This window comes from Ectothiorhodospira lacustris (assembly GCF_022227785.1).
GTDB lineage: Bacteria > Pseudomonadota > Gammaproteobacteria > Ectothiorhodospirales > Ectothiorhodospiraceae > Ectothiorhodospira > Ectothiorhodospira lacustris.
Window position 1 is genome coordinate 1 of sequence record NZ_JAJNQM010000016.1, and the last position, 51,354, is coordinate 51,354.

45 protein-coding genes, 1 tRNA gene and 1 pseudogene are annotated in these 51,354 nt (G+C 63.7%); 8 read left to right on the plus strand and 39 right to left on the minus strand.

Going from position 1 to position 51,354, the window contains the following annotated elements:
* The 11 genes from LQ952_RS04900 to rnr all read right to left on the minus strand — a co-directional run.
* Positions 1-194 (minus strand): DUF4147 domain-containing protein (locus LQ952_RS04900; protein WP_238621545.1); only part of this gene is annotated, 194 nt, incomplete at its 3' end.
* 18 nt (positions 195-212) lie between these two features.
* Entirely contained in the window at positions 213-1,418 is a 1,206-nt protein-coding gene (locus LQ952_RS04905; RefSeq protein WP_238621546.1) for an O-succinylhomoserine sulfhydrylase, read from the minus strand.
* Between the two features lie 193 nt (positions 1,419-1,611).
* Positions 1,612-2,850: an EAL and HDOD domain-containing protein gene (locus tag LQ952_RS04910; protein WP_238621547.1), complete on the minus strand. Its 1,239-nt coding sequence runs from the start codon at positions 2,848-2,850 to the stop codon at positions 1,612-1,614.
* A 55-nt stretch (positions 2,851-2,905) separates the two neighbouring features.
* Positions 2,906-3,985, minus strand: a complete 1,080-nt coding sequence (alr, locus tag LQ952_RS04915) for an alanine racemase (RefSeq protein ID WP_347402049.1) — start codon at positions 3,983-3,985, stop codon at positions 2,906-2,908.
* The gene (gene dnaB / locus LQ952_RS04920) at positions 3,985-6,882 is read right to left on the minus strand and encodes a replicative DNA helicase (protein WP_238621548.1); all 2,898 of its coding nucleotides are present in this window, start codon (positions 6,880-6,882) and stop codon (positions 3,985-3,987) included. The genes alr and dnaB overlap by 1 nt, the downstream gene beginning before the upstream one ends.
* A gap of 116 nt (positions 6,883-6,998) precedes the next feature.
* Positions 6,999-7,451 carry a 50S ribosomal protein L9 gene (gene rplI, locus LQ952_RS04925; RefSeq protein ID WP_238621549.1) on the minus strand — a complete coding sequence of 151 codons (453 nt, stop codon included), beginning with the start codon at positions 7,449-7,451 and terminating at the stop codon, positions 6,999-7,001.
* A 63-nt stretch (positions 7,452-7,514) separates the two neighbouring features.
* Complete coding sequence (locus LQ952_RS04930) at positions 7,515-8,423, minus strand: DUF2232 domain-containing protein (RefSeq protein WP_238621550.1); 909 nt, start codon at positions 8,421-8,423, stop codon at positions 7,515-7,517.
* 43 nt (positions 8,424-8,466) lie between these two features.
* Positions 8,467-8,691 carry a 30S ribosomal protein S18 gene (gene rpsR, locus LQ952_RS04935; protein ID WP_090208543.1) on the minus strand — a complete coding sequence of 75 codons (225 nt, stop codon included), beginning with the start codon at positions 8,689-8,691 and terminating at the stop codon, positions 8,467-8,469.
* A gap of 35 nt (positions 8,692-8,726) precedes the next feature.
* A complete protein-coding gene (rpsF, locus tag LQ952_RS04940) occupies positions 8,727-9,137 on the minus strand; it encodes a 30S ribosomal protein S6 (protein WP_238621551.1) in 411 nt (136 codons plus the stop codon).
* 85 nt (positions 9,138-9,222) lie between these two features.
* Entirely contained in the window at positions 9,223-9,999 is a 777-nt protein-coding gene (rlmB, locus tag LQ952_RS04945) for a 23S rRNA (guanosine(2251)-2'-O)-methyltransferase RlmB (protein WP_238621552.1), read from the minus strand.
* Between the two features lie 3 nt (positions 10,000-10,002).
* Complete coding sequence (gene rnr / locus LQ952_RS04950; RefSeq protein WP_238621553.1) at positions 10,003-12,591, minus strand: ribonuclease R; 2,589 nt, start codon at positions 12,589-12,591, stop codon at positions 10,003-10,005.
* 107 nt (positions 12,592-12,698) lie between these two features.
* On the opposite strand from rnr, the gene LQ952_RS04955 reads away from it, so the two are divergent.
* Positions 12,699-12,785: transfer RNA gene (locus LQ952_RS04955), tRNA-Leu, on the plus strand.
* Between the two features lie 428 nt (positions 12,786-13,213).
* Here the strand turns inward: LQ952_RS04955 and fabG are convergent.
* The 13 genes from fabG to LQ952_RS05020 all read right to left on the minus strand — a co-directional run bounded on the left by fabG (position 13,214) and on the right by LQ952_RS05020 (position 27,121).
* Positions 13,214-13,987: a 3-oxoacyl-ACP reductase FabG gene (fabG, locus tag LQ952_RS04960; RefSeq protein ID WP_238621554.1), complete on the minus strand. Its 774-nt coding sequence runs from the start codon at positions 13,985-13,987 to the stop codon at positions 13,214-13,216.
* Between the two features lie 113 nt (positions 13,988-14,100).
* Entirely contained in the window at positions 14,101-15,393 is a 1,293-nt protein-coding gene (locus tag LQ952_RS04965; protein ID WP_238621555.1) for an adenylosuccinate synthase, read from the minus strand.
* Between the two features lie 2 nt (positions 15,394-15,395).
* Positions 15,396-16,580 (minus strand): ATP phosphoribosyltransferase regulatory subunit, encoded by a 1,185-nt coding sequence (locus LQ952_RS04970; RefSeq protein ID WP_238621556.1) that lies wholly within the window; start codon positions 16,578-16,580, stop codon positions 15,396-15,398.
* Between the two features lie 100 nt (positions 16,581-16,680).
* Positions 16,681-16,869 (minus strand): DUF2065 domain-containing protein, encoded by a 189-nt coding sequence (locus LQ952_RS04975; RefSeq protein WP_238621557.1) that lies wholly within the window; start codon positions 16,867-16,869, stop codon positions 16,681-16,683.
* Positions 16,870-16,993: 124 nt separating this feature from the next.
* Positions 16,994-17,872: a protease modulator HflC gene (hflC, locus tag LQ952_RS04980; RefSeq protein ID WP_238621558.1), complete on the minus strand. Its 879-nt coding sequence runs from the start codon at positions 17,870-17,872 to the stop codon at positions 16,994-16,996.
* On the minus strand, positions 17,872-19,050 hold the full coding sequence (hflK, locus tag LQ952_RS04985; RefSeq protein WP_238621559.1) for an FtsH protease activity modulator HflK: 1,179 nt from the start codon (positions 19,048-19,050) through the stop codon (positions 17,872-17,874). The genes hflC and hflK overlap by 1 nt, the downstream gene beginning before the upstream one ends.
* Positions 19,051-19,133: 83 nt before the next feature.
* The gene (gene hflX, locus LQ952_RS04990; RefSeq protein ID WP_238621560.1) at positions 19,134-20,417 is read right to left on the minus strand and encodes a ribosome rescue GTPase HflX; all 1,284 of its coding nucleotides are present in this window, start codon (positions 20,415-20,417) and stop codon (positions 19,134-19,136) included.
* Between the two features lie 74 nt (positions 20,418-20,491).
* Positions 20,492-20,740, minus strand: a complete 249-nt coding sequence (gene hfq / locus LQ952_RS04995; RefSeq protein WP_238621561.1) for an RNA chaperone Hfq — start codon at positions 20,738-20,740, stop codon at positions 20,492-20,494.
* Positions 20,741-20,900: 160 nt separating this feature from the next.
* Complete coding sequence (miaA, locus tag LQ952_RS05000) at positions 20,901-21,845, minus strand: tRNA (adenosine(37)-N6)-dimethylallyltransferase MiaA (protein WP_238621562.1); 945 nt, start codon at positions 21,843-21,845, stop codon at positions 20,901-20,903.
* A 1-nt stretch (position 21,846) separates the two neighbouring features.
* Positions 21,847-23,706, minus strand: a complete 1,860-nt coding sequence (gene mutL, locus LQ952_RS05005; RefSeq protein WP_238621563.1) for a DNA mismatch repair endonuclease MutL — start codon at positions 23,704-23,706, stop codon at positions 21,847-21,849.
* Between the two features lie 5 nt (positions 23,707-23,711).
* Positions 23,712-25,070 carry an N-acetylmuramoyl-L-alanine amidase gene (locus LQ952_RS05010; RefSeq protein ID WP_238621564.1) on the minus strand — a complete coding sequence of 453 codons (1,359 nt, stop codon included), beginning with the start codon at positions 25,068-25,070 and terminating at the stop codon, positions 23,712-23,714.
* Positions 25,071-25,178: 108 nt separating this feature from the next.
* Complete coding sequence (gene tsaE, locus LQ952_RS05015) at positions 25,179-25,640, minus strand: tRNA (adenosine(37)-N6)-threonylcarbamoyltransferase complex ATPase subunit type 1 TsaE (RefSeq protein ID WP_238621565.1); 462 nt, start codon at positions 25,638-25,640, stop codon at positions 25,179-25,181.
* On the minus strand, positions 25,637-27,121 hold the full coding sequence (locus tag LQ952_RS05020; protein ID WP_238621566.1) for an NAD(P)H-hydrate dehydratase: 1,485 nt from the start codon (positions 27,119-27,121) through the stop codon (positions 25,637-25,639). Before LQ952_RS05020 ends, tsaE begins: the two co-directional genes overlap by 4 nt.
* A gap of 52 nt (positions 27,122-27,173) precedes the next feature.
* Here LQ952_RS05020 and queG point away from each other — a divergent pair, with 52 nt between their 5' ends.
* Positions 27,174-28,238 (plus strand): tRNA epoxyqueuosine(34) reductase QueG, encoded by a 1,065-nt coding sequence (gene queG / locus LQ952_RS05025; protein ID WP_238621567.1) that lies wholly within the window; start codon positions 27,174-27,176, stop codon positions 28,236-28,238.
* 93 nt (positions 28,239-28,331) lie between these two features.
* Here the strand turns inward: queG and fbp are convergent, their stop codons facing one another.
* Complete coding sequence (gene fbp, locus LQ952_RS05030; RefSeq protein WP_238621568.1) at positions 28,332-29,357, minus strand: class 1 fructose-bisphosphatase; 1,026 nt, start codon at positions 29,355-29,357, stop codon at positions 28,332-28,334.
* A gap of 208 nt (positions 29,358-29,565) precedes the next feature.
* Between fbp and LQ952_RS05035 the strand changes: the two genes are divergently transcribed.
* Positions 29,566-31,062, plus strand: a complete 1,497-nt coding sequence (locus LQ952_RS05035) for an SLC13 family permease (RefSeq protein ID WP_238621569.1) — start codon at positions 29,566-29,568, stop codon at positions 31,060-31,062.
* Positions 31,063-31,069: 7 nt separating this feature from the next.
* On the opposite strand, the gene pgi is transcribed toward LQ952_RS05035, so the two are convergent.
* Entirely contained in the window at positions 31,070-32,719 is a 1,650-nt protein-coding gene (pgi, locus tag LQ952_RS05040; RefSeq protein WP_238621570.1) for a glucose-6-phosphate isomerase, read from the minus strand.
* 191 nt (positions 32,720-32,910) lie between these two features.
* On the opposite strand from pgi, the gene glgA reads away from it, so the two are divergent.
* From glgA to LQ952_RS05055, 3 genes are all read left to right on the plus strand, one after another.
* The gene (gene glgA, locus LQ952_RS05045; RefSeq protein ID WP_238621571.1) at positions 32,911-34,362 is read left to right on the plus strand and encodes a glycogen synthase GlgA; all 1,452 of its coding nucleotides are present in this window, start codon (positions 32,911-32,913) and stop codon (positions 34,360-34,362) included.
* Entirely contained in the window at positions 34,362-37,202 is a 2,841-nt protein-coding gene (gene ppc, locus LQ952_RS05050) for a phosphoenolpyruvate carboxylase (protein ID WP_238621587.1), read from the plus strand. Before glgA ends, ppc begins: the two co-directional genes overlap by 1 nt.
* 207 nt (positions 37,203-37,409) lie before the next feature.
* Positions 37,410-37,613, plus strand: coding sequence for an SAP domain-containing protein (locus tag LQ952_RS05055; protein WP_238621572.1), 204 nt, complete (start codon positions 37,410-37,412; stop codon positions 37,611-37,613).
* Positions 37,614-37,657: 44 nt separating this feature from the next.
* Here the strand turns inward: LQ952_RS05055 and panD are convergent, their stop codons facing one another.
* The 11 genes and pseudogenes from panD to LQ952_RS05110 all read right to left on the minus strand — a co-directional run bounded on the left by panD (position 37,658) and on the right by LQ952_RS05110 (position 47,614).
* Entirely contained in the window at positions 37,658-38,038 is a 381-nt protein-coding gene (panD, locus tag LQ952_RS05060; RefSeq protein WP_008930669.1) for an aspartate 1-decarboxylase, read from the minus strand.
* A gap of 117 nt (positions 38,039-38,155) precedes the next feature.
* Entirely contained in the window at positions 38,156-39,019 is an 864-nt protein-coding gene (gene panC, locus LQ952_RS05065) for a pantoate--beta-alanine ligase (protein ID WP_238621573.1), read from the minus strand.
* A gap of 2 nt (positions 39,020-39,021) precedes the next feature.
* On the minus strand, positions 39,022-39,837 hold the full coding sequence (gene panB / locus LQ952_RS05070; protein WP_238621574.1) for a 3-methyl-2-oxobutanoate hydroxymethyltransferase: 816 nt from the start codon (positions 39,835-39,837) through the stop codon (positions 39,022-39,024).
* Positions 39,838-39,894: 57 nt separating this feature from the next.
* Positions 39,895-40,548, minus strand: coding sequence for a deoxynucleoside kinase (locus LQ952_RS05075; RefSeq protein WP_238621575.1), 654 nt, complete (start codon positions 40,546-40,548; stop codon positions 39,895-39,897).
* The gene (gene folK / locus LQ952_RS05080) at positions 40,545-41,045 is read right to left on the minus strand and encodes a 2-amino-4-hydroxy-6-hydroxymethyldihydropteridine diphosphokinase (RefSeq protein ID WP_238621576.1); all 501 of its coding nucleotides are present in this window, start codon (positions 41,043-41,045) and stop codon (positions 40,545-40,547) included. Before folK ends, LQ952_RS05075 begins: the two co-directional genes overlap by 4 nt.
* Positions 41,046-41,049: 4 nt before the next feature.
* Positions 41,050-42,396 (minus strand): polynucleotide adenylyltransferase PcnB, encoded by a 1,347-nt coding sequence (gene pcnB, locus LQ952_RS05085; RefSeq protein WP_238621577.1) that lies wholly within the window; start codon positions 42,394-42,396, stop codon positions 41,050-41,052.
* 123 nt (positions 42,397-42,519) lie between these two features.
* Entirely contained in the window at positions 42,520-43,986 is a 1,467-nt protein-coding gene (locus LQ952_RS05090) for a peptidoglycan DD-metalloendopeptidase family protein (RefSeq protein ID WP_238621578.1), read from the minus strand.
* Positions 43,987-44,439: 453 nt separating this feature from the next.
* Complete coding sequence (phbB, locus tag LQ952_RS05095; protein WP_238621579.1) at positions 44,440-45,186, minus strand: acetoacetyl-CoA reductase; 747 nt, start codon at positions 45,184-45,186, stop codon at positions 44,440-44,442.
* A 51-nt stretch (positions 45,187-45,237) separates the two neighbouring features.
* Positions 45,238-45,609, minus strand: a complete 372-nt coding sequence (locus LQ952_RS05100) for a phasin family protein (RefSeq protein WP_238621580.1) — start codon at positions 45,607-45,609, stop codon at positions 45,238-45,240.
* A gap of 411 nt (positions 45,610-46,020) precedes the next feature.
* Positions 46,021-46,338, minus strand: a pseudogene (gene phaR, locus LQ952_RS16030) (polyhydroxyalkanoate synthesis repressor PhaR); the annotation flags it as partial.
* 91 nt (positions 46,339-46,429) lie between these two features.
* Positions 46,430-47,614 (minus strand): acetyl-CoA C-acetyltransferase, encoded by a 1,185-nt coding sequence (locus LQ952_RS05110; RefSeq protein ID WP_238621582.1) that lies wholly within the window; start codon positions 47,612-47,614, stop codon positions 46,430-46,432.
* Between the two features lie 418 nt (positions 47,615-48,032).
* Here LQ952_RS05110 and phaE point away from each other — a divergent pair, with 418 nt between their 5' ends.
* Positions 48,033-49,142 (plus strand): class III poly(R)-hydroxyalkanoic acid synthase subunit PhaE, encoded by a 1,110-nt coding sequence (gene phaE, locus LQ952_RS05115; RefSeq protein ID WP_238621583.1) that lies wholly within the window; start codon positions 48,033-48,035, stop codon positions 49,140-49,142.
* A 15-nt stretch (positions 49,143-49,157) separates the two neighbouring features.
* Positions 49,158-50,225 (plus strand): class III poly(R)-hydroxyalkanoic acid synthase subunit PhaC, encoded by a 1,068-nt coding sequence (locus LQ952_RS05120; RefSeq protein ID WP_238621584.1) that lies wholly within the window; start codon positions 49,158-49,160, stop codon positions 50,223-50,225.
* Between the two features lie 259 nt (positions 50,226-50,484).
* Here the strand turns inward: LQ952_RS05120 and LQ952_RS05125 are convergent, their stop codons facing one another.
* Together LQ952_RS05125 and LQ952_RS05130 are read right to left on the minus strand one after the other, a co-directional pair.
* On the minus strand, positions 50,485-50,922 hold the full coding sequence (locus tag LQ952_RS05125) for an NUDIX domain-containing protein (RefSeq protein ID WP_238621585.1): 438 nt from the start codon (positions 50,920-50,922) through the stop codon (positions 50,485-50,487).
* A 4-nt stretch (positions 50,923-50,926) separates the two neighbouring features.
* Complete coding sequence (locus tag LQ952_RS05130) at positions 50,927-51,319, minus strand: RNA-binding S4 domain-containing protein (RefSeq protein WP_238621588.1); 393 nt, start codon at positions 51,317-51,319, stop codon at positions 50,927-50,929.
* Positions 51,320-51,354: the final 35 nt, after the last annotated feature.

Sequence of the window (51,354 nt, forward strand, 5' to 3'; positions counted from 1 at the left end):
AGTGCGCGCACCAGACGGGTGCCCAGGGTCAGGCGCGCCCCTTCCGCCATGGCCGCCGCAGCCTTGCCGATGGCCACCAGATGGATCGGGTCCCGCCCCTTGAGCCGCCCCAGGGCACGACGAACCACCGTGCCGCCATGGACTGCTTCCAATGCGGCATGGAAACAGTGCTGCAAGCAGTCTCGATCACGCATCGGCGGACAATGGCAGCCTCAGCACAGGCTATCCAGTCCGCGGGCCAGATCCGCCTGGATATCCGTCGGGTCTTCCAGCCCCACGGCCACCCGTACCAGCCCTTCAACAATCCCCTGCTCCACCCGCTGCTCGGGCGTGATGCGTCCGTGAGTGGTGGTGGCAGGATGGGTGATGGTGGTCTTGGCATCTCCCAGGTTGGCGGTGATGGAGAGCATTTGCGTGCTGTCGATCACCCGCCAGGCCGCCTCCCGGCCCCCCTTCACCTCGAAGGCGACAATGCCGCCGAAGGCGGCCTGCTGACGGGCAGCCAGGGCATGCTGGGGATGGGAGGCCAGACCGGGATAATGCACCCTCTCCACCGCCGGATGCTTCTCCAGCCAGTGGGCCAGGGTCAGGGCGGATGCGCTATGGGCACGCATGCGCAGGGGCAGGGTTTCCAGCCCCTTGTGAAAGACCCAGGCATTGAAGGGGCTCATGGTGGGACCGGCAGTACGCAAGAAACCGAAAACCTCTTTGCCCACCCGTTCCGCATCTCCGACCACGGCGCCACCCACGCAACGGCCCTGGCCATCCAGATACTTGGTGGCAGAATGGATCACCAGATCCGCCCCCAGGCTCAGGGGACGCTGCAGGACCGGGGTACAAAAACAGTTATCCACCGCCAGCAGGCAGTCGTGGGTATGGGCCAATTCCGCCAGGGCACGGATGTCCACCAGTTCGGTGAGCGGATTGGAGGGAGTCTCGGCGAACAGCATCCGGGTATTGGGGCGCAGGACCCGCGCCCAGGCCTCCAGATCCGACAGGGGCACATAACTGACCTCGATACCGAAGCGGGTGAGGTAATTGCTGAACAGGTTGGTGGTGGAACCGAACACGGACCGGGACGAGATGATGTGGTCCCCCGCCCTGAGCAGGGACAGACAGGTGGACAGGATCGCCGACATGCCGGACGCCGTGGCCACGCAGGCCTCCCCCCCTTCCAGGGCAGCCAGGCGGTCCTGAAAGGCACGTACCGTGGGATTGGTGAAGCGGGCGTAGATATTACCCGGCGTCTCGCCGGCAAACCGGGCCGCCGCCTCCGCGGCACTGGCGAAGACGAAGCTGGAGGTGGCGAAGATGGGATCGGAATGTTCCTGTTCAGCCGTGCGGGTCTGACCGGCGCGAACGGCCAGGGTATCGAAACCGGGACGACGGGAACCGGAAGTATCCAGAGGATGGGACATGGGCACTCCTGTAACACCCGCCCCGTCGGGCAAAGAAAAAGACCCGCCAAAGCAGGTCGTCACCCGCTTTAGCCGTATTTCTTGAGCGCCCGCAAGCTGGAATCAAATCGGCGCTGTCCACCTGCCTGAATGCATCGGGAACCGGCTACAGGGCAAGGGATTCCCTTGATTCTGGAAAAACGATTGCGAAGTGTCAATGCCTGGGCTTGCCCGTCAGCGACATGGACAGGACTTCATCAGCCCAATGGCCCGCTTCCAGCATGGCCTCGCTGATGTCGGTGGTGGACAGTCCGGCACAGCCTGCCGCCTCGATATCGCCCTGCTCGCAGGCCCGGGCACAAGCCAGTGCCTCGGCCATTTCCCCCGTCCCCCGGAGCAAGGCTGCCTTGACCGCATCCCCCAGGGGCAACGGCTGAATGATCTGCTCCAGGGGGCGCTCCATGATCAGATCCAGGGCGGAGAACAGGCCACAGGTGAAGTAGTTTTCCACCGGACCCAGGCCGGCGCGGCGGGCCAGGCCCTCGCACAGGGCAGCCCGCTCCAAGGCCAGCTGCACCAATCCCGCCGGACGATCCGCCAATCCTCGTATCACCAGCATGCAGGCCCAGGTAGCCAGCTTGCGGCGTCCCAGGATCAGGATGGCCCGGGCCAGGGAATCCACCTCCCGGCTCAGACCGAAGAACGGCGAGTTGATCAGCCGCAGCAGTTTGACCGCCAGACCGGCATCCTGAGCGATGAGATGCTGCAACTGGTGGACATCCAGGGCCGGGTCCTGCAGACCGGCCAGCAAGCGCACTACGGTGAGCTTTCCGGCCTCCAGGCCGATCGCCTTGAAGAGCCGTGGACGGCTGAGAAAATAGCCCTGAAAATAGTGGAAACCCAGATCACGAAGAAACTCATAATCCTCCAGGGATTCCACCTTTTCAGCCACGATGCTCACATCATGGCGGGAAAGCAATCGGTGGACAGACCGCAGCTCGTCCGGCCTGGCCCGGGCCGTATCCACCTTCACCTGGTGCACCGCGGGCAGGAGACGGTCCCCGGCACCGCCGGGGACATAATCGTCCAGGGCCAGGATATAGCCCCTGCCGGCCAGTCGCTTGAGGGTCTCCAGGGTGGCTTCATCCCCCGGCAGGTCGGGCGGCAGGTCCACGATCAGCCGCCCGGCGGGCACGTTCAGGGATTCCAACTCCCTGAGCAGGCGCGGGGTCATATTGATGGCCGCCAGACGGGAGCCGACGAGGGTATCAAGACCGATTTCGCCGAAGACGCTCAAAATGACATGGGAGGTCGCCGCATCGCTGCCGGTGGCCGACCGGAGGCTGGATGCGGAACGGAACAGCAGCTCATAGGCATAGACACCCAGTTGCCGGTTGTAGATGGGTTGCCGGGCGATATAGGTGCTGTCGCTGTTTGAAGCCGCCTTTTCCATTGATTCGTAGACTTCCGCTGCTGATCCTCGCCAAAGGGGGACGGTGTCTCTCTCCCTACACGGCCACCACCTGCACCCGATCATGCACGCGGCAGAGCAGATCATAACCGATGGTCTGCGCCGCCGCCGCCACTTCATCCACCGGCAACCCTTCGCCCCAGAGCGTGACCACGTCCCCCACCTGGACCGTCTCCAAATCGGTCAGATCCACGGTGATCATGTCCATGGAGACGCGGCCGATCAGCGGCACCCGCTGCCCGCGCACCAGCACCGGAGTACCGGTGGGGGCATGGCGAGGGTAGCCGTCGGCGTAGCCGATGGCCGCCACCCCCACCCGGGTAGGCCGCTCGCAGCGCCAGGTGGCGCCGTAACCCACGGTTTCTCCCGGCGTCAGGGTGTGAATAGCAATCAGCCGGGTACTCAAGGTCATCACCGGGCGCAACCCCAGGCCGGCAGCCCGGGCATCTGCCAGCGGTGAGCTCCCATAGAGCATGATGCCGGGACGAACCCAGTCGGCGTGGGCCTCGGGAAGGGCCAGGATGGCAGCGGAGTTGGCCAGACTGCGCTCACCGGGCAGATGGCGGGTGGCCGCCTCGAACCGGGCCAGCTGGGCGGCATTTTCCGGCCGCCCGGGTTCGTCGGCGCAGGCCAGGTGGGTCATCAGACCGGGCACCGCCGTCACGTTCGGATCAGAGATCAGGGCCGCCACCAGATCGGAGGCGCGCAGCGGGGAAAAGCCCAGGCGTCCCATGCCGGTATCCAGTTTCAGCCAGACCCGTACCGGGCGATGCAGACGGGTGCCTGACAACAGGTGCAACTGGCTGTCCTCATGCACGCTCACGGCCACGTCCAGCTGGGAGGCGGCGCGCAGATCCCGCTCGTCCTTGAAGCCCTGCAAGGCGAGGATGGGCTGATGATACCCGGCCTCTCGCAGGGCTGCGGCCTCATCCAGACAGGAGACCGCCAGGGCATCCACCCAAGGTGCCAGGCATTCAGCCACCCGGAGCATGCCGTGGCCATAGGCCTCGGCCTTGATCACGGCCATGACGCGGCTGCCGGGAGCCGCTTCCCGGACCCGGGCCAGATTGGCCGGCAGATGACCGAGGCACAGGCGCGCCGAGGCGGTTCTTTTCACTAGAAACCCTCGTTGGAATAGATTTCGGGCACGTAGTTTTCGAAGCGGGTGTACTGGCCCAGAAAGGTCAGCCGCACGGCACCGATGGGGCCGTTACGCTGTTTGGCGATGATGATCTCCGCGGTGCCCTTGTCCGGGCTGTCATCGTTATAGACCTCATCCCGGTAGATGAAGACGATGAGATCTGCATCCTGTTCGATGGCGCCGGATTCACGCAGATCCGACATCACCGGGCGTTTGTTGGGTCGCTGTTCCAGGCCGCGATTGAGCTGGGAAAGGGCGATCACGGGGACCCCCATTTCCTTGGCCAGGGCCTTGAGACCACGGGAGATCTCGGAAATCTCGTTGGTTCGGTTCTCCGAACTGCCGGGCACCTGCATCAACTGCAGGTAGTCCACCACGATGAGGCTGAGCTGCTTGTGTTCGCGCATCAGACGGCGGCAGCGGGAACGCAGGTCGGAAGGAGACAACGCCGGGCTGTCGTCGATATACAGCTGTGCCTCGGACAGCATGGACACGGCACTGGAAAAACGTGGCCAATCGTCATCCTCCAGACGCCCGGTACGCAGACGCTGCTGATTGATCCGTCCCAGCGAGGAGAGCAGACGCATGGACAGCTGCTCACCGGGCATTTCCATACTGAACACCGCCACCGGCGACTTCTGCTTCAGCGCCGCATATTCGGCGATATTCATCGCGAAGGTGGTGTTATGGACACAAAAATCCTCGGCAATGAAGTTGTGCGTACCCTCTACCGTCAGGTCATAGACCTGATGTTCACCCTGATAGTCGATGGAGACGACTTCATCCCAGTAAATATCTGAAGTTGACAGACTGGCCAAATAGCCATCATCAAGAATCCCCGCCAACCGCCCGGCGCGGACACGGGAAATCCCTCTGCTTCCCCTGCCCCCCAGGTGAGGGTTGAAACCGGGCGGGCATTCCAGCCCTGCCTGCTGATGCCATTCACGCCAGCTCTTTTCACCCTTTCTAGCCAGCACATAGGTATTCACACTCAGAGGCAATGTATCCAGATTGGTATGCGGACGCTTGTTCGCCAATAGCGCATCCAGCTTCGCCAAGGCAACTTCCTTACCGAAGATGCCGATCTCACGAATGAAACGACGCAGGCTTTCCTGATCCAGGACCTCCAGTTCCATGGGTGAACGCCGTAACCTCGGATAGGCGTTTTTCTTGATCCGCACCTTGCTCAGAATACCGAACCGAAGCAGCAAGTGCTGTACCCCCCGGACCAGAAGAGGACTGGAAGAAGCATAGCTGATACGCCCCTGCCCATTGGCCTGAACAAAGGCGCTGCCATCGCAGGCAAACAGACGATTGATGAACAGGGCCAAGGAGTCTCGTTCCAGGGTATAAATGACGCTAGGGATATCCTTTTCCAGCGCCGAGCACCCCCATAGACCATGTCTTTCAAGAAAGCGACGCACCGGATTAGGGCTGTTTTTCGAAACATGTTCGTGAGCATCCACACCAAGATCCGCGGGTGACAAGGACAACACATCACACAAGCGTTCGAAGTGGATACCCATGGGCATGGACTGCCCGGATCGCCAATAACTGACCGTGGCCTTGCTAACCCCCAAAACTCGGGCCAGGTAATCCCCAGTGATTTCAAAATCGGACTGCACACGTCTCAGGGCAGAAGCAAAACGTGCCCGTGCCTGAATCAGATAATCCCGATCACGACTGACACGCATGGAGGGAGCACGGGTCATATCGGCGATGAGTTTGCAAGTCATACCGGCAAAACCACTCACTGCATCAGTAAAATCTTCACGCAGGCGAGGGCTCGTGTTGGTAAAAATCGGGCATGTCTGGGTGGTACCCCCATCACCGATAAAATACGCCAGTGTCTTCACTTCATGACTCGGCATCCATGTCTTCCCAAACACTGGAATACAGCGGGGCACCGCGACCTTCTCCCCCACTTGAATCTCCCCCAATGGCCGCCAACCCGATCCGGTGAGGAAGGGGTGGGTCAGGGTTGTGGAAATCTCGCGCCCACTGGCGGTCCGGACCCGATAGACAGGCTTGATGCCGTCATCCACGAAAGCCGTGGCCTGCCCCTTGCGCAAGCGAAAATCCTCCCCCAGGGTCAGCAAATCCGCCTGACGGCGAGCCACCCGCTCATCGATGGTTACCAAGGCGCCGGTCTGCGGATCGACCAGCCTGGACCCGGCCATGATGCACTTGCCCATTGACGGTCGTCCCGCTACGATCACCAGGTCCCCTGCCTGCAGGCCGGAGGTCATCTCGTCGAAGTCGTCATAGCCCGTAGACAGGCCGGTGATGGGGTTGTCCCGCTCGAAGAGCAGCTCGATGTGCTCCACCGTGGACTTGAGCAGGGTACGCATGCCGCGAAAACCCTGACGGTTGCGCGCACCCTGCTCGGCAATCTCGAACACCCGGCGCTCTGCCTCGTCCAGCAGTTCGCGGCTCTCCCTGCCCTGGGCATTGAACCCGCTGTCGGCGATGCCCGTGCCCACACTGATGAGCTGACGCAGCACCGAACGCTCGCGCACGATATCCGCATAGGCGCGGATGTTGGCGGCACTGGGGGTGTCCTTGGCCAGCAGGCCCAGATAGGCCAGGCCACCGGCCTCTTCCAGCTCGCCGTGGGCCTCCAGGCGTTCGGAAATGGTCACCACATCGAAGGGGGCCTGGCGGTTGGCCAGCTCGGCGATGGTACGGAAAATCAGGCGATGATCATGACGATAGAAATCCACCTCGGCCACATGGTCGGAGACCGTGTCCCAGGCATCGTTTTCCAGCATCAGGCCACCGAGCACGGCCTGCTCGGCTTCGATGGAATGGGGGGGGATCTTGAGGGCTTCGGTCCCGTTGCGGGACGCGGCGGTGCGGGGCTTTTCGGGCATGGTCAGGGTACCAATCGACGCGACGACAGACGCTCGGACCTGTCTTGATCACCCCGGACCCGGACCGGTTCCGGCATGGGTCCCGCGGGGCATAAAGCCCCGCGGGCGGGGCGGCATTACTCTTCCACACCGACCACGACCACCTTCACGGTGGCGTTGACATCGGTGTGCAAGTGCACGGCTACTTCGAACTCGCCGGCCTGACGCAGCGGGCCTTCGGGCAGGCGCACTTCACGCTTTTCCAGTTCCACACCGGCTGCCTTGGCGGCGTCGGCGATGTCGTTGGTGCCCACGGAACCGAACAGCTTGCCTTCAGTGCCGGCACGGGCGCTGATGGTCAGGGTCATGGCTTCCAGCTTGGCCTGACGGGCCTGGGCGGCAGCCAGAGACTCGGCGGCGGTCTTTTCCAGCTCCGCACGACGGGCCTCGAACTCGGCAATGTTCGCCTCGGTGGCGAACTTGGCCTTGCCCTGGGGCAGCAGGTAGTTACGGGCGTAACCGGAGCGCACGCGCACCTTGTCACCCAGGCTTCCCAGGTTTTCCACCTTTTCGAGAAGAATCACTTCCATCGGTCTATACCTCAGTCAAAGATCAAATACGTTATCTGCCGGGAGGCACGGGATGCGCAGGCATCAGGGACTGTCATTACCCGCGTGCGCAATCCGTCCACGAAGATCCACAAAGCTGTCCACCATCCCCAGCGTGGCCAGGACGACCATCATCTGCGGCAGGGCAAAGGCCATCACCACATAGGTCATCACCAGCCACAGGCGACTCAGGTTCAGCTTGCGATTGATCCCGTGGATCACCGCCAGCCCGTGCAGGAAAAAGGCGGCCAGAAATACCAGAGACAACTCGAACATCAGGGTCATGCCGGCAAACAGCCCCAGGACCAGCAACACCAGCAGCAGGATGGCCGGGACCCGGCCCATGCTCAGCTGCTGAAACTCCTGGGCAAAACCGCCGGGGTTGTAGAGCACCGATTGCCAGTAGCGGGCCAGCACCAGGGAGAGCGACAGCGCCAGCAGGGAGACGGCGGCCAGCATGCCCGTCATCACCGCAGCGGCCTGTCTGAAAGCCTCTTCCCGCTCCAGGGTACTCATGCCCGACTGGTCGAACAGCGGACCGACGGTCTGCTGCAGCACCGTGTACCACATCTGCGTGATGTCGGGTACGGACAGGTGGAGCATCAGCACCACACCGCAGCCGATGACGATGCCGGTGACCAGCGTGACGGCCCAGGACACCGTGCTTCGCAGCACAGCGGCCAAGGCCAGGGCCGGTATCCACTGCACCAGGGCGGTCACCAGACCCACCACCGGCGACAGGCCGGCAATCCAGCCGATCAGTCCCACCACCACCGCAGCCAAGACCACCACCGCCAGGGCCTGTTGCGGCCCCACACGCAGGGTCACCAGGGCCACGGCGGCACTGCTGAGCAGCGCCAGGGGCGGAATCAGCAGGCCGATCACACCAAAGCCGACGGTTGCGGTCACTGCCCGCAGCCGGCTTTGCATGATGAATGATGCCAGTTGCCTCATGGTCTCATGCACCCGCGCCCTGGGGCGCGGATGCCTGCCGTCCTCAGTGGTTGTCGGAGTACGGCAGCAAGGCCAGGAAGCGGGCGCGCTTGATGGCGGTGGCCAGCTGACGCTGATAGCGGGCGCTGGTGCCGGTGATGCGGCTGGGCACGATCTTGCCGGTTTCGGTGACGTAGTTCTTCAGGGTGTTCAGGTCCTTGTAGTCGATGAACTCGACCCCTTCGGCACTGAAACGGCAATACTTACGACGACGGAAAAAACGGGACATGGTCTATCCTCGGAATGAATCAGGTGAACAGTGGCTCAGTTCGCGGCAGCGGACGGACGATCATCATCGGCATCGTCGTCATCGCTATCGTCGGAGAAGGAGGAAGATGAGCTGCTGTCATCGTCATCCCGGTTCTTGGCCAGAGGGGAAACCTCGGTGAAGGCACGATCCATGCGCATCACCAGGTGACGGATCACGGCGTCGTTGAAACGGAAGGCGCTGACCAGTTCTTCCAGGGCGTTTTCCGGGCACTCCACGTTCATCAGCACGTAGTGAGCCTTGTGCAGCTTCTGGATCGGGTAGGCCAGCTGACGGCGGCCCCAGTCTTCCAGGCGATGGATCTCACCCTCGGCCCCTTCGATGATGCCGCGATAGCGCTCCATCATGGCGGGTACCTGTTCACTCTGGTCCGGGTGGACCATGAATACGATCTCGTAATGACGCATCTTTGATTTCCTTGCGGGTGACAGCCTCCCGACCAGCGGTGAGGCAAGGTGGATCTCCGGAGATACCCCGGAAAGGAGCGGAATCTTAGCCGTTCGGGGCGGTGGAAGCAATCCGGCGCTGCCGCACCGCCTCATACAGACACACCCCCGCCGCCACTGACACGTTCAGGCTCTCCACCCGTCCCAGCATAGGCAGCTTCACCAGGGCGTCACACCGCTCCATGGTCAGACGCCGCATGCCCTTGCCTTCCGCCCCCAGCACCAGGGCGGTGGGGCCGGCAAGATCGGCGCCATACAGATCCCCGGTGGCCTCGCCACTGGTTCCCACGATCCACAGATGGAACTCCTCCTTGAGCAGATCCAGGGTGCGCGCCAGGTTGGTGACCTGGATGAAGGGCACGCTTTCGGCGGCTCCGGAGGCCACCTTGCGTACCACCGGGGTCAACCCTGCGGCCCGGTCCCGGGGCGCGATCACGGCGGTGACACCCGCCCCGTCCGCGGTACGCAGACAGGCCCCCAGATTATGGGGATCGGTCACCCCGTCCAGCACCAGCAACAGCGGCGCCGTGCCGCTGCCCTCCAGCCCCAAAAGCAGATCGGGCAGATCCCGTTCCCCGAGGGCGGCCACCGGCTCCACCATCGCGATGACACCCTGATGACGGGCATCGCCGACGACGGCGTCCAGCTCGCGCCGCGCCACCCGGCACACGCTCACCCGGGCCTGGGCGGCCAGATCCAGTAGGGCCTGCATGCGCCCGTCCACCCGCCCTTCCTGAACACGCAACTCCTGCACCCGAGCCGGGGCGCGACGCAGCATGGCATCCACCGCATGCAGGCCGAATACACACTCACTGGCAGCCATGTCTCACTCCGGACGCTTGCGCCGACGGCGACGGGAAGATTTGGCCTTCTCGCCGGACTCAGACTCGACCTGCCCGGCTTCAGCCGGCAGTGCCGGGGCCGGTGCGGCCTTGGCAGCCTTGGGGGCCGAGTTGACGGCTGACGTGTCATCCTTCTTGCGCGGCCGCTTGCCGGCGGTGGGTGGGGACGATACCACCGCCTCCTGCGGCACCGGGGTGTCCGCCGTCTTCCTGTTCGACCGACGGCGGCGACGCCCTGAAGCAGGCGCCGGCTCACCGGCTTCATCCGCTGCAGCGGACGGGGCGGTTACGGTTGCCGCCTCTGATTCCGGCTTGCGCCCCTTGCGTCGACGGTTGCGGCCCGACTTACGGCCCTCGCCGTCCTCACTCCGGCCACGCTTTTCCCCCGGACCGGACTCCTCCGGCACGAAGTCGATCTTGCGCTCATCCAGATCCACCCGGGCCACCTTCACCCGTACCGGATCACCGAGACGATACACCCGGCCGCTGCGCTCACCGCTCAGGCGATGGCCTGCCGGATCGAAATGGTAATAGTCGTTGGACAGGCTGGTGACATGCACCAGGCCTTCCACGTAGATATCCTTGAGTTCGATGAACAGACCGAAAGAGGTCACGCTGGTCACCACTCCGTCGAAGACCTCGCCCACCTTGTCCAACATGTACTCGCACTTGAGCCAGGCCGTCACATCCCAGGAGGCCTCGTCCGCCCGGCGCTCGCGCATGGAACAGCTTTCGCCCAGGGCCACCATGTCGATATGGGCATAGCAGAAGTCCTTGGGCTTCCCTCCGTCCAGCACATGATGGATGGCCCGGTGCACCAGCAGGTCCGGATAGCGGCGAATGGGCGAGGTGAAGTGCAGGTATTCCTCGTGGGCCAGACCGAAATGCCCCAGGTTATCCGGTGCATAGACCGCCTGAGATAGGGATCGCAGTAGCGCGGTCTGCACCAGCCGGGCATCGGGCCGTGCCTTCACCTGCTCCAGCAGGGCCGAGAAATCCGCCGGCGTGGGCTCATCGCCCCCGCGCAGAGACAGGCCCAACTCCCCCAGAAAGCGACGCAAGTCCTCCAGCTTGGAAGGCTTGGGTCCCTCATGCACCCGGTACAGGGTGGGCATGCGCTTGCGCTTGAGGAACCCGGCCGTGGCCACGTTGGCGGCGATCATGCACTCTTCAATGATCTTGTGGGCGTCGTTGCGCTCATAGGCCACGATGCGCTCGATCTTGCGATCCGCGCCGAAGAGGATGCGGGTTTCCGTGGTCTCAAAGTCCACCGTGCCCCGGGTGTCCCGCGCCTTGCGTAGCAGCTTGTAAAGGCCGTAAAGGTCTTCCAGGTGCGGCACCAGGGATTCGCGACGGCGAATGGTCTCGGCCTTCTGCTCGACCAGGATCTCGGCCACCTCCGTATAGGTGAGGCGGGCATGGGAGCGCATCACCGCCTGATGGAACTTGGCATCCTTGATGCGGCCTCGGGAGTTGATGGTCATCTCGCAGGCCAGGCAGAGGCGGTCCACCTCCGGATTCAGGGAGCACAGGCCGTTGGACAGCACCTCCGGCAGCATGGGGATGACCCGCTCGGGGAAATAGACGGACGTGCCCCGGTGGCGGGCCTCCATGTCCAGGGGATCCCCCGGCCGCACATAGTAAGCCACGTCGGCGATGGCCACCCAGAGCTTGTAGCCCCGGCGACCGAGGGACTCGCAATAGACGGCATCGTCAAAATCCCGGGAGTCCTCCCCGTCGATGGTCACCAGGGGCATGTCCCGCAGATCCAGGCGCCATTCACTAGCCTCCCGGGGCACCTTGTCGGAAAAACCCTTGATCGCTTCCTGCACCGCATCGGGCCATTCGAACGGCAGGCCATGGGCGCGCACGGCGATGTCGATCTCCATGCCGGGGGCCATGTGCTCCCCCAGCACCTCGATAACCTCGCCGATGGGACGGGTGCGCTTGGTGGGCTGTTCCTTGATGCGGACCGTGACGATCTGGCCGGGTCGGGCCTCGCCCATGCACTCCGGCGGAATGAGGACATCCAGGGGCATGCGCTTGTTGTCGGGGGCCACGAAACCGATCCCTCCTTCCATGGCCAGACGCCCCACTACCGTTTCGGTATTGCGCTCCAGCACCTCAATGATGGCCCCTTCCCGACGCCCACGCCGATCGATGCCGATAACCCGGGCCACCGCCCGGTCGCCATGGATGAGGGCGCGCATCTGGCGAGGGGACAGGAACAGGTCCTCGCCCGGCTCGTCGGGCACCAGGAAACCGAAACCGTCCGGGTGACCGATGATGCGGCCGCGCACCAGATCGGACTGATTGACCGGCAGCCAGCCGCCGGCGCGGTTGCAGACCAGCTGACCGTCTCGCTCCATGGCGCGCAGGCGACGGCGCAGGGCTTCCTGATCCACTTCCTCTTCCAGACCCAGGCGACGGGCCAGGGGATCAAAACTGATGGGACCATCCGACTGGTCAACCACCTGCAGGATCAGCTCTCGACTGGGTATGGGCCGTTCGTACTTGCGGGCTTCGCGTTCGAAATGGGGATCTTGGGTCAAACTCTTTTTCTTTTTTGTCATGTAGTGGCCGATAAATTTTTTAGCGGAAGTGTTGACAACGCTTCCGGCGGGTACTAATATTGCGCCTTCAGTTGAGACGCAAGAGCAATACGCTTCTCACTGGAATTGCCGAGGTGGCGGAATTGGTAGACGCGCTAGTTTCAGGTATTAGTGGGGGAGACCCCGTGGAGGTTCAAGTCCTCTCCTCGGCACCAAAATTGATTTCCACAAATGGCCCGCTTGATGCGGGCCATTTGCGTTTTCAAGCGCCGGATTGTACGCCCTTTCCGCCGGAAAACCCAGCCCGGTCGCGATGGCCGGGCAAGACACAGACCGGCCATCCGGCGGCGAAGTTGTCGTTCCAGTGTCATGCGCACACGCGGCTGGCCCCTCTCGCGACGTCAGGGCGACAGAGGCATATCGCGCCAAAATCCATCAACCCAGCAGCAAAAAGATCAGGATGGCAACCCCTCCCAGCAGGGCGACGACCGACATGATGATCATGAGCCACCACATCAACATGTCCATCGGACCCGGCGCTCGGCAGATCGGACCTGCCCGCTCCTCCCGAGTCCGGGACTGAGCCGGGGTTCTTCGTCCGCCGAGCCTGCCCATGACCGGAAACCACATGGCGGGGGCTGTGTCAGTCCAGCGCCAGTGCCGATTCCGGCAAGGTCTGGCCACCGTCCACCACCAGGGTCTGGCCGGTGATGTAGCGCGCCTTTTCCGAAGCCAGGAACAGCATGGCCCAGGCCACGTCCTCCGGCTCTCCCAGGTAACCCATGGGGATGGATGCCTCCATCCGGCGCAGGTATTCCGGCCCCACGTCCTTCAAACCTTCGGTGCGGATATTCCCCGGCAGCACCGCATTGATGGTGACGTTATCACGGGCATATTCCAGGGCCGCCGAACGCATGAAGCCCAGCATCCCCGCCTTGCTGGCGCCGTAGTGCGCCCAGCCGGGGAAGCCCGTCATGGGTCCGGTGATGGAGGACGTGAGCAGGATGCGGCCGCTCTGCTGGCGTCGCATGGCCCAGGCGACGGATTTAACGCAGAAAAACACCCCCTTGAGGTTCACGGACATCACCCGATCCCATTCGGATTCACTCATGTTCTCGATGGTGGCCGAAGGGAAGATCCCCGCGTTGGCCACCAGGATGTCCACGCTGCCGAAATGGGACATGGCTTCACCGATCATGGCCTCCGCATCGGCGCGCTTGCTCACATCCGCCTGACAGGCCACGGCCTGACCGCCGTCTTCCTCGATCAGGGCCACCGTGGCCCGAGCAGCGGCCAAGTCCAGGTCCGAGACCAGGACACGAGCACCCTCGGCGGCGAAGACCCGCGCAATGGTGCGACCGATCCCCTTGCCTGCCCCGGTGACCACCGTACTGCGATCCTGAACCCTGTCGACCATGGACATACCTCCTGATTGACTGAAATCACGGAACCACTTCCCCCGCCGGGAGTGGGGAGGGCCAGAGATAAAGGGGAGTCCGGACGGCAGCGCCACCGGGACTCCCCTGCCCTTTATTGGAAAGGATGACGCATCAAAATGGTCTGATCCCGGTCAGGACCGGTGGAGATGATGTCCACCGGGATGCCGGCGATCGCCTGGATGCGCTCCAGATAGGCACGGGCGTTGGGGGGCAAGCGGTCGTATTCGGTGATCCCCAGGGTGGATTCCTGCCAGCCGGGCATCTCTTCGTACACCGGTTCGCACTCGGCATAGGATTCGGCGCCGGCCGGCGGTTCGGTGACCATCGTGTCGCCGCAACGGTAACCCACACAGATCTGCAGGGACTCCAGGCCGTCGAGCACATCCAGCTTGGTGATGCACAGTCCGCTGATGCTGTTGATGGAGACGGCCCGCTTCAGAGCCACGGCGTCGAACCAGCCGCAGCGACGGGGACGACCGGTGGTGGAACCGAACTCATGCCCTCGCCGGGCCAGGTGCTCACCCATGGTATCGAACAGTTCGGTGGGGAACGGACCAGCGCCCACACGGGTGGTGTAGGCCTTGGTGATCCCCAGCACGTAGTCCAGATCCAGCGGACCCACGCCGCTGCCGGTGCAGACGCCGCCGGCGGTGGTGTTGGAGGAGGTCACGAAGGGATAGGTGCCGTGATCCACATCCAGCAAGGTGCCCTGGGCGCCCTCGAACATCACCGACGCCCCCTCGTTGCGCAGGATACGCAGACGCTCCGGCACATCGATCACCAGAGGCTTGAGCTGCTCGCCCATGGCCAGGGACTCCTCCAGCACCTGCTGGAAGTCGATGGTGTCGGTGTGGAAATAATGCTTCAGCACGAAGTTGTGGTAGTTAAGCACTTCACCCAGCTTGGCGGCGAAGCGATCCCGGTGGAACAGGTCCCCCAAACGCAGACCGCGGCGGGCGACCTTGTCCTCGTAGGCCGGACCGATGCCGCGACCGGTGGTGCCGATGGCGGAGGCGCCGCGGGCCTTTTCCCGGGCCTGGTCCAGGCTGACGTGAAACGGCAGAATCAGCTGGCAGGATTCGGACAGGCGCAGACGCTCACGCACCGGCACGCCGTTTTCTTCCAGCATGGCCATTTCCTTGAGCAGAGCCTCGGGGGAGAGCACCACGCCGTTGCCGATCATGCACTCCACCCCTTCCCGCAAAATGCCGGAGGGGATCAGGTGCAGCACCGTCTTCTTGCCTTCGATCACCAGAGTATGACCGGCGTTGTGCCCCCCCTGGAACCGCACCACGGCGGCGGCCTTTTCGGTGAGCAGGTCCACGACCTTACCCTTGCCTTCATCGCCCCACTGACTGCCCAGGACTACCACGAATTTGCTCATGTTCAAGCGTCCACCACTGTCCACTGATTGTTTGTCTTGACCAGCACCCGGTCACAGCCCAGGGCCACTGCATCGTTATCCTGCCCATCCAAGCCCTGGATCACCCGCTCCCCCCGGCGACGCAGGTCGCCGATGGTGTCGACCAAGTCCAGGTCCGGGTCCGCCGGTGCCAGGATGCCTCCCGGCGCGGCACTTTCCGGGCACCGGGACAGGCGTACCAGGGTCTTAAGATCGGCGCTGAAACCGGTGGCGGGACGGGCACGCCCGAAGACGCGCCCGATGTCGTCATAGCGACCGCCGCGGGCCACCTCCTGGCCATTGCCGGGCAGATAGGCGGCAAAGACCAGGCCGGTGTGATAGTGATAACCCCGCAACTCTGCCAGATCCACATGCAAAGTCACACCCGGATGGGAGGCCCGCATCGCCCGCGCCAGGTGTTCCAGCGTGTCCAGGGCGATCATCACCGCATCGTCGGCACCGGCCAGCTCGGCACGGGCACAGTCCAGAGTGTCCCGGTCGCCGTTCAGATCCGCCAGGGCGCCCAGGCGCCGACGCTGATCCACGCCGATCGGGAGCTGATTCAGGCAGTCCCGGATCTCCGGCAGCGCCTTGCGCTGCAACAGATCGAACAGGCGGGTCTCCTGCTCCGGGTCCAGCCCCGCGTCGGCAGCCAGGCTACGGAAGATGCCCACATGCCCCAAGTCCACGCAAGGGGTGTCCACCTCACAGACCGCCAAGGTCTCCAGCATCAGGCGCAGGATCTCCACATCGCTGGCCAGACCGGCATGGCCGTACAGCTCGGCCCCCAACTGCAGCAGGCTGCGGGAACCGGCGAAGCCATCGGGACGAGTATGGAGCACGGTGCCCACATAGCACAGGCGGGTGACCCCCTCGCGCTTCAGACGATGGGCATCGATCCTGGCCACCTGGGGCGTCATGTCCGCACGCACACCCATGAGGCGACCGTTAAGCTGGTCGGTGAGCTTGAAGGTCTGCAGGTCCAGACCGTGGCCGGTGCCCGTGAGCAGGGACTCCAGATACTCCACGAAGGGTGGCATCACCAGCTCGTAGCCCCAGCCGTGATGGAGGTCAAGGATGCGGCGACGGCAGGTCTCCAGGCGCTCTGCCAGTGGCGGCAGGGCCTCCTCGATACCTTCCGGCAGAAGCCAGCGGTTGGAATCAGTCATGTCAACGGGTCGCTTGGATTGGCGTCGGGATGGTGAATGGCAAAAGGCCAAATGCGAGGCATTATAACCCGAGCCGGCCGGCATCACGAAAAATGCGGTTTCATGCCCGAACCCACCACAGGGCCAGGGCACCGATCAACAGGCTGAACAGACCGATCCCCCGCAACGCACTGTCGGGCAACTCGGCCACCTGCAACAGACCCCGGCGAAAGCCGGCGGGGTTGAGGAAGGGCAACAGGCCTTCGATGATCATGAGCAAGGCCAGTGCCGTCAGCAGATCGGACCACATAATGAGGGAAAGACCTCGCGATGATCAGCCCCGCCAGGGGGCCGGTAAGGATGTGACGCGGGTTGCCGGACGGCAAACGGCGGCCACGGGGGCCGCCGATGTCGATACTTCGTAAGAAACGGGATCAGTTCTCCCGAGTACTACGCATGCCCATGGGGTCCTGGAAGTAACGGAAGAACTCCGAATCCGGTTCCAGGACATAGAAGTTGTCCTTGCCCACCATGGTGTTGCGATAGGCCAGCAGGCTGCGATAGAAGGAGAAGAACTCCGCATCCTGCCCATAGGCCTGGGCATAGACCGCCGCGGAGGTGGCATCCCCTTCACCGCGGATCTGCTCCGCTTCCCGGTAGGCGTTGGCGATGATCACCGTGCGCTGACGGTCCGCATCCGCGCGGATGCGCTCCGACTGCTCCTGACCGCGGGCGCGGAAATCCTGGGCGATACGCTCACGCTCGGCGCGCATACGGCTGAACACCGACTCACTCACCTCGTCGGGCAGGTCCATGCGACGGATACGCACATCCACCAGGGATACCCCCAGTTCACTGGCGGTATCCAGGGCCTGCTGACGCACAGCCCCCATGATGGTGATACGGTCGCCGGACACCACCTGATCCAGGGTGTACTTGGCGAACTCGTTACGCATGCCGTCCCGCAGGATCTGGGCCATGCGGTCCTGAGCGTTGCGTTCGTCACCGCGGGTGGCGCGGAAGAATTGACCCACGTCGTCGATGCGCCACTTGGCATAGAAGTCGACGATGACGTTCTTGGCTTCGCTGGTGAGGAACCGATCCGGCGGGATGTCCAGGGTCATGATCCTGGCATCGAACTTGCGCACGTTGTTGACGATGGGAAACTTGAAATGCAGCCCCGGATCCAGATCCGTACGCTTGATTTCCCCCAGACTGAACACGATCACGCGTTCTCTCTCATCCACGGTGAAGGTGGACAGCCACACGACCAAGGCCGCAACGGCTAAACCAATCGCTGCGATCCTAAACATCAACGCACCTCCCGGGAACGGGGATCAGGCCGCTGCTGATTCAGGGGCTGCAGCGGCGCGGGACGGGTGGAGAGGGTGGACGGCGTGGAGCTGGCCGCGCGGGCATCCCGCAGGGCCTGGCCATCGCCACCCATGATCTTGTCCAGAGGCAGGAACAGGAGGTTGTTGCCGCCCTTCACGTCCACGAACACCTTGCTGGCGGATCCGAGCACCACCTCGGTGGTCTCGATGAAGAGACGCTCACGGGTCACTTCCGGCGCCCGCTGGTACTCGGTCAACAGCTGCGTGAAGCGGGATGCGTCACCCTCGGCCTGGGCCAGCACCTGATCCCGATAGGCCATGGCCTGTTCCATCAGGCGGGCCGCCTCGCCGCGGGCCCGGGGGAGCACGGTGTTGGCATAGGCCTCGGCCTCGTTACGGAAGCGCACTTCGTCCTCGCGGGCGCGGATGGCGTCGGCAAAGGCCTCCTGTACCGGCTCCGGCGGCTGGGCCTGCTGCATGCTCACGGCGGTCACGGCGATGCCGACGCCGTAGCTGTCCAGGGCCTCCTGGATGACGACGCGGGCGGAAGAAGCCACCTCACCACGACCGGCGCCCAGGATGAACTCCAGGGTGCTCTTGCCGATGCGCTCACGAATGGCGGATTCCATCACCTGACGGGCGGTGGAGTCCGGGTTGCGCACATTGAACAGGAAACGCTCCGGGTCCATCACGCGGTACTGGACGGCGATGTCCACATCGATGATGTTTTCATCACTGGTGAGCATCAGAGCCCGGTGCTGGATGGAACGGATGCTGTCGATGTCGACGATCTGAACCCGCTCGACGGGATAGGGCAGATGCCAGTTGGGACCCGGGGTGGCCACGGACTGGAAAGCGCCAAAGCGCAGCACCACGCCCCGCTCACCTTCACTGACGATGTAAAAGCCGGAGGCCAGCCAGATCACCAGCGCCAGGATGGCGGCCAAACTGATGCCGGCCGAGGCGTGCTTGCCCATGCCGCCACCGTTGCCGCCGTCACCACCACCACCGCCGAAGACGGCGCCCAGCTTGTTGGACAGTTTTTTCAGGACCTCATCCAGATCCGGTGGCCCCTGGTTGCCGCCGCCGCGGTTGCCACCGCCGCCGCCACCACCCCAGGGGTCTTTGCTGTTGTTTCCTGGTTCGTTCCAGGGCATGAGCTGACTCCGTTAATAAAACGCGATCAAGCGACTGATGATAACAGGAAAGGCCCGTATATCAGGCGTACAAACCGTCCATTCTAGTCATCCAGTAGTGTCGGTGTGAACCCGCCCCCCCGAAAAAGTTCCTCCAGGCGCCGCCGCGGCAGCCTGACCTTCAGGCGCAGCCCGCCGGTTTCGCTCACCTCTTCCGCCTCCACCGCCTCCAGGGCATAAAGGCCCGCCCGCTCCCGTCCGGCCTGGGGCGGCAGTTCCAACCACCCCTGGACGATGGACTCGGCGAAGTAATCCCCCAACCACTGCAGCAGCGCATCCACCCCCGCCCCGGTCTCGGCCGAGACCCAGGCCCGGGTGGGAACGCCGAGGGCACCCGGCTCAATGCGCGGCTCGGCGCCGGGAATGAGATCGATCTTGTTGAACACCAGCACCTGAGGGACATCCCTGGCGCCGATCTCCTCCAGTACCTCATCCACCTGCTGCAGGTAGATGTCCCGCTCGACAGCATGGGCATCCACCACGTGCACCAGCAGTGCCGCCTCCCGGGTTTCGGTGAGGGTGGCGCGAAAAGCCGCCACCAGGTCATGGGGCAGATGGCGCACGAAGCCCACCGTATCCGCGAGGATGATGCGCTGCTGCGAGGGCAGATTCACCCGCCGCAAGGTCGGATCCAGGGTGGCAAACAGCTGGTCGGCGGCATAGACCCCGGCCTGGGTCAGGCGATTGAACAGGGTGGACTTGCCGGCGTTGGTGTAGCCCACCAGGGAAACGGTGGGGATCTCCGCCCGCCTGCGCGACTGCCTGCCCTGCTCCCGCTGCTGCTCCACCTTTTCCAGCCGTTTCTGGATCTGTTTGATGCGAACGCCCAGAAGCCGGCGGTCCGTTTCCAACTGGGTCTCACCGGGACCGCGCAGGCCGATACCGCCCTTCTGACGCTCCAGGTGAGTCCAGCCCCGCACCAGCCGGGTGGACATGTGGCGCAGCTGGGCCAACTCCACCTGCAGCTTGCCCTCGTGGGAGCGGGCACGCTGGGCAAAGATGTCCAGGATCAGGCCGGAACGGTCAAGCACCCGGCACTGGAACAGTCTTTCCAGGTTACGTTCCTGGCTTGGCGACAGGCTGTGGTCAAAGATGACCAGTTCCGCGCCATGGGCCACTACCAGATCCCGGACCTCTTCCGCCTTGCCGCTGCCGATGAAATAGCGGGAGTCGGGCGCCTTGCGGGTGCCGGTGACCAAGGCCATCGGATCAGCACCGGCGGAGCGAGCCAGTTCCTTGAATTCGGTGCAGTCGTCATCACCGTCCTGCGCGGGGAGGTCCACATGGACCAAAATGGCGCGCTCGCCACTGCGGGGTCTTTCGAACAAGTGGGGTTAAAACCTCCGTACCGATAAGTCGAGCACCCATCCCTCTCCTCTTCGGAGAAGGATGGGCGGCGGAATCAGTGATGGTCGTCCTGGTCGCCCTCATCCCCCGTGGACAGCTTGACCGGACGGGACGGCACGATGGTGGAAATGGCGTGCTTGTAGACCATCTGACTCACGCTGTTCTTGAGCAATACCACGAATTGGTCAAAAGAATCGATCTGTCCCTGCAGCTTGATGCCGTTGACCAGGTAGATGGAGACCGGAATGCGTTCCTTGCGAAGGGTATTGAGAAAGGGTTCTTGTAGCGTCTGCCCTTTTGACATGGTCTGCTCCCGGGTAATAGTCATCATTATTGTGTGTCGGCAAGGGGGCATGATGAACCCCGCCCCTTGTCGGATGGCCTGAGTCTAGCATACCGCCTGAGTCAAAAATCCCACGCCGATCCCGTTCCGAAACAGGCATGGATCGGCTCGCGGAGGTCCTTCAGGGCGTCAGATGCGCCTTCACCCGACCCAGCACCCCGGCGGGGTCCGCACGCTCCGGATCAAACACCTCCACGTCAGGGTAGCTTCGCAGCCAGGTCATCTGCCGCTTCGCCAGCTGACGGGTGGCGGTGATCGCCTGGGTGACCATGGCGTCATGATCGATCCGGCCCTCCAGATACTCCCAGACCTGGCGGTAGCCCACGGCCCGCATGGAAGGCAGGTCCACACTCAGGTCACCCCGCTCCCGCAGGGCACTGACCTCGTCCACCAGCCCCTGCCTGAGCATTTGACGGAAGCGAAGGGCAATCCGTTCCCTCAACCGGATACGATCCGGCGGCATCAGGGCCAGGCGCAGTACCCGCCACGGTAGCTGCGAGCATCGAGGGCCGCCATGGAACGAGGACAAGGGGGCGCCGGTGATACGGTAGACCTCCAGGGCCCGCTGCAGTCGCTGGGGGTCGTTGGGATGGATACGGGCCGCCGATACCGGGTCAACCCGGCCCAGTTCGCGATGCACCGCCTCCCAGCCCTGACTCAGCGCCAGGGCGTCGATCCCGGACCGGATGGCGGGATCTGCCTCCGGCAGGGTATCCAGGCCGAAGTCCAGGGCCCGAAAATAGAGCATGGTCCCCCCCACCAGCAGGGGCACCCGCCCCCTTGCTGCGATGTCTGCCATCAGCGCCAGGGCATCATCCCGGAACCGGGCGGCGGAATAGGCCTGGGCCGGGTCCAGGATATCCACCAGATGATGGGGCACCCGCGCAAGTACATCGGCGCCCGGCTTGGCCGTGCCCACGTCCATGCCCCGGTAGATCAGCGCCGAGTCCACGCTGACGATCTCCAGGGGCAGTGACTCGCACAAACGGATGGCGAGATCGGTCTTGCCGGTGGCCGTCGGCCCCATGAGGAAGATCGCCGGTGGGAGTGATGAGGCAACCATCATGTCAGCGGCCTCGCAGGAACAGACGATCCAGCTGCTCCATGGACAGGCTGACCCAGGTAGGACGGCCGTGATTGCACTGGCCGCTGCGCTCGGTGGCCTCCATGTCCCGTAGGAGGGCGTTCATCTCCGGGATGCTCAGGCGCCGATTGGCGCGCACCGAACCGTGACAGGCCATGGTGGCCAGCAGTGCGTTGACCTGCTCCTCCACCCGACGGGACAGGCCGTGGGCCTTGAGATCGGCGATCACGTCCCGCACCAGGGTGGCCGTATCGCCCCCGGACAGCAGACTGGGCACCGCCCGCAACCGCAGCTGCTCGGGTCCGGCCCGGTCCACCTCAAAGCCCAGACGCCGAAAGTCCTCCTGATGGGCCTCGGCGGTGTCCGCCTCGGCCCGGTTCACGGCCAGGGTCTCGGGCACCAGCAGGGGCTGGGACTTGAGGCCTTCCGACCGGTAGGCCCGCTTGAGACGCTCGTAGGTTACCCGTTCATGCCCTGCATGCATGTCCACCAGCACCAACCCGTCCCGGGTTTGGGACAGGATATAGACCCCCTGCAACTGGGCCAGGGCGTATCCCAGGGGGTGATCTTCCGGATACGTTTCCGGGTCGGTGGATTGCCTCGCGTCCGGCTCCGGATGCAGGCGGGCATAGACAGCCATGGACTCGGCCACCGGCAGGTGCAGGCTGCCCTGGCGTACCGGGCCGCCCCCGAAGCCACCGGCGCTCACGCGGGAGGGTGACGGGCGCACGACGGAGGGAGGCGAGCCGGGTGCCGCGGACGAGATGGCATCGGGAGCCGGCATTGTGGCCGGCGCCCCCCCATCGCTCCTGGCAGGCTGCCCGGCACCCGGCACCGCCCCGGGACGCAATTCGGCCAGGGCCCGGTGCAGACCGCTGAACAGGAAATCGTGCACCATCCGCGACTCACGAAAGCGCACCTCGTGTTTGGCCGGATGGGCGTTCACATCCACCAGCACCGGGTCCAGGGTCAGGTAGAGCACGAAGGCCGGATGGCGCCCGTGATAGAGCACGTCCTGATAGGCCTGGCGCACCGCATGGCTCACCACCCGGTCCCTGACCATGCGCCCGTTGACATAGAAATACTGCAGATCCGCCTGGCTGCGGGAAAAGGTAGGCAACCCCATCCAGCCCTCCAACTTGAGGCCGGCGGCGGCCTGCTCGATGCAAACCGATTGCTCAATGAAGGCCTGACCGCAGACCTGGGCCACCCGGTGATCCCGTTCGGCCTGCCTGGAGGCCACCGGTAGCCGAAGCGTGGACTTGCCGTTATGACTCAGCTCCAGGCCCACATCGAAGCGGGACAGTCCGATCCGACGCACCACTTCTTCCAGGTGCCCGAATTCGGTGCGCTCGGTGCGCAAGAACTTGCGCCGAGCCGGAACATTGAAGAACAGATCCTTGACGTCGATGGTCGTGCCCACCGGATGGGGGGCCGGCTCGGGGGCGTCAAAGCGATCACCCCCGTCACCCTGCAAACGCCAGCCGCTGCCCTCCCCGGCCACCGCCGAGGTCAGGGTCAGGCGGGAGACCGAGGCGATGCTGGGCAGGGCCTCACCGCGAAATCCCAGGCTGGCCACCCGCTCCAGATCCTCCAGGCTGGCGATCTTGCTGGTCGCATGACGGGACAGCGCCAAGGCCAGCTCGTGCCGGGGAATGCCGCAGCCGTCGTCACGGATGCGGATGCGCCGCATCCCGCCCTGCTCCACATCGATCTGGACTCGCCCGGCACCGGCATCCAAGCTGTTCTCCAGCAGTTCCTTGACCACGGAGGACGGGCGCTCTACCACCTCACCGGCGGCGATCTGGTTGACAAGCTGGGGAGGGAGTTCCTGAATAGGCACGCGCGTCAGCTATCCCGCATGGGAATTTCCAGTACCTGGCCTACCCGGATGACATCGGAACTGAGGTTGTTGTGCGTGCGCAGCTGGGACACGGGCACCTGATAGCGGGTGGCAATACCGGAAAGGGTCTCGCCGCGCTGGATCACATGCCGCCCGCGCCGCCGCTCCGCCAGCAAGGTGCCCGGGGGGGCGTGACCGTCGAAAAAGGCCCGCAGCCCACCCAGCAGGGCCTCGGCCATGGACTGCTGGAAGGCAGACGTACGCAGCTTGCGCTCTTCGGCGGGGTTGGAAATGAAGGCCGCCTCCACCAGCACGGAGGGGACATCCGGAGAACGCAGCACGGCAAAACCGGCCCGCTCCACCCGGGGACTACGGACCTTCCCTACCCTATGCAGCTCACCGATCATGGCATCGGCCAGGGTCTTGCTGGCCTCCAGGGTGCCGTTCTGGGTCAGGTCCAGCAGCACCGAGGCCAGGACATCGTCCTTGTCGTTGATGGGCACGGCTCCCAGGCGCCGGTCCGCCTCGTTTTCCCGCTGGGCCAGCCAGCGCGCGGCCTCGCTGGTGGCGCCACGGTCGGAGAGCATGTAGACGGAGGAACCCTGCACCTGCGCATTGGGAGCGGCATCGGCATGGATGGAGATGAAGACATCGGCATGCTGCTGTCGCGCCCGGTTGATGCGTTCACGCAGAGGCAGGAAATAATCACCGGTGCGGATCATCACCGGTGTCATGCCCGGCTCCCGCTGCACCAGTGTCTCCAGACGGCGGGCAATGGCCAGCACCACGTCCTTCTCATAGGTGCCGGCGGGACCAATGGCCCCCGGATCCTTGCCCCCATGCCCGGCATCAATGGCCACGATTACGTCCCGGGAACGAATCACTTCCCGCGGGGCCTGGGTCGCGACCGGTTCGCTACCGCCCTCACCCTGCAGGTCGATCACCAAGCGATGGCCGGCCCCGTCGGCGGGCCGCAGCAGAAAGGTACGGGGATTGACGGGATGTCTGAGGTCGAGCACCACCCGCAGGTCCTGCTCATTGCGCGGGGCATGGCGCACACTGCGCAGAGGTCCCTGGGCATGATTGGCGGCGCGCAGGTCGACGGCGGCCCGGGCCTTGCGCAGATCCAGCACAACCCGGTCCGGGTTACTGAGGGTGAACACGGCATGGTCCACGGGACCACTGAGCTCGAATACCAGGCGCGTCACCTCGCCGTCCACGGAGGTGCGCAGTCCCCGCACTGCCGCCTGACCGGACGCCGACACGACGGCAGGCCACCACAGACCGACCGCCGTCGCGCCGGAGGCGAACAGCAGACTTCGCAGAAATTGCCGCCGCCTGGCTTGGTATCCGTCGTCGGTCACAGTTCCGACCCCCTGAAAACATTCAAACTCTCATTCCTATAGTGTGGCTGATAAGGTGCGAATTGCAAGCCCGAAAGAGCTGTAATATTAGCCAGATACACAGCTGTCTTAGGGTGAATTCTCCAGTACTTGCCGGGTCCACTCGGTGCCGGTGGGCGTCCGGGGCGACAGCACCAGGCAGCGACCTGACCCGCTCGCCGTCAGGGACAGGCACAGATCGGGGGCCGGCAACCAACCCTGCCCTTGCTGCGGCCACTCCACCAGATTCAGTGCCTGCCCCCCCAGTTCCTCCCGAACCCCCAGGTACTCCAACTCCTCGGGATCTTCCAGCCGGTAGAGATCAAAATGCAGGATACGACGACCGGCGATGTCATAGGGCTCCACCAGGGTATAGGTGGGGCTCCTGACCGGACCCGCGTGCCCCAGCCCCCGCAGAAAACCCCGAACCAGGGTGGTCTTGCCCGCCCCCAGTTCTCCCTCCAGAAACACCACCCCCTCGCGGGGGCAGGCCGCCGCCAGGCGAGCCCCGAGGGCTTCGGTGGCGGCCTCGTCCGCCAGTTCCAGGATCATGGATTGATGACCTCGCGCAGATGACATAGAAGATCGGAAGCCAGCAGCCCCCGCTCACCGGATCGGGCCGCACGGTCGGCGGCCGCACCATGGACCCAGCACCCCAGGGCCGCCGACTCTCCCAGGGTCCCGCCGACGGGCAGCTGCTGGGCCAGCAATCCGGCAATGATACCGGTGAGCACATCCCCCATGCCGCCGCTTGCCATGCCGGGGTTGCCGGTATCACACAGACTCAAGCCGGACGCATCACGGATGAGGCTACCCGCTCCCTTGAGGACACAGACCCCGCCATAGCGCCCCGAAATGGCCGTGGCCGCACCGGGGCGATCGGCCTGGATCTCCGCCGTGGCGCGCCCCAGCAGGCGCCCCGCCTCCCCGGGGTGCGGGGTCAGGATCCAATGCTCCCGGCAATGCGGTGCGGCAGCCAGCAGGTTAAGGGCATCCGCATCCACCACCATGGGGCCGGTCCAGTCCTTGAGCCGCGCCCATACACGCCGCCCCCAGTCGTCGGTCCCCAGCCCCGGCCCCACGGCGACCACGCCGGCCCGGGCCAGCAGGACTTCCAGATCACCGGGGCGCTGGATGCCGTGGCACATCAGTTCCGGTCGCGCCTGAGGGATCAGACGGGCATGATCAGGGTGGGTGGCCAGAGTCACCAGTCCCGCACCCACCCGGGCTGCCGCCTCACCCGCCAGCCGCACGGCCCCTGGCATGCCCAGCCCCCCGCCGATCATCAGCACGTGACCGAAATGGCCCTTATGGGCATCCCGAGGCCGCCGGGGGAAGCCCCGAGGCCGTTCTGGAAGCACCCGTCGGGCCACCGGGGGCAGATCCTGATATACCGAATCCGGGACCCCCAGTCCATCCAAGAACAGGGCACCCCGGCAGGCAGGCCCGGCCCCGGTCATGAGTCCCAGCTTGAGGCCGATGAAGCTCAGGGTGAGATCGGCTGCCACGACACCCCCCATGACGGCGCCGGTATCCGCGTTCAGTCCCGAGGGGATGTCCAGAGCCAGCACAGGCTTGCCTGCCTGATTGATGCGCCGGATCAGATGGGCCATGTCGCCTTCCACCGGCCGCACCAGCCCTGTCCCCAGCAAGCCGTCCACGATCACGTCCGCACCCTCCAGGGCCTCATCCGGCGTCGATAGAGGCTGATCGCAGGCCTGCCAGTCCTGCCAGGCCCGGGCGGCCTCGCCATGAAGCCGGACAGGATCGGTGGCCGCCACCACCCGGACCGACAGACCGGCCGCCAGGGCCAGGCGAGCCAGCACGTAGCCGTCCCCGCCGTTGTTGCCCGGCCCGCAACAGACAGCCAGGGTGCGGGCCTTGGGCCACTGCCGGCGCAGCCGGTCCAGGGCGGCGGCGCCGGCCCGACACATGAGGGTGTAACCGGGAATACCGTGACCCTCGATGGCTCGACGGTCCAGCTCTCTGACCTGGGCGGCGGTGTAAAGGCTTACGGGCAGATCGGCGGACATGGCAGGCTCGATACGGTGGCAAAGGGCTTTCCAACCGTAGTATAAGCCCTGGATGACCACCACTGATCTGCCCACCCTGGTGCAACGGATCAAGGCCTGGGCGCAGGAACTGGGCTTTGACCGGGCCGGCATCTGCGATACCGACCTCTCCATCCACGAGGCCCACCTGCTGCGCTGGCTGGACCAGGGGCGCCACGGCGAGATGGACTACATGGCCCGCCACGGCACCCGGCGCTCCCGCCCCGGGGAACTGGTACCGGGCACCCTGCGCATCATCTCCGTGCGGATGACCTACCGGCCGCCCCGGACCCGGGAGGCCTGGTCCGTGCTCGATGACCCCGAGGCGGCCTTCATCTCCCGCTATGCCCTGGGGCGGGACTATCACAAGGTAATGCGCAAGCGCCTGCAGACCCTGGCCGAGCGTATTGAATCGGTGATCGGCCCCTTTGGCTACCGGGCCTTCGTCGACAGCGCCCCCGTACTGGAAAAGGCCCTGGCCGAAAAGGCCGGGCTGGGCTGGATCGGCAAGCACACCAATCTGCTCAGCCGCCACCACGGTTCCTGGTACTTTCTCGGCGAACTCTATACCGACCTGCCCCTGCCCCTGGACGACCCTGAACGCAGTCACTGCGGTCGCTGCCGGGCCTGCCTGGACGTCTGTCCCACCGCGGCCATCGTCGCCCCCTATGAACTGGATGCCCGACGCTGTATTTCCTATCTCACCATCGAGCACCCCGGCAGCATCCCCGAACCCCTGCGTCCGCTGATGGGCAACCGGATCTACGGCTGCGATGACTGCCAGCTGGTCTGCCCCTGGAATCGCCGGGCCGGGGTGGCGGCGGAGCCGGACTTTCGTGCCCGGCACGGCCTGGATGATGTCAGCCTGGTGACCCTGTTCGAGTGGGATGAGCCGACCTTCCTGCGGCTCACCGAAGGGTCGGTGATCCGGCGCATCGGCCATGGGCGCTGGCTGCGCAATCTGGCGGTGGGGCTGGGCAATGCCCGGCCTTCACCGGCGGCCCGGGAAGCCCTGATCCGGCGACTGGAACACCCCGGCGCCTGTGTGCGGGAGCATGTGCGGTGGGCCCTGGCCCGGCATGATCAGGGATCTCTCTGACCCCCCCTCGCCCCAACCCATCTCCCGCAAGGAGAGGGGGTTTTTGTCCGCCGGTTCACTGCCCCTCTCGCGGGGAAATCAAGAGAACACCGGTTACCGGGTCTCGGCCAAGAACCGCTCCACATCATCCACCATCTGCCGCGAACCGACATAGAACGGCACCCGCTGGTGCAGATCCTCCGGCAGGATCTCCAGGATGCGGCGAGCACCATCGCTGGCCTTGCCGCCGGCCTGCTCCGCGATCATGGCGATGGGGTTGCACTCGTACAGCAGGCGCAGCTTGCCCTGAGGGGCCTTCCGGGTGGAGGGATACAGGAACACCCCGCCCTTGAGGAGATTGCGGTGGACATCCGAGACCAGGGAACCGATATAGCGCGAGGTATAAGGACGATGGGTGTCCGGGTCCACCACCTGGCAATGCTTGATGAACTGCTTCACCCCCGCCGGGAAATGGGCATAGTTGCCTTCGTTGATGCTGTAGATGGTGCCGATCTCAGGGGTACGGATGTCCGGATGGGAAAGACAGAACTCACCGATGGTCGGGTCCAGGGTGAAGCCGTTCACGCCCTTGCCGGTGGTGTACACCAGCATGGTGGAGGAACCGTAGATCACGTAACCGGCCGCCACCTGTTCCGTCCCCGGCTGCAGGAAGTCCGACAGATCCGCCGACGTGCCCCGCTCGGTACGGCGATGGTAGATGGAAAAGATGGTGCCGACGGAGACATTCACGTCAATGTTGGATGAACCGTCCAGTGGGTCCATGCAGAACACGTATTTGCCGTCACGAGACAGACCGTCATCGAAAATGGTGATTTCCTGGTCTTCCTCGGAGGCGATGGCACAGCACTCGCCGGTGGAGCGCAGGGCAGCGATGAAGTGATCGTTGGCGAACAGGTCCAGCTTCTGCACATCCTCACCCTGGACGTTCACGTCCCCGGCCCGGCCCAGGATGTCCACCAACCCCGCCTTGTTGATCTTCTTGTTCACCACCTTGGCCGCCACGCCCACATGATGCAGCAGCCGAGACAACTCGCCCTTGGCATAGGGAAAGTCCGCCTGACGCTGAATGATGAACTCGTTGAGGGTGGTGATGTTGTAAGTGCCGGTTGCTCTTGTCATGATTTGTCCGTCAGCAATCTTGATCGGCGAGAGCATACCATGGGTCCCGTCCCATGACCCTCAAGGCCCCGGGCCGCCGCCTCTTGCCCACCGCCGTCCAGGCATACCGGTCAGCGGCATGACATGACAAGCGTCTATACTGCGGTACAGCAATCCGACCCGACACCCCGGTATCGGGTATGGCCGTCATACCCCAATGGAGCCCCCCATGAGTCAGTCCACGGAAGCCGGCACAGCGACCACAGCCAAGCCCGCCACGCCCTCCCTTTGGCGTCCCAGGCTGGGGCTGGTGCTTGGCCCCCTGGTCTTTCTCGGCATGCTGCTGGCGGGGCCGCCCGGGGATCTCGCTGCCAATACCTGGGCCGTGGCGGCCCTCACCGCACTGATGGCCATCTGGTGGGTAACCGAAGCCATTCCCATCCCGGCCACCGCCCTGCTGCCCATTGCCGTGCTGCCCCTGCTGGGGGCCGGCACCATCGCCGAGGCGGCGGCGCCCTATGCCAACCCCCTGATCTTCCTGTTCCTGGGGGGGTTCATGATCGCCCTGGCCATTCAGCGCTGGAACCTGCACCGACGCATCGCTCTGCTGATCCTGGGCCTGGCCGGACAGCGGCTGGATCACCTGGTGGCCGGGTTCATGGTCGCCACGGCGGGGCTGAGCATGTGGGTGAGCAATACCGCCACCGCCGCCCTGATGCTGCCCATCGGCATCTCGGTGCTGATCCTGCTGGAGGACCGGGGAATGGAAAAGGAGCAGATCCGCAACGTGGGGCTGGCCCTGCTGCTGGGGATCGCCTTCGGCGCCAACATCGGCGGCATGGCTACCCTCATCGGCACCCCGCCCAACGCCCTGCTCGCCGCCTACATGAACGACAACTATGACCACCAGATCGGCTTTGCCCAGTGGATGATGGTGGGCCTGCCGCTGGCTCTGACCCTGCTGGTGGCCTGCTGGTGGGTGCTGTGCCGCTGGGCCTTTCCGGTATCCCAAAGGCCGCTGGAAGGCATCGGTGAACTGCTCAGCCAGCAGCGGGAGCAGCTGGGGCCGATGACCCGGGCAGAGCGGCGGGTGCTGTTCGTCTTCGTCGCCGTGGCCCTGGCCTGGATCTTGCGCCCGCTGCTGGAATCCCTGTTCCCCGGGGTATCCATCACCGATCCCGGCATTGCCATCGTCGGCGCCCTGGCCCTGTTCCTGATACCGGCGGATTTTCGGCGGCACCAGTTCCTGCTGGACTGGGAATCCACCCGCCAGCTGCCCTGGGGGGTGTTGATCCTGGTGGGCGGCGGCCTGAGTCTGGGTTCGGCTATCGGCGGTAGCGGTCTGTCGGATCACATCGCCGCCTCCCTGGTACAACTGAGCAACTGGCCCACCTGGACCCTGGTGGGGATCGTGGCGCTGAGCGCCATGCTGCTCAGTCACGTCACCAGCAACACGGCCACGGCGGCCACGTTGCTGCCGCTGGCGGCCTCCCTGGCGGTCAGCCTGGGCCACGACCCCCTGCTGCTGGCCATCCCCGTGGCCCTGGCGGCCTCCTGTGCCTTCATGCTGCCGGTAGCCACCCCGCCCAATGCCATCGTCTTCAGCAGCGAGCGAATCACGGTGCCGGACATGGTTCGGGCGGGCTGGCGCATCAGCCTGATTGCGCTGATCCTGGTCATCGCTGCCGTATTCGGCCTGGCGATGCCGCTGCTGGCCGGGACGTGAACCGGGCTTACTCCCGCGCCAGCCGCTTGTAATAGTTGATCAGTCCGTTGGTGGAGGCGTCATGCCCCGCCACCGGGTCCGGGTCACGCAACTCCCGAAGCACGGTGCGGGCCAGCTGCTTGCCCAGTTCCACCCCCCACTGGTCGAAGGAGTTCACGTTCCAGATCACACCCTGGACAAAGATCTTGTGCTCGTAGAGGGCAATCAGTGAACCCAGGGTACGGGGTGTCAAGCGCTTGAACAGGATGGAATTGGTGGGCCGGTTGCCCTCGAACACCCGATGGGGCGCCAGGGCCTGCACCTGCGCCTCGGGCATCCCCGCGGCCCGCATTTCCTCGCGACACTCCTCCAGGCTCTTGCCCCGCATCAGGGCCTCCGTCTGAGCAAAGAAATTGGACAGCAGGATGGCGTGGTGATCCCCCAGGGGATGATGGCTCAGGCAGGGGGCCAGAAAATCACAGGAGATGAGCTGGGTCCCCTGGTGGATGAGTTGATAGAAAGCATGCTGGCCGTTGGTCCCCGGCTCGCCCCAGATGGCCGGCCCCGTGTGCCAACTCACCCGCCGCCCCTGCCGGTCCACCGACTTGCCGTTGCTCTCCATGTCGCCCTGCTGGAAGTAGGCGGGGAACCGGTGCAGATACTGGTCATAGGGCAGGATGGCATGGCTGCGGGCACCGAAGAAATTCACGTACCACACCCCCAGCAGGGCCAGGATGACGGGCATGTTCTCCTCCGGCGGCGCGGTACGAAAATGCTCGTCCATGGCGTGGGCGCCGTCCAGCAGGGCCTCGAAGTGCGCCATGCCCAGGGACAAGGCGATGGACAGACCGATGGCCGACCACAGGGAATAGCGCCCCCCCACCCAGTCCCAGAACTCGAACATGTTGGCCGGGTCGATGCCGAAGGCGGTCACCTGCTCCCGGTTGGTGGACACGGCCACGAAATGTCGGGCGATGGCCGCTTCACTCCCCCCCTGCTCCAGGAACCAGCGCCGGGCCGAATGGGCATTGGTCAGCGTCTCCTGGGTGGTGAAGGTCTTGGAGGCGATCACGAACAGCACCGTTTCCGGGTCCACTTGAGCCAAGGTCCGGGTCAGGTGGGTGGCATCCACGTTGGAGACGAAATGCATCTGCAAGCGCTCATGACCATAGGGTTTCAAGGCCTCGCAAACCATCAGCGGCCCCAGGTCGGAGCCACCGATGCCGATGTTCACCACATGCCGGATCGGCCGGCCGGTATGCCCCGTCCACTGCCCCGACCTCACCCGCGCCACGAAGTCGCCCATGTGCGACAGCACCTCGCGTACCCGGGGCATCACGTCCTCGCCATCCACGCACAGGGGGCGATCACTGCGGTTGCGCAGGGCTACATGCAATACCGCCCGGTCCTCGGTGGTGTTGATGCGCTCACCGGCAAACATGCGATCCCGCCACTGAGGCACCTGGGCGGTCCGGGCGAGATCCAGCAGCAGTTCCCGGGTTTCGAGCGTGATGCGGTTCTTGGAGTAGTCCAGCAGGATGTCTTCGAACTGCAGGCTGAAGCGCTGAAAACGCTGGGGATCCTGGGTGAACAGCTCCCGCATGTGAAGATCGCGGATGGCCTCATGGTGGGCCTCCAGGGCTTGCCAGGCGAGGGTTTTGGGTAGAGGTTGGCTCATGGGTCACTCCGTTGATGACGGTATTTCTGTTCGAGGATACAGGCCGGCCCGGGGACAACAAGCCCCGGATCAGCGGTTTGTGTTCACGAACGCGAGACCATTTATTTATTATGATGGTCCCACACACATCATAAACACGGAGCGCTTCATGGCCGTGACGTCATCAGGCGGCGCGGACATGACATCGGCCTATGCGAATTCTCTTCGCCACCAGCGAGGCACACCCCCTCATCAAGACCGGCGGACTGGCGGACGTCTGCGGCAGCCTGCCCCCGGCCCTGAAACGACTCCGGCACGATATCCGTCTGATCCTGCCCGCCTACCCGGCTGCCCGTGCGGCCGCCGGCAAGCTGGAAACGGTGGCCGAGTTCACCGTGGCCGGCAGCGATCAGCCCGTCAGGATACTCGAAGGATTGCTGCCCAAGACCCGGGTCAAGCTCTATCTGGTGGACTCTCCCCTCCATTTCGACCGCGCCGGAGACCCCTACCGGGCCGTCGATGGGCGCGACTGGCAGGACAACCACCTGCGCTTCGGCATCTTCGCCCGGGCCATCGTGAAACTGGCCCTGGATCAGGCCGGCCTGGGCTGGAAGCCCCAGGTCCTGCACTGCAACGACTGGCAGACCGGCCTGGCACCGGCCCTGCTGAGCCAGCATGAGGAACGACCGGCCACCCTGTTTACCATCCACAACCTGGCCTACCAGGGCCTGTTTCCCCGCCATGCCCATGAGGACCTGATCCTGCCGCCGGAATTCTGGGGCATGTACGGCCTGGAGTTTCACGGGCAGCTCGCCTTCATCAAGGGCGGACTGGTCTTTGCGGACCATCTCACCACGGTCAGCCCCACCTACGCTCGGGAGATCCGTACCGCCCAGTTCGGCCATGGCCTGGACGGCCTGCTCAATGCCCGCGCCCAGGATCTGACCGGCATCCTCAATGGTGCCGATTACCGGCACTGGGACCCGGCGGGGGATCACCATCTTGCCCGGCGCTACAACGTCGAACAACCGCAGGGCAAGGCCGAATGCAAGGCCGCCCTGCAGGCCCAGTTCGGCCTGGAAGTGAACCCGGACATACCGATCCTGGGCCATGTGGGACGCATGGTGGCGCAGAAGGGGGTAGACCTGATCCTGGCTGCTTGCGAGCCCCTGGTGGCCACCGGTCAGGCCCAACTGGTCATCCTGGGTAGCGGCGACCGCACCCTGGAGTCCCGGGCACGGGCCATGGCCACCCGCCACCCCGGGGCCATGGGCCTGCATGTGGGTTACAACGAGGCCCTGGCCCATCAGATCGAGGCCGGCGCCGATCTGTTCCTGATGCCCTCCCGGTTCGAGCCCTGTGGCCTGAACCAGCTCTACAGCCTGCGCTACGGTACCCTGCCGGTGGTCCGGCGCACCGGCGGGCTGGCGGACACGGTGATCGACGCCGACGCCCGGCATCTGGCCGAAGGCTCGGCCACCGGCCTGGTGTTCGAAGCCCCCACCACCGAAGCCCTGGGCGAAGCCATCCACCGTGGCCTGGCCCTGTACCAGGACCGGGTCACCTGGACCGGACTCATGGCACACGGCATGCGTCAGGAGTTCAGCTGGGAACGCAGTGCCCAGGCCTATCAGGATCTCTACAAGCGACTGGTGAACCGATGATGCGCACCAAGGATACGTCCCGCCTCCTGGTCCCCAAGGACCGGGATCTGCGGGCCCGGGTCAAACTGTTCGGCAATCTGCTGGGCAACATCATCCGGCGCCTGGAAGGGGAAGCGGTGCTGCAGGCGGTGGAAACCCTGCGCAAGGGTTTCGTGGCGTTGCGCAAGAAGGACAACCCGGACAAACGGGAACGCCTGATGCGCTACATCGACGCCCTGGACCCGAAAAGCCTGGAGACCATCATCCGGGCCTTCAGCATCTATTTCAGCCTGGTCAATCTGGCCGAGGAGGAATATCTGCACCGGGAACGGCGCCGCCAGGTCACCGAGGGGGGGCCACTGTGGCTGGGTTCCTTCGACCAGACCATCCGGGCATTCCATGCCCGGGGCATCCCCCCCAAGACGCTGGAGACCCTGCTCGACCAACTGGGATACATGCCGGTGTTCACGGCGCATCCCACCGAGGCCCGCCGGCGCACGGTAATGGAGGCCCTGCGGCGCATCTTCCTGGCGGCGGAACGCCTGGACATGCCTCGCCTGGGACGGGAAGAGCGGGAAGAACTGACCCGCCGACTGGAGGTGCAAATCCAGATCCTATGGCGCACCAACGAGGTCCGGGTGAAAAAGCCCCAGGTGCAGGACGAGATCAAGTACGGGTTGTTCTATTACGTGGAAAGCCTGTTCGCCGCCGTGCCGCAAACCTACCGATTGATGGAAAAGGCCATCCGGCGCAGCTACGGTAGCAACGAGGACGGCGACCCTCTCATCAGGGTACCCAGCTTCCTGCGCTTTGGTTCCTGGATCGGGGGGGACCGGGACGGCAACCCCTACGTCACTCCGGTCATCACCGAGATGGCCAGTCGCCTGGCCATGGAGCAGGTACTATCCGAGTACTTGCACCGGGTTCACACCCTGCGTTTCGTGCTGACCCATTCCCTGCTCATGTGTCGGCCCACCGAGGCCTTCCTGCAAAGCCTCAAGGATGACGAGAATATCTCCAGGGCGGTGTTCAAAGATCTGCCGGACAAGATGGAATCGGAACCCTATCGGCGCAAGCTCTACATCATCCGCTACCGGCTCCGCGAGACCCTCGATACGGTACGGCGCCGCCTCGACGGCGAGGCGGCGATCTTGCCCACCCATGCGGCCTATGGCACCAGCGAGGCCCTGCTGCAGGACCTTTACCTGATGCGCGACTCCCTGATCAGCCATGGCGACGGCAATGTGGCCCGGGGAGAACTGACCGACCTGATCCGCCTGGTGGAAACCTTCGGCTTTCACCTGCATCACCTGGATATCCGTCAGGAGTCCACCGTGCATACCGCAGCAGTGACGGAAATCCTGGCCCAGTGGGCGCCCGACATCGATCATGAGCAACAGGACGAGTCCAGCCGCCTGCAGAAACTGGCGGCACTGCTGGACCGGAAGGACCTGCCGACACTCTCCCACAAGACCCTCTCCGCGGCCACCCGGGAGACCCTGGAGGTGTTTCACGTCATGGCGCGCCTGCGCAGGGAGGTGGGTCCCGAGGGCATCGGCACCTATGTGATCTCCATGACCCACGCAGCCTCCCACGTCATGGAAGTGATGTTCCTGGCCCGGCTGGCCGGGCTGTGCGGCTGGACCGAGCAGGGCGACTCCTTCTGTCACATCCGGATCGCGCCCCTGTTTGAAACCATTGAGGACCTTCGGCATGTGGAGGCGGTGCTGCAACAACTGCTGGGCAACGCCACCTACCGGGAATTACTGCGGGTCTCCGGCAATCTCCAGGAGGTCATGCTGGGCTACTCGGACTCCTGCAAGGACGGCGGCATCCTCGCCTCTGCCTGGAATCTTTACCAGGCCCAGCATCAGATCATCGCCATCACCGCCGCCCATGAGGTGCAGTGCCAGCTCTTCCATGGCCGGGGCGGCACCATCGGGCGTGGCGGCGGCTCCACCCATGAGTCCATCCTGGCCCAACCGCCGGGCACGGTGCAGGGTCGGATCAAGTTCACCGAGCAAGGGGAGGTGCTCTCCTACAAGTACAGCAACACGGAAACGGCGGTCTACGAGCTGAGCATGGGCGCCACGGGCCTGATCAAGGCCAGTGCAGGACTGATCGGTCTGGGTAACGAGGACCAGACGGCCCATCTTGAGGTCATGGATACCCTGGCCCAGCAAGGGGAAAAGGCCTATCGCACCCTGACGGACCGCACCCGCGGGGTACTGGACTATTTCTACGAAGCCACCCCCGTAGAAGAGATCGGCCAACTCAACATCGGCTCCCGCCCCTCCCACCGCCGCACGGCTGACCGCTCCAAAAGCTCCATCCGTGCCATCCCCTGGGTATTCGGCTGGGCCCAGTCACGCCATACCGTACCCGCCTGGTACGGGTTGGGCACCGCCCTGCGGCAGTGGCGAAACGATGACCCCCAGCGCCTGGAACAACTGCGGCAGATGTACCAGGAATGGCCCTTCTTCCGCGCACTGCTCTCCAACAGCCAGATGTCCCTGGCCAAGGCGGACATGGACATTGCGGGAGAATACGCGCGACTGTGTCACGACAGGGCCCTGGCGGAACGGGTATTCGGACTCATACGAGAAGAATACCTTCGCACCGTGGAGGAGGTGCTGATCGTGTCCGGCAAGGGCACCCTACTGGATGACAACCCGGTGCTGGCCCTGTCCCTGATGCGCAGAAATCCCTATCTGGACCCGCTCAATCACATCCAGATCACCTTGCTGCGGCGACACCGGGCCCTGCAGGGAACTGGGACCGGCGCAGCGGATGACCCGTGGCTCTCACCCCTGCTGCGCTCCATCAATGCCATTGCCGCGGGCATGCGCAACACCGGCTGACAAAAGGAAGAATTGACGGCGTAGCCGGTAGTGTCGGCGGTGGGCATGAACGGGAAAAATCGTGCGCGAGCGACCATACTCCTTGGGTCCTGGTCTGCATACGCCATACGTTCCGCAGACTTTCAGGCATGGCGGTCAGCGCCTTGACGGACTGACCCGGCTTGTCCGGAACCCTGTTTGCCGCACGACACGCGGAGGTGATCGGCCATGAATCTGGCCACTGTTCGCTACATCGCCATCAGCAAAGGCATCGACCCCGGGGCCCTTCCCAAGGGGGAACTGATACGCACGATTCAGATCACGGAAGGCTATTCCCCCTGTTTCGGCAATGCCGAAACAGGGGGCTGTGAGCGCATGGAATGTCACTGGCATCTGGATTGCCTAAGGATATCCGCTCGCAGGGACAACTGACGGCCCCCTTGGTTGGGGGCTGATGGAGACGCAGTAAGAACGGCTCAGGCAGCCTGGGTAGCAATCTCGTCACCGGTGCCGGTGACGTGGTTGTGTTCGTTCAGATAGACCAGGGAAGGCTTGAACAGGTCCGCCTCGGCCGCCGTCATCTGAGCATAGGCACAGATGATCACCCGATCCCCCGGGCTGGCCTTGTGGGCCGCGGCGCCATTAACCGAGATCACCCGACTGCCCGCTTCAGCCCGGATGGCATAGGTGGTGAAACGCTCCCCATTGGTCACGTTGTAGATCTGGATCTGCTCATAGGGGCGAATACCCGCCAGTTCCAGGAGATCCGAGTCAATGGCACAGGAGCCTTCATAGTCCAGCTCGGCGTGGGTCACCGCCGCCCTGTGGAGCTTGCATTTGAGCAGAGTCAAGAACATGGTTTCAAACATCCTCCAGGCATTACGCCCCTTCGAGTCCCCGAGGGGCTGTCATTATCATCCCTGCACACTAAAAGAAGTACGACCGATGCCGGTCGTTACCATACAGGACTCCGCTCATCCAGCCGATGAGGGAAGATCCAGACACAGATTGTCAATGAGCCTCGCCCGGCCCAGCCAGGCGGCCGCCAGAATCACCAGCTGAGTGTCTCCCGGCTGTGGCAACGACAGATCCCGCCTTCGCCGCACTGCAACATAATCGGACCGCAGGCCCCGTTTTTCAAGTATTTTCTCTGCCTCCCGCTCCAGTGCGGCATAATCACGCTCACCCGCCTGCAGTCGCGCGGCCAGTTCCGACAGGGCCTGATGGATGGCCGGCGCCTGAGGGCGCTCACCGGCCCCCAGATAGGCATTGCGCGAACTCATGGCCAGACCGTCGGTTTCCCGGACCGTAGCCAGTCCCTCAATACGCACCGGGATATCCAGATCGGCAACCATGCGTCGGATCAGCAACAGCTGCTGAAAATCCTTCTCGCCGAACACGGCCACATCCGGCTGCACCAGATTGAACAGTTTGCAGACCACGGTGGCCACGCCGGCAAAGTGGCCTGGCCGATGGGCGCCCTCCAGCAAGGCGGACAGTCCGGGCACTTCCACCCGGGTCACCTGCCCCCGCCCCGCCGGATACAGTTCGTTTTCGGGCGGAGCAAAGACAAGATCCGCGGCCTCATCGGCCAGCAGGCGGCAGTCCTGCGCCAGGGTGCGGGGATAGGCCGCCAGATCTTCCGCCCGGTCGAATTGCAGAGGATTAACGAAGATGCTCACCACCACCCGGTCCGCCAGCGTTCGGGCATGACGTACCAGACTCAGGTGGCCTTCGTGAAGATTGCCCATGGTGGGTACCAGGGCAACCATGCAGCCCTCCGCCTGCCAGGCCCGTCGTATGCCTCGCAGGTCCGTTACGTGATGTACGATATCCATGATCAGGAAAGAAAGGTGTGTTCCGCAGCGGGGAATGCCCCCGATTTGACCGCCTGCACGTAGGCCGCCAAGGCGGCCTGCACGCCGGGCAGGCCGGTGAGAAAGTTCCTGGCAAAACGGGGTGCATGAGCGGTCATGCCCAGGATGTCCTGCACCACCAGGATCTGCCCGTCACACTGAATACCAGCACCGATGCCGATGACGGGAATCCGGGCCATGGCACGGATCTCCGCCGCCAGGGTGGACGGCACGCACTCCAGCAGCAGCATGTCGGCACCGGCCTCCTGCAGGGCCATGGCATCCTTGATCATGCGCTGGGCCGCCGCCGCCTCCCGCCCTTGGACCCGGTATCCGCCCAGCTTGTGGACGGACTGGGGCCGCAACCCCAGGTGGGCACAGACAGGGATGCCGTGATGGGACATGGCGGTAACCACCGCCACCTGCTGGGCATCCCCCTCCAGCTTGACCATCTGCGCCCCGCCCTCCTGCATGAGGCGGGCGGCGTTGTGCAGGGCCTGATCCACCGACCCGTAGCTCATGAACGGCATGTCGGCCATCAGCAAGGCACGGCGCAGACCACGGGCAACGGCCCGGGTGTGATAGATCACGTCATCCACCGTCACCGGCACCGTGGTTTCATGGCCCAGCACTACCATACCCAGAGAATCTCCCACCAGCACCAGGTCCACACCGGCCTCGTCCATCAGACGGGCCTGAGTGGCATCATAGGCGGTGAGACTGGCAATGGGTTCCTGCCTCTCACACAGACCCTGCAGGTCCCGCAGGGTCAGCCGCTTTGTCTGGGAGTGTACGCTCACGCTATATCCGCGGTTATCAGAATGAAGATGGGGGACTGCGCCGACGGCCGCCGCCGTTCAGATGGCGGATGGCAGCGGGTTGAAATAGTGACGCCCCGCACGCACCGTGCGCATGAACGCCAGCAACTGCTGAAAATCCTCGTCCCGTTTGACCCAATCGATCTCACCGGCATTGACGATCAGCAGCGGGGCCTCCGCATAATGATAGAAGAAACTGGCATAGGTATCACTCAGGCGCTGCAGATAGACGCTGTCCATCATGCGTTCGAAGCTACGCCCCCGCAATGCAATGCGCTCCCGCAAGACTTCGACAGGCGCCTGCAGGTAGATCACCAGATCCGGCCTGGGGACATTTCTGTCCAGCTCGTTGCGAATCTGCTGATAAAGCCGGTATTCGTCCGCATCCAGGGCCACCTGAGCAAACAGGTCATCCTTGGCCAGCACGAAGTCCACCACCCGGACCGGGTGATGGCCGGCATCCTGCCGGGCCATGCTGCGCAACAGCGCCAGGCGCTGCATGAGAAAGCAGAGCTGGGTAGGCAATGCGGTACCGCGAGGATCCTGGTAAAAGCGCTCCAGAAAGGGGTTTTCCTCGGGAGACTCCAGCACCAGATCCGCATTGAGGGTCTCAGCCAGGCGCTGGGCCAGGCTGGTCTTGCCCACCCCGATGGGACCCTCAACGGCAATATAAGTCGGTTCTGCTTCTGTCATCCAGACTCTTCCACCAGTCTTTCCAGACCGTTCCGGGGGCATCGGGCCAACAGGCCCTCCAGCGCCCCCAGATCGGGGATCCAAAGGTCAGGCGCAATCTCCGCCAAAGGATACAGGACAAAGGCCCGCGCCTGCATCCCGGAATGAGGCACCGTCAGATGAGGCTCATCGATGATTCGGTCACCGTAGAGCAGGATGTCCAGATCCAGGGTCCGCGGCCCCCAGCGCTCACCGTCACGGACACGGCCATGTCGGCGCTCCAGTTCCAGCAAGGCCTGCAGCAGGGCCGCCGGAGCCAGGCGGGTTTCCAGTTCGGCCACCGCGTTGATGTAGTCCGGCTGATCCACCGGCCCCATGGGCGGGCTGCGGTAGAGTGAAGACTGACGTAGCAGGCGGGTATGCGGCAAGCCCGCCAAGGCCTCCAGAGCTTCAAGAACCCGGACCCGCGGCGTCTCCAGATTGGCGCCGATACCAATATAGGCCAGTACGGGTGTCATGACGTCAGGCGTTGCCGGATGACTTGCTGCGGCGCCGACGGCGGGAACGGGGTTTCTTGCCGGACACCTCCACCATGGAGCGCTGCTCCGCTTCATCCACCTCCTGCAGGCGGGTCCACCACTCGCAGCCTTCCGTGAGCGCCTCGCCGGAGCGGGCACGCAGGCAGTAAAAATCGTAGGCAGCCCGGAACCGGGGATGGGTCAGCAGGCGCAGGGCACGGGCGCCGCGACGTTGCTCAAAACGGGGTTGCAGTTCCCAGATCTCCCGCATGGGCAGGGCGAAGCGCTTGGGGATCAGGATGTGTCGGGCCTGCCGGGACAGTACCATCCCGCCGGCATGCTGTAGGGCAGGCAACTCGGCTTCGCCCTCATCCATGAAACGCCGGGCGGCATGACGTACCGGCTCCCATAGCAGAACTGCATAGAGAAACGCCGGATTGACACCCTTGCCGGACTGAATGCGCTCATCGGTATTGCGCAGAGCGTTGGCCACGAAGGTGATGGGAAAGCCCTCCTCCTCGTGGGAAAGGGCTTCTTCCGTCAGCGGGAACATGCGACCGAAGAGGTCATGGTGCCGCAATGCCTCGAAGGTCTGCAGACCGCAACCGGCATGGAAGAGCTTGATGACCTCATCGAACAGACGCGCCGGCGGCACGTCCAGCAGCAGATCTCCCAGACGGGAAAGACAGGATTCCGTCGCTTCATCCAGACGAAAACCCAGTTTGGTGGCAAATCGCACGGCACGCAACATGCGCACCGGGTCTTCCCGATAGCGCACCTCGGGATCACCGATCAGCCGCACTACCCCCTGCTTGAGATCATCCATCCCGCCGGTGTAATCCACCACCGAAAAATCCCGGATATCGTAATAAAGGGCATTGATGGAAAAATCCCGGCGCCAGGCATCCTGTTCGATAGTGCCGTAGACATTGTCCCGGATGATGCGGCCATCCTCGATCAGGGCCTCGGCAACGCCGTCGGCATCACCGTCATCAACAAAGCTGTCATGGGGTGCACGAAAGGTGGCGACTTCGATGATCTCGGACCCGTAAAACACATGGGCCAGACGGAAGCGCCGACCAATGAGGCGACAATTGCGGAACAGACGCCTGACCTCCTCCGGATGGGCATCCGTAGCCACGTCGAAGTCCTTGGGTTCACGACCCAACAGCAGATCCCGTACCCCGCCACCCACCAGGCAGGCACGAAAACCGGCATCCTTCAGACGGTAAAGGACCTTGAGGGCGTTCTCGCTGATATTGGCGCGGGAAATGCCGTGCTCTGCACGGGCATAGATGCGATAAGCACCGGCACCGAATTCAGGCTGGATTGGGTGAAGTTCGTTGGACACACATGTCTTATGCTGCTTATTGTGGGCGCTATCATAGCAGCTTCGTATTGACATGAGGACCTTACCCAATAAAGCCGGTACCCATGGACGGGATCTCCCCGCCCGGCAGCTTCGCGCCACGGGTTACATGGCCATTTCGGAATACGGCAGCATCGCCACCTGACGGGACTGTCGAGGTCCCTTCACTTCCGCCAGTAACGTACTGCTCACCTTCTGGAAGCGCTTGAGGTCTTCACCGGCCAGACGCTCACTGCGGGGCAGTTCGGCCCGCATAGCATCGACCGGACGACCACTCACATGCAACTCATAGTGCAGATGGGGGCCGGTGCTGCGTCCGGTATTGCCGGACAAGGCAATGCGCTGCCCACGCGCCACCGTCTCACCGGGACGCACCAGAGGGCGGCTCAGGTGGAGATAGCGGGTGGTATAGCCCTGGCCATGCTCGATCACCAGGAAGCGGCCGGCATAGGGGTGCGAATCCACCCTCACTACACGCCCGTCGGCAGGCGCCTGAATCGGCGTACCAATGGGCATGGCGAAATCCGTACCATGATGCGGGGCGACGGTACCGGTCACCGGATGGCGGCGCCGCAGATCAAAGGGAGAACTGATCCGGTAGTTGCCGGCAAAGGGACGCCGGTCAAAGGGCGGTAACAAACTGTGACCTTCAGGGGTGTAGAAACGCCCATCCACATGGCGCGCGGCACTGATATTCAACTGAGCCCCCTGATAATCAAAGGCCAACAGTCTCAGTTCGATGGGTTCGTTATCACCGGCCAGGGTCTCCTGCTCCACCAGCAGGGAGAAGACATCCCCGCTACGGGCATGCATACGCACCGGCAGATGGCGATCGAGCAACACCGCCAGGGCGGCGGCGGCCCGGCCGGAGAGTTCCTCCCGACCGGCAAGCGCGGCGGAAATACTGCCCTCGACCCGCGCCGTAATCACCATATGAGTAATCTCGCGGCCACTCTCCACCTCACGGCGCTCAAAGTCCCAGCCTTCCGCGGCACGCTCCCATTCCACGCCCTTGCCACGGTCGGTCCAGATGCGCAGGCGGGTCAGATACCCCTCATCATCGGTCTGCCACTCCACCTGCTGACCCACTCGCAGACGGTTCAGCACGCGGGCATTTTCGGCATCGCCCAACAAGCGGTACAAGGTGGCCATGGGCAGCCCCCAGTCACCCACCCAGAGGGAAGACAGGCGATCACCACGGGCGATGGTGTACTCGAACCACTCGGAAGCCTTGGACACCTCTTCCTCGTCACCCAGGCTGAAGGACTCGTAGGAGGTTGGATTTTCATCCGGTCCCGTTGCAGGGTTCAGCCGCTCCTGAGTCATGAAGGAGGTCCGATGCAACTCACCCTGCCCCGCCTCGGCAGCCGAGGCCACCGCGATCCGGCGCCGCTCCTTGGGCTCGGCGGCCGTCACGGGGACGGCATGTCCCGCGCCCGACGGGCCGGCAGGGATATCCAGGGTCTGGATGAGGGCTACGGATGAAGACGAGCCATTGCCACCGAATCCGGACAGGATCTTGGGATATAAGGCAATGATGATCAGGAAAACAGCAAGGATTCCCATCACCATCGAAAAACTTGGTTTTGAAAACGGCATAGATGCCCCCGTAATTTGCTCACAATGCCTTGCCCTTGTCCCGCCGACTTCTGACGGCACGCATGTCATCGGGCGCGGGGCCTTTTCCGGTCACGCCGGCAAGACCCGGACGGTCAAAGCGCTGGAGACATCGGCGGCGCCGACTCCCCTTTGCGGGCGATTTCCCAACGCCCGCCGGACAGGGCGGAAATCCCCTGCACGGGTCTTTCCGCTTAACCCCAAAACACGGGGGAGAATAGCATCAGATAAAAGCGGGTGCGAATAAATATCATCAAATCAAGCGTTGAGGATGCATTTTTACCACATCACTTTCAATTTTTTGTGACATCCATCACGCTTCAGAAAAGACGCCGACCACAGAAAACGGGCCCCGAAAACGGGGCCCGTACGAGACGCGAGTCTCAGCCGATGGGGCGAACAACGGCCTCAGAAGGAGGTGAACAGACCACCGTTGACCGGGATGTTGGCACCGGTGATGTAGCCCGCCTCTTCGTCGCAGAGCATGGCCACGGTGAAGGCGATGTCGGCCGTGGTGCCCATGCGCCCGGCTGGAATCTGGGCAACGATGGCATTGCGCACATCTTCGGGCATGGCATCGGTCATGGCCGTCGCCGTGTAGCCGGGAGACACCGTGTTGACGGTGACGCCCTTGGCGGCCGTCTCCTGGGCCACCGCCATGGTGAAGCCGTGCATGCCGGCCTTGGCGGCGGAATAGTTGGCCTGACCGAACTGACCCTTCTGGCCGTTGACGGAAGAGATATTGACGACACGGCCGAAACCGCGGGAGGTCATGCCCTCCACCACATGGCGGGTGACGTTGAACACGCTGTTCAGGTTGATGTTGATGACATCACGCCACTGGTCTTCGGTCATCTTGCGCAGCGTCTTGTCCTTGGTGATGCCGGCACAGTTGACCAGAATGTCGATGGGTCCCAGACGGGACTCAATGTCCTGGATCATGTCGGCACAGGACTGGAACGAAGACACATCACCGGCGGCGATGTGCATGTCCAGACCTTCCGCCTTCATCTGCTGCTGCCAGGCCTCGGCCTCGGCCTGCAGCGCGGGCAGGTAATTGGCCACGACCACATGCCCCTGACGGGCCAGCTTCTTGCAGATCTCGGTGCCGATACCGCCGGTACCGCCGGTCACTAACGCTACTCGCTTGGTCACTCTTCGGACTCCTTGTTTCTTGACTGGCCTTGAGGGCTGCGAAAAAGGAAATCAGGCAGCCTTCTTGGCGACAGTGCTCACGTGCCTGACGGTTTCTTCCGCCGCTTTGACGGAGTCATCCATCAACTGGGTCATGGAATTGCGGGCGTCGTCCAGGATCTCATGACCATTCTTGTAACTGACAACCATCTTCCGGCTGCAATCACGCAGCAGGTCCGTCTGCAGGGTCAAAAGCTCCTGATACCCCTTGGCCTTGCCCGCCTGATCAAGGTGTTTCATGCTCACATCCACCAGGCCCGTGGTCAAGTCCAGCTGCTGCTCCAACAGCTTCTGAAAGGCCTGTCGGTTGATGTCACTCAGCTTGCGGAAGGTTTCAAAGCCGCTCTGGTTGGCCTTATTGAACAGCTCGATCATGTCGTTCATGGTGCGCTCTCCGGTGTTTGGGGTGCATGGACACAGCATCCAGCCTTGCCGCTGCTCATGCTGCGGCGCAACATATAACCCCATCCGAAAACGGCGTCAAGGCGACGTGCCGATTTTGCGACACAGGCCCGTCTGCCGTCACCGTCGGCCTCTAGATCTGCCGGGTCATTTCCGCTTTTTACCCACCCCCTGCTCTGCGTCCGCGGCATCTGCGGCTGCATCCTTCGGCGGCTTCTCACCCAGCGGCTCGGCCGGATCTTGCTTGGCCTCATGGCCTGAGCCCGGGAATACTGCGGCCTTGAAGAATTGATCCTGCATGCCCTTCCAGAACTCCAGGTTGCGACGGGTCATCTCCGTAATGTCCCAGGTAGCCCGTCCACCCAGCACACCGCGCATGCGGTCATTGAAATCCCGCTGCTGATCGGCAAAAAACCGCAAACTCTGGTCCAGGTAGCCGGAAAAGGCCTCGTGGACCGCCTCATCGTAGAAACGGATGAAACGCACCAACATCTCCGTGGTGAAGAGCGGCTCTCCGGCCGTCTCCTGCTCGGTGATGATCTGAATCAGGATACCCCGGGTGATATCCTTCCCCGACTGGCTGTCCACCACCTTCACATCGATCCCGCGGCGCACCAGCTGCTGCACATCGGCCAGCGTCACATACCGGCTCTCCTCGGTATCGTAGAGGCGGCGATTGGGGTATTTCTTCACTATCCGCGGTTCATTCACCCGCTTCTCCCATCAATCTTTCACATGGACTGCATGCAGGAGACCGGACCCGACGACAAGTCCGCCGGACCCGGCCGGGGCCTCGCCCCTGTCAGACCGCTTCCACTGCCAAAGCCACACCCTGACCACCACCGATGCACAGGGTGGCCAGACCACGTCGGGCACCGGTACGCTTCATGCCGTGCAGCAACGTCACCAGCACCCGGGCACCGGAGGCGCCGATGGGGTGACCGATGGCGATGGCACCGCCGCTCACGTTCACCTTAGACAGATCCCAGCCCAGCTGCTGGTTGACGGCGATGGCCTGGGCGGCAAAAGCCTCGTTGGCCTCCACCATATCCAGATCGGCAGGACGCCAGCCGGCCTTTTCCAGGCACTTGATGGTGGCGGGGATGGGACCAGTACCCATGATCGCCGGGTCCACGCCCGCAGCGGCGAAGGAGACGATACGGGCCAGCGGGTTGAGACCCAACTCACTGGCCATGGATTCACGCATGACCATCACGGCAGCGGCACCATCATTAATGCCGGAGGCATTGCCCGCGGTCACCGAACCGTCTCGACTGAACGCCGGCCTCAACTTGCCCAGACCCTCTGCCGTGGTGCCGTGACGGGGAAATTCGTCCGTGTCAAAGACCTTCACTTCCCCCCTCTTCTGAGGGACCTCCACCGGCACGATCTCATCCTTGAAATAGCCCGCCTTCTGGGCGGCTTCGGCCCGCTGCTGGGACTGGGCGGCAAAGGCATCCTGCTCCTCCCGGCTGACCCTGAACTCGCCAGCGATGTTTTCAGCGGTGGTGCCCATGTGATAGTCATTGAAGGCACACCACAGGCCATCCTTGATCATGGTGTCCACCATCTTCCAGTCGCCCATCTTGGCGCCCTGACGGGAACCGGGCAGCACATGGGGAGAGGCGCTCATGTTCTCCTGGCCACCGGCGATCACCACATTGGAATCACCACACAGGACCGACTGCCAGGCCAGATGAACCGCCTTGAGGCCACTACCGCAGACCTTGTTGATGGTCATGGCCGGAGAGGAATAGGGAATGCCGGCTTCCACGGCGGCCTGACGAGCGGGATTCTGGCCCACGCCCGCCTGCAGCACCTGCCCCAGGATGATCTCGTCCACCTGCTCAGAGGACAGACCGGTGCGAGCCAGCAGGGCCTTGATGACCATGGCCCCCAGGGTCGAGGCCGGAATCTGGGACAAGGAACCGTTGAAGGTACCGACCGGGGTGCGCGCCGCATCGACGATGACAATAGATTCAGCCATGTAAATCCTCCTGATCAGGGGCGTATTCTGAGATGGTATGCCTGTGGCCCGCCCCGTGACCGGATCATGATGCCCGGCACCGGGGGTGGCTCGCACTTTCAGGGCACTTGGTCTTGCTTTCCTGGCATATTTGATCCAAAAGGGAGACAGTCTCGGGGATCAATGAATCACTCCGGCTGTTTATACCAGAAGCGGTGCGCCTATGACCAACCATGACGCACCACCCCGGCGGAAATGTTGCACCGCACAACTTCTATGCTAACCTTATCCTCATAATGCTGTACGCTGTCGGATCGTCCCAAGTGCTGACAACCCAAGCCCGGAAACCTCCCATGGGCCCGGGTTTCCGATTGGCCGGTCGCGACAGCCCTCCGGATGATAACCACCTGGCCCAGAATGGACCCAAAGGAGATGATTGATGGCTGACTCAAACCCCTTTAACCCTGAAGACTGGATGGAAGCCCAGCGCAAGTACTGGTCTGCCTGGATGGACATGAGCCGCAAGTCCATGGGTGGCAGCGAAGGTACCACCAACTGGGGGAACGGACTGGACCAGTGGTGGAAGACCGCCTCCACCGGCATGCCCTTGTCCGGCAACGATGCCCTGGAACAGATGATGAACGTGGGTCGCGGCTATTTCTCCATGGCCGAGAACCTCTATCGCGGCAACAACGGGCAGCAGAATGCCGCCGAAGCCGTGAACAAATGGCTGGACCAGATGAGCAATGCCTTCCAGGGTTTCACCAACATGCCTGGTGCCAGCAAGGATGCCAAGGCCTTCTGGCAGATGCCCCTGGACACATGGAGCCGCGCCACATCCTCCTTCATGCCCATGCCGGGCGACTTCATGCAGGCCCTGCGGCCACCGGCCCGCGCGCCCTATGGCGATGCGGTCCAGGAACAGCTGGACCGCTTCCTGTCCGTACCCGGTGTCGGCTACACCCGCGAATCCCAGGAGCAGTACCAGAATCTGGCCAAACTGATGGTCAACTACCAGCAGGCCATGCAGAACTACCAGGGCGCCTTCAACAAGGTAGGCATGGACTCCATCGACCGTTTCCGGGCCCGACTGGACGATGCCAGCCGTCAGGACAAACCCATTACCTCCATGCGTACTCTCTACGATGAGTGGGTGGACGTCTGTGAAGAGGTCTATGGCGAATTCGTCATGTCCGAGGAGTACGCCAAGATCTACGGCGAGATGGTCAACAGCCTGATGGCAGTAAAGCGCCAGGGCACCCGTCTCATGGACGAGGTTACCGAAAGCCTGAACATGCCCACCCGCCGCGAGGTCAACACCCTGCACCGCCGCCTCCAGGAAAGCCGTCGTGAGATGCAGGCCCTCAAGACCGCCGTGCGCAAACTGACCGAACAGGCGAACGGCGATGCCACGCCGGCGCAGGCTGAAGCCAAGGCTGAAAGCAAAGGGGTCGCTGAAAGCGGAGAAAGTGCCGCAACCGGCACCCGCGGGCGTAGCACGGCCACCAAGCGCCAGACCGCATCCACCAAGGCCAAGCAGAGCGACTAAAAGGAGAGACGGCCAATGATTCCGATTCAGATCAGACCCGATCAGGTCATGGACGAGCTGACCACCTTCCAGAACAAGCTCACCCAGGGCTTGCAGAACCTGGCCGACGCCGGCGACATCCCTGCCGGCGTGACGCCCAAAGAAGCGGTCTACAAGGAAGACAAGCTCACCCTGTACCGTTTCCAGGCACCGGCCTCCGTGGTGCAGCATCCGGTACCGGTGCTGATCGTCTACGCCCTGGTGAACCGCCCCTACATGACCGATCTGCAGGATGACCGCTCCACGGTCAAGGGTCTGCTGGACGCCGGCATGGACGTCTACCTGATCGACTGGGGCTACCCGGACCGGGCCGACCGTTTCCTGACCATGGATGATTACCTCAACGGGTACGTGGACCGCTGCGTGGATGAGATCTGCCGTCGCCACAAGCTGGACAAGATCAACCTCCTGGGCATCTGTCAGGGCGGCACCTTCAGCCTGTGCTACAGCGCCATGCATCCGGAAAAGGTGCAGAACCTGATCACCATGGTGACTCCGGTGGACTTCCACACCCCGGGCAACATCCTCTCCCACTGGGTCAAGCATGTGGATGTGGACACCCTGGTGGACACCATGGGCAATATCCCCGGTGAACTGCTCAACTGGACCTTCCTTAACCTCAAGCCCTACCAGCTCATGGGCCAGAAATATCTGGACATGGTGGAAGTGCTGCAGGACAAGGACAAGCTGGATAACTTCCTGCGCATGGAGAAGTGGATCTTCGACAGCCCGGACCAGGCGGGCGAGACCTATCGCCAGTTCATCAAGGACTTCTACCAACAGAACAAGCTGATGAACGGTGGCCTGCACATCGGCGAGCACGAGATCGACCTGGCCAATGTGACCATGCCGGTGCTGAACATCTTTGCCGAGCAGGATCACCTGGTACCGCCGGATGCCTCCAAGGCCATGGCCGGAAAGGTAGGCACCAAGGACTACACCGAACTGTCCTTCCCCGGCGGCCATATCGGCATCTATGTGAGCGGCAAGGCACAAAAGACCGTACCGCCGGCCATCGGCAAGTGGGTCAAGGAACGGGGTTAATCAATCCCCCCTCCGCCCCTCTCTCCCATCGGGGGAGAGGGAACTGCCATGAGTCCCTGCGGGAAGCGCTGAATCACTCCCTCACTGCATCTACAGTCCCTCTGGCCGTCACTCCCGCGAAAGCGGGAGTCCAGGGTTCCCAAGCCGCGAGTGGATTCCCGCGTACGCGGGAATGACTGATTCAAAAACTGACGACCGACTCAGCACGGATAATGACAGACTCAGAGGCGGGAATGGCTCACGCCAAGGGATGATGCATTCAGAACGACCTTAGCGGCGCCACCCGGCCCGTGCGCCGGAATTCCAGATAGTCATCCAGTATCCGGCGATGATCGAAGGCCAGGGGCCGGTCCACCCGGTCCGGGGCCACGACCCAGACCGCCTTGGCATCATCCGCCGCCACCGGCATCCCCCGGGCCACCGCCGCATAGACGGCACTCACCGTATGCCCCCGTTCATCCCGGCCAGGGTCCGAATAGCAGCCCAGCAGGGCCTCCAGTCGCACCACCAATCCGGTTTCCTCCCGGGCCTCGCGGACCGCGGCCTGCTCTAGTGGTTCCCCCACATCCATGAAACCGCCGGGCAAGGCCCAGCCATGGGGCGGATTCAGGCGCTCGATCAGCACGATGCGATCGGCCTGATCCTTCAGACGAATGATCACGTCAGCGGCGATGAGCGGTGTCACGGGTCTGGGCACGGGTCTACTCCTTACCGATGAAGCGGCGGATATGACGCCGGTCACGGCGATCCGGGCGATGCTCCGTATGGGGCACGGCCAGCCGGGCCAAACGCCGTGCCTCGGCCTCCTCGGCACGTCGAATACGGCTCTCTTCCGACTCCCGGTACAGGGCCTGAGCCTCAGTGGCGGGCCGGCGCCGGTCGTTCAGCCCCAGCACCGCCACCTCCCAGGCCTCGGCATTGCGCGTGATGCGAAGCTGATCGCCCACCTTGACGGTCCGGGCCGGCTTGACCCGCTGCCCGTTCACATGGACATGTCCTCCGCTCACCGCTTCGGCGGCCAGGGCGCGAGTCTTGAAGAAACGGGCGGCCCAGAGCCATTTATCGATTCGCACAGCACTCAATGCATCACTCATGAACCAGGTCCGCGTGGATTGATACACTGGACAGC

Excerpts from the sequence above, each read along its gene's own strand:
- queG (WP_238621567.1), top strand. The coding sequence starts at position 27,174 with ATGACCACCACTGATCTGCCCACCCTGGTGCAACGGATCAAGGCCTGG.
- LQ952_RS05110 (WP_238621582.1), bottom strand. The coding sequence starts at position 47,614 with ATGGCTGAATCTATTGTCATCGTCGATGCGGCGCGCACCCCGGTCGGT.
- panD (WP_008930669.1), bottom strand. The coding sequence starts at position 38,038 with ATGTTCTTGACTCTGCTCAAATGCAAGCTCCACAGGGCGGCGGTGACC.
- hflC (WP_238621558.1), bottom strand. The coding sequence starts at position 17,872 with ATGTTTAGGATCGCAGCGATTGGTTTAGCCGTTGCGGCCTTGGTCGTG.
- LQ952_RS05120 (WP_238621584.1), top strand. The coding sequence starts at position 49,158 with ATGATTCCGATTCAGATCAGACCCGATCAGGTCATGGACGAGCTGACC.
- LQ952_RS04975 (WP_238621557.1), bottom strand. The coding sequence starts at position 16,869 with ATGTGGTCCGATCTGCTGACGGCACTGGCCTTGCTCATGATCATCGAA.
- tsaE (WP_238621565.1), bottom strand. The coding sequence starts at position 25,640 with ATGATCCTGGAACTGGCGGACGAGGCCGCCACCGAAGCCCTCGGGGCT.
- glgA (WP_238621571.1), top strand. The coding sequence starts at position 32,911 with ATGCGAATTCTCTTCGCCACCAGCGAGGCACACCCCCTCATCAAGACC.
- LQ952_RS05035 (WP_238621569.1), top strand. The coding sequence starts at position 29,566 with ATGAGTCAGTCCACGGAAGCCGGCACAGCGACCACAGCCAAGCCCGCC.
- dnaB (WP_238621548.1), bottom strand. The coding sequence starts at position 6,882 with ATGCCCGAAAAGCCCCGCACCGCCGCGTCCCGCAACGGGACCGAAGCC.
- hflK (WP_238621559.1), bottom strand. The coding sequence starts at position 19,050 with ATGCCCTGGAACGAACCAGGAAACAACAGCAAAGACCCCTGGGGTGGT.
- rnr (WP_238621553.1), bottom strand. The coding sequence starts at position 12,591 with ATGACAAAAAAGAAAAAGAGTTTGACCCAAGATCCCCATTTCGAACGC.
- LQ952_RS05055 (WP_238621572.1), top strand. The coding sequence starts at position 37,410 with ATGAATCTGGCCACTGTTCGCTACATCGCCATCAGCAAAGGCATCGAC.
- ppc (WP_238621587.1), top strand. The coding sequence starts at position 34,362 with ATGCGCACCAAGGATACGTCCCGCCTCCTGGTCCCCAAGGACCGGGAT.
- phaE (WP_238621583.1), top strand. The coding sequence starts at position 48,033 with ATGGCTGACTCAAACCCCTTTAACCCTGAAGACTGGATGGAAGCCCAG.
- LQ952_RS05100 (WP_238621580.1), bottom strand. The coding sequence starts at position 45,609 with ATGAACGACATGATCGAGCTGTTCAATAAGGCCAACCAGAGCGGCTTT.
- LQ952_RS05075 (WP_238621575.1), bottom strand. The coding sequence starts at position 40,548 with ATGACAGAAGCAGAACCGACTTATATTGCCGTTGAGGGTCCCATCGGG.
- rplI (WP_238621549.1), bottom strand. The coding sequence starts at position 7,451 with ATGGAAGTGATTCTTCTCGAAAAGGTGGAAAACCTGGGAAGCCTGGGT.
- rpsF (WP_238621551.1), bottom strand. The coding sequence starts at position 9,137 with ATGCGTCATTACGAGATCGTATTCATGGTCCACCCGGACCAGAGTGAA.
- LQ952_RS04910 (WP_238621547.1), bottom strand. The coding sequence starts at position 2,850 with ATGGAAAAGGCGGCTTCAAACAGCGACAGCACCTATATCGCCCGGCAA.
- panC (WP_238621573.1), bottom strand. The coding sequence starts at position 39,019 with ATGGATATCGTACATCACGTAACGGACCTGCGAGGCATACGACGGGCC.
- rpsR (WP_090208543.1), bottom strand. The coding sequence starts at position 8,691 with ATGTCCCGTTTTTTCCGTCGTCGTAAGTATTGCCGTTTCAGTGCCGAA.
- fabG (WP_238621554.1), bottom strand. The coding sequence starts at position 13,987 with ATGGTCGACAGGGTTCAGGATCGCAGTACGGTGGTCACCGGGGCAGGC.
- LQ952_RS04930 (WP_238621550.1), bottom strand. The coding sequence starts at position 8,423 with ATGAGGCAACTGGCATCATTCATCATGCAAAGCCGGCTGCGGGCAGTG.
- hfq (WP_238621561.1), bottom strand. The coding sequence starts at position 20,740 with ATGTCAAAAGGGCAGACGCTACAAGAACCCTTTCTCAATACCCTTCGC.
- LQ952_RS05020 (WP_238621566.1), bottom strand. The coding sequence starts at position 27,121 with ATGTCCGCCGATCTGCCCGTAAGCCTTTACACCGCCGCCCAGGTCAGA.
- miaA (WP_238621562.1), bottom strand. The coding sequence starts at position 21,845 with ATGATGGTTGCCTCATCACTCCCACCGGCGATCTTCCTCATGGGGCCG.
- LQ952_RS05130 (WP_238621588.1), bottom strand. The coding sequence starts at position 51,319 with ATGAGTGATGCATTGAGTGCTGTGCGAATCGATAAATGGCTCTGGGCC.
- rlmB (WP_238621552.1), bottom strand. The coding sequence starts at position 9,999 with ATGGCTGCCAGTGAGTGTGTATTCGGCCTGCATGCGGTGGATGCCATG.
- LQ952_RS05090 (WP_238621578.1), bottom strand. The coding sequence starts at position 43,986 with ATGGTGATGGGAATCCTTGCTGTTTTCCTGATCATCATTGCCTTATAT.
- LQ952_RS04905 (WP_238621546.1), bottom strand. The coding sequence starts at position 1,418 with ATGTCCCATCCTCTGGATACTTCCGGTTCCCGTCGTCCCGGTTTCGAT.
- pgi (WP_238621570.1), bottom strand. The coding sequence starts at position 32,719 with ATGAGCCAACCTCTACCCAAAACCCTCGCCTGGCAAGCCCTGGAGGCC.
- folK (WP_238621576.1), bottom strand. The coding sequence starts at position 41,045 with ATGACACCCGTACTGGCCTATATTGGTATCGGCGCCAATCTGGAGACG.
- LQ952_RS04970 (WP_238621556.1), bottom strand. The coding sequence starts at position 16,580 with ATGACTGATTCCAACCGCTGGCTTCTGCCGGAAGGTATCGAGGAGGCC.
- fbp (WP_238621568.1), bottom strand. The coding sequence starts at position 29,357 with ATGACAAGAGCAACCGGCACTTACAACATCACCACCCTCAACGAGTTC.
- LQ952_RS04965 (WP_238621555.1), bottom strand. The coding sequence starts at position 15,393 with ATGAGCAAATTCGTGGTAGTCCTGGGCAGTCAGTGGGGCGATGAAGGC.